At 34.7% G+C, this 57,671-nt stretch carries 59 protein-coding genes; 15 read left to right on the forward strand and 44 right to left on the reverse strand.

Going from position 1 to position 57,671, the window contains the following annotated elements; genetic code table 11:
* Positions 1-166: 166 nt before the first annotated feature.
* Both AMS59_RS02045 and AMS59_RS02050 read right to left on the reverse strand, forming a co-directional pair.
* On the reverse strand, positions 167-961 hold the full coding sequence (locus AMS59_RS02045; protein WP_053482101.1) for a MerR family transcriptional regulator: 795 nt from the start codon (positions 959-961) through the stop codon (positions 167-169).
* A 214-nt stretch (positions 962-1,175) separates the two neighbouring features.
* Positions 1,176-2,051, reverse strand: a complete 876-nt coding sequence (locus AMS59_RS02050) for a helix-turn-helix transcriptional regulator (RefSeq protein WP_053482102.1) — start codon at positions 2,049-2,051, stop codon at positions 1,176-1,178.
* 369 nt (positions 2,052-2,420) lie between these two features.
* Here AMS59_RS02050 and AMS59_RS02055 point away from each other — a divergent pair, with 369 nt between their 5' ends.
* On the forward strand, positions 2,421-3,623 hold the full coding sequence (locus AMS59_RS02055) for a macrolide family glycosyltransferase (RefSeq protein WP_053482103.1): 1,203 nt from the start codon (positions 2,421-2,423) through the stop codon (positions 3,621-3,623).
* An 81-nt stretch (positions 3,624-3,704) separates the two neighbouring features.
* Here AMS59_RS02055 and AMS59_RS02060 read toward each other — a convergent pair whose 3' ends face one another.
* The 4 genes from AMS59_RS02060 to AMS59_RS02075 all read right to left on the reverse strand — a co-directional run bounded on the left by AMS59_RS02060 (position 3,705) and on the right by AMS59_RS02075 (position 6,097).
* Complete coding sequence (locus AMS59_RS02060) at positions 3,705-3,998, reverse strand: hypothetical protein (RefSeq protein WP_053482104.1); 294 nt, start codon at positions 3,996-3,998, stop codon at positions 3,705-3,707.
* A 137-nt stretch (positions 3,999-4,135) separates the two neighbouring features.
* The gene (locus AMS59_RS02065) at positions 4,136-4,858 is read right to left on the reverse strand and encodes an SDR family oxidoreductase (RefSeq protein WP_053482105.1); all 723 of its coding nucleotides are present in this window, start codon (positions 4,856-4,858) and stop codon (positions 4,136-4,138) included.
* Between the two features lie 111 nt (positions 4,859-4,969).
* The gene (locus tag AMS59_RS02070; RefSeq protein WP_053482106.1) at positions 4,970-5,704 is read right to left on the reverse strand and encodes a DUF2087 domain-containing protein; all 735 of its coding nucleotides are present in this window, start codon (positions 5,702-5,704) and stop codon (positions 4,970-4,972) included.
* A gap of 126 nt (positions 5,705-5,830) precedes the next feature.
* Entirely contained in the window at positions 5,831-6,097 is a 267-nt protein-coding gene (locus AMS59_RS02075) for a hypothetical protein (RefSeq protein ID WP_053482107.1), read from the reverse strand.
* A 220-nt stretch (positions 6,098-6,317) separates the two neighbouring features.
* Between AMS59_RS02075 and AMS59_RS02080 the strand changes: the two genes are divergently transcribed.
* Positions 6,318-6,782: a CYTH domain-containing protein gene (locus AMS59_RS02080; protein WP_053482108.1), complete on the forward strand. Its 465-nt coding sequence runs from the start codon at positions 6,318-6,320 to the stop codon at positions 6,780-6,782.
* 217 nt (positions 6,783-6,999) lie between these two features.
* Here the strand turns inward: AMS59_RS02080 and AMS59_RS02085 are convergent, their stop codons facing one another.
* From AMS59_RS02085 to AMS59_RS02140, 12 genes are all read right to left on the reverse strand, one after another.
* Entirely contained in the window at positions 7,000-8,829 is a 1,830-nt protein-coding gene (locus tag AMS59_RS02085; protein ID WP_053482109.1) for an ABC transporter ATP-binding protein, read from the reverse strand.
* Positions 8,822-10,585, reverse strand: coding sequence for an ABC transporter ATP-binding protein (locus tag AMS59_RS02090; RefSeq protein WP_053482110.1), 1,764 nt, complete (start codon positions 10,583-10,585; stop codon positions 8,822-8,824). Before AMS59_RS02090 ends, AMS59_RS02085 begins: the two co-directional genes overlap by 8 nt.
* A 71-nt stretch (positions 10,586-10,656) precedes the next feature.
* Positions 10,657-11,100 carry a MarR family winged helix-turn-helix transcriptional regulator gene (locus AMS59_RS02095; protein ID WP_053482111.1) on the reverse strand — a complete coding sequence of 148 codons (444 nt, stop codon included), beginning with the start codon at positions 11,098-11,100 and terminating at the stop codon, positions 10,657-10,659.
* Positions 11,101-11,468: 368 nt separating this feature from the next.
* Complete coding sequence (locus AMS59_RS02100) at positions 11,469-11,654, reverse strand: hypothetical protein (RefSeq protein WP_369814305.1); 186 nt, start codon at positions 11,652-11,654, stop codon at positions 11,469-11,471.
* Between the two features lie 68 nt (positions 11,655-11,722).
* Positions 11,723-13,891, reverse strand: coding sequence for a type IA DNA topoisomerase (locus AMS59_RS02105; RefSeq protein WP_053482113.1), 2,169 nt, complete (start codon positions 13,889-13,891; stop codon positions 11,723-11,725).
* A 255-nt stretch (positions 13,892-14,146) separates the two neighbouring features.
* Positions 14,147-14,503, reverse strand: coding sequence for a hypothetical protein (locus tag AMS59_RS02110; protein ID WP_053482114.1), 357 nt, complete (start codon positions 14,501-14,503; stop codon positions 14,147-14,149).
* 561 nt (positions 14,504-15,064) lie between these two features.
* Complete coding sequence (locus AMS59_RS02115; protein WP_053482115.1) at positions 15,065-15,451, reverse strand: hypothetical protein; 387 nt, start codon at positions 15,449-15,451, stop codon at positions 15,065-15,067.
* Between the two features lie 978 nt (positions 15,452-16,429).
* A complete protein-coding gene (locus AMS59_RS02120; RefSeq protein WP_053482116.1) occupies positions 16,430-17,548 on the reverse strand; it encodes an endospore germination permease in 1,119 nt (372 codons plus the stop codon).
* A 33-nt stretch (positions 17,549-17,581) separates the two neighbouring features.
* Entirely contained in the window at positions 17,582-17,818 is a 237-nt protein-coding gene (locus AMS59_RS02125; RefSeq protein ID WP_053482117.1) for a hypothetical protein, read from the reverse strand.
* Between the two features lie 2 nt (positions 17,819-17,820).
* The gene (locus AMS59_RS02130; protein WP_053482118.1) at positions 17,821-19,014 is read right to left on the reverse strand and encodes a Ger(x)C family spore germination protein; all 1,194 of its coding nucleotides are present in this window, start codon (positions 19,012-19,014) and stop codon (positions 17,821-17,823) included.
* A 3-nt stretch (positions 19,015-19,017) separates the two neighbouring features.
* Complete coding sequence (locus AMS59_RS02135) at positions 19,018-20,637, reverse strand: spore germination protein (protein WP_053482119.1); 1,620 nt, start codon at positions 20,635-20,637, stop codon at positions 19,018-19,020.
* Positions 20,638-21,295: 658 nt separating this feature from the next.
* Positions 21,296-21,976: a GNAT family N-acetyltransferase gene (locus tag AMS59_RS02140; RefSeq protein WP_053482120.1), complete on the reverse strand. Its 681-nt coding sequence runs from the start codon at positions 21,974-21,976 to the stop codon at positions 21,296-21,298.
* A gap of 131 nt (positions 21,977-22,107) precedes the next feature.
* Here AMS59_RS02140 and AMS59_RS02145 point away from each other — a divergent pair, with 131 nt between their 5' ends.
* Both AMS59_RS02145 and AMS59_RS24740 read left to right on the forward strand, forming a co-directional pair.
* On the forward strand, positions 22,108-22,926 hold the full coding sequence (locus AMS59_RS02145) for a helix-turn-helix domain-containing protein (RefSeq protein ID WP_053482121.1): 819 nt from the start codon (positions 22,108-22,110) through the stop codon (positions 22,924-22,926).
* Between the two features lie 15 nt (positions 22,927-22,941).
* On the forward strand, positions 22,942-23,070 hold the full coding sequence (locus AMS59_RS24740) for a response regulator transcription factor (RefSeq protein ID WP_156304531.1): 129 nt from the start codon (positions 22,942-22,944) through the stop codon (positions 23,068-23,070).
* Between the two features lie 308 nt (positions 23,071-23,378).
* Here AMS59_RS24740 and AMS59_RS02150 read toward each other — a convergent pair whose 3' ends face one another.
* The 6 genes from AMS59_RS02150 to AMS59_RS02180 all read right to left on the reverse strand — a co-directional run bounded on the left by AMS59_RS02150 (position 23,379) and on the right by AMS59_RS02180 (position 29,749).
* Complete coding sequence (locus tag AMS59_RS02150; protein WP_053482122.1) at positions 23,379-24,479, reverse strand: ABC transporter ATP-binding protein; 1,101 nt, start codon at positions 24,477-24,479, stop codon at positions 23,379-23,381.
* Between the two features lie 330 nt (positions 24,480-24,809).
* Positions 24,810-25,772, reverse strand: a complete 963-nt coding sequence (locus tag AMS59_RS02160) for a sugar phosphate isomerase/epimerase (protein ID WP_053482124.1) — start codon at positions 25,770-25,772, stop codon at positions 24,810-24,812.
* Between the two features lie 75 nt (positions 25,773-25,847).
* A complete protein-coding gene (locus AMS59_RS02165) occupies positions 25,848-26,555 on the reverse strand; it encodes an HAD family hydrolase (RefSeq protein ID WP_053482125.1) in 708 nt (235 codons plus the stop codon).
* A 115-nt stretch (positions 26,556-26,670) separates the two neighbouring features.
* Complete coding sequence (locus AMS59_RS02170; RefSeq protein ID WP_053482760.1) at positions 26,671-28,026, reverse strand: extracellular solute-binding protein; 1,356 nt, start codon at positions 28,024-28,026, stop codon at positions 26,671-26,673.
* Positions 28,027-28,051: 25 nt separating this feature from the next.
* Positions 28,052-28,879, reverse strand: coding sequence for a carbohydrate ABC transporter permease (locus AMS59_RS02175; protein WP_053482126.1), 828 nt, complete (start codon positions 28,877-28,879; stop codon positions 28,052-28,054).
* Positions 28,880-28,882: 3 nt separating this feature from the next.
* Positions 28,883-29,749, reverse strand: coding sequence for a carbohydrate ABC transporter permease (locus AMS59_RS02180; protein ID WP_053482127.1), 867 nt, complete (start codon positions 29,747-29,749; stop codon positions 28,883-28,885).
* A gap of 434 nt (positions 29,750-30,183) precedes the next feature.
* Between AMS59_RS02180 and AMS59_RS02185 the strand changes: the two genes are divergently transcribed.
* The gene (locus AMS59_RS02185) at positions 30,184-31,374 is read left to right on the forward strand and encodes an MFS transporter (RefSeq protein ID WP_053482128.1); all 1,191 of its coding nucleotides are present in this window, start codon (positions 30,184-30,186) and stop codon (positions 31,372-31,374) included.
* Between the two features lie 653 nt (positions 31,375-32,027).
* Positions 32,028-32,807, forward strand: coding sequence for a YheC/YheD family protein (locus AMS59_RS02190; RefSeq protein WP_053482129.1), 780 nt, complete (start codon positions 32,028-32,030; stop codon positions 32,805-32,807).
* A 521-nt stretch (positions 32,808-33,328) separates the two neighbouring features.
* Here the strand turns inward: AMS59_RS02190 and AMS59_RS02195 are convergent.
* Together AMS59_RS02195 and AMS59_RS02200 are read right to left on the reverse strand one after the other, a co-directional pair.
* Positions 33,329-34,117, reverse strand: coding sequence for a DeoR/GlpR family DNA-binding transcription regulator (locus AMS59_RS02195; protein ID WP_053482130.1), 789 nt, complete (start codon positions 34,115-34,117; stop codon positions 33,329-33,331).
* 683 nt (positions 34,118-34,800) lie between these two features.
* Complete coding sequence (locus tag AMS59_RS02200) at positions 34,801-35,412, reverse strand: undecaprenyl-diphosphatase (protein ID WP_053482131.1); 612 nt, start codon at positions 35,410-35,412, stop codon at positions 34,801-34,803.
* Positions 35,413-35,958: 546 nt separating this feature from the next.
* On the opposite strand from AMS59_RS02200, the gene AMS59_RS02205 reads away from it, so the two are divergent.
* The gene (locus AMS59_RS02205) at positions 35,959-36,357 is read left to right on the forward strand and encodes a hypothetical protein (RefSeq protein ID WP_053482132.1); all 399 of its coding nucleotides are present in this window, start codon (positions 35,959-35,961) and stop codon (positions 36,355-36,357) included.
* Between the two features lie 109 nt (positions 36,358-36,466).
* Here AMS59_RS02205 and AMS59_RS02210 read toward each other — a convergent pair whose 3' ends face one another.
* Positions 36,467-37,243, reverse strand: a complete 777-nt coding sequence (locus tag AMS59_RS02210; protein ID WP_053482133.1) for a class I SAM-dependent methyltransferase — start codon at positions 37,241-37,243, stop codon at positions 36,467-36,469.
* Positions 37,244-37,444: 201 nt separating this feature from the next.
* Positions 37,445-38,074, reverse strand: coding sequence for a TetR/AcrR family transcriptional regulator (locus AMS59_RS02215; RefSeq protein ID WP_053482134.1), 630 nt, complete (start codon positions 38,072-38,074; stop codon positions 37,445-37,447).
* Between the two features lie 154 nt (positions 38,075-38,228).
* On the opposite strand from AMS59_RS02215, the gene AMS59_RS02220 reads away from it, so the two are divergent.
* The 3 genes from AMS59_RS02220 (at position 38,229) to AMS59_RS02225 (ending at position 40,569) form a co-directional block, all read left to right on the forward strand.
* Positions 38,229-39,173, forward strand: coding sequence for a YhgE/Pip domain-containing protein (locus AMS59_RS02220; protein ID WP_053482135.1), 945 nt, complete (start codon positions 38,229-38,231; stop codon positions 39,171-39,173).
* 36 nt (positions 39,174-39,209) lie between these two features.
* Entirely contained in the window at positions 39,210-39,392 is a 183-nt protein-coding gene (locus AMS59_RS24745) for a hypothetical protein (RefSeq protein ID WP_156304532.1), read from the forward strand.
* A gap of 808 nt (positions 39,393-40,200) precedes the next feature.
* Positions 40,201-40,569 (forward strand): hypothetical protein, encoded by a 369-nt coding sequence (locus tag AMS59_RS02225; protein ID WP_053482136.1) that lies wholly within the window; start codon positions 40,201-40,203, stop codon positions 40,567-40,569.
* A 107-nt stretch (positions 40,570-40,676) separates the two neighbouring features.
* On the opposite strand, the gene AMS59_RS02230 is transcribed toward AMS59_RS02225, so the two are convergent.
* The 6 genes from AMS59_RS02230 to AMS59_RS02255 form a co-directional block, all read right to left on the reverse strand.
* Positions 40,677-40,892: a hypothetical protein gene (locus tag AMS59_RS02230; protein ID WP_053482137.1), complete on the reverse strand. Its 216-nt coding sequence runs from the start codon at positions 40,890-40,892 to the stop codon at positions 40,677-40,679.
* 15 nt (positions 40,893-40,907) lie between these two features.
* Positions 40,908-41,111 carry a helix-turn-helix transcriptional regulator gene (locus tag AMS59_RS02235; RefSeq protein WP_053482138.1) on the reverse strand — a complete coding sequence of 68 codons (204 nt, stop codon included), beginning with the start codon at positions 41,109-41,111 and terminating at the stop codon, positions 40,908-40,910.
* An 18-nt stretch (positions 41,112-41,129) separates the two neighbouring features.
* Complete coding sequence (locus AMS59_RS02240; RefSeq protein ID WP_053482139.1) at positions 41,130-41,516, reverse strand: hypothetical protein; 387 nt, start codon at positions 41,514-41,516, stop codon at positions 41,130-41,132.
* 336 nt (positions 41,517-41,852) lie between these two features.
* Entirely contained in the window at positions 41,853-42,062 is a 210-nt protein-coding gene (locus AMS59_RS02245) for a hypothetical protein (protein ID WP_053482140.1), read from the reverse strand.
* A gap of 194 nt (positions 42,063-42,256) precedes the next feature.
* Positions 42,257-42,784 carry a GNAT family N-acetyltransferase gene (locus AMS59_RS02250; RefSeq protein WP_053482141.1) on the reverse strand — a complete coding sequence of 176 codons (528 nt, stop codon included), beginning with the start codon at positions 42,782-42,784 and terminating at the stop codon, positions 42,257-42,259.
* Between the two features lie 91 nt (positions 42,785-42,875).
* Complete coding sequence (locus AMS59_RS02255; protein WP_053482142.1) at positions 42,876-43,739, reverse strand: GNAT family N-acetyltransferase; 864 nt, start codon at positions 43,737-43,739, stop codon at positions 42,876-42,878.
* Positions 43,740-44,200: 461 nt separating this feature from the next.
* Here AMS59_RS02255 and AMS59_RS02260 point away from each other — a divergent pair, with 461 nt between their 5' ends.
* A complete protein-coding gene (locus AMS59_RS02260; protein ID WP_053482143.1) occupies positions 44,201-45,373 on the forward strand; it encodes a multidrug effflux MFS transporter in 1,173 nt (390 codons plus the stop codon).
* 79 nt (positions 45,374-45,452) lie between these two features.
* On the opposite strand, the gene AMS59_RS02265 is transcribed toward AMS59_RS02260, so the two are convergent.
* From AMS59_RS02265 to AMS59_RS02280, 4 genes are all read right to left on the reverse strand, one after another.
* Entirely contained in the window at positions 45,453-45,959 is a 507-nt protein-coding gene (locus tag AMS59_RS02265; protein ID WP_053482144.1) for a hypothetical protein, read from the reverse strand.
* Positions 45,960-46,229: 270 nt separating this feature from the next.
* Complete coding sequence (locus AMS59_RS02270) at positions 46,230-46,748, reverse strand: hypothetical protein (RefSeq protein ID WP_053482145.1); 519 nt, start codon at positions 46,746-46,748, stop codon at positions 46,230-46,232.
* 895 nt (positions 46,749-47,643) lie between these two features.
* Positions 47,644-48,087, reverse strand: a complete 444-nt coding sequence (locus AMS59_RS02275) for an N-acetyltransferase (RefSeq protein WP_082337354.1) — start codon at positions 48,085-48,087, stop codon at positions 47,644-47,646.
* A 25-nt stretch (positions 48,088-48,112) separates the two neighbouring features.
* Positions 48,113-48,430, reverse strand: a complete 318-nt coding sequence (locus tag AMS59_RS02280; protein ID WP_053482762.1) for a MazG nucleotide pyrophosphohydrolase domain-containing protein — start codon at positions 48,428-48,430, stop codon at positions 48,113-48,115.
* A 141-nt stretch (positions 48,431-48,571) separates the two neighbouring features.
* Between AMS59_RS02280 and AMS59_RS02285 the strand changes: the two genes are divergently transcribed.
* Positions 48,572-49,147 (forward strand): TIGR00730 family Rossman fold protein, encoded by a 576-nt coding sequence (locus AMS59_RS02285; protein ID WP_053482146.1) that lies wholly within the window; start codon positions 48,572-48,574, stop codon positions 49,145-49,147.
* Positions 49,148-49,645: 498 nt separating this feature from the next.
* Here AMS59_RS02285 and AMS59_RS02290 read toward each other — a convergent pair whose 3' ends face one another.
* From AMS59_RS02290 to AMS59_RS02300, 3 genes are all read right to left on the reverse strand, one after another.
* Positions 49,646-50,302, reverse strand: a complete 657-nt coding sequence (locus tag AMS59_RS02290) for a DUF4085 family protein (protein WP_053482147.1) — start codon at positions 50,300-50,302, stop codon at positions 49,646-49,648.
* A 193-nt stretch (positions 50,303-50,495) separates the two neighbouring features.
* Positions 50,496-51,161, reverse strand: coding sequence for an HAD family hydrolase (locus AMS59_RS02295; RefSeq protein WP_053482148.1), 666 nt, complete (start codon positions 51,159-51,161; stop codon positions 50,496-50,498).
* A 16-nt stretch (positions 51,162-51,177) separates the two neighbouring features.
* On the reverse strand, positions 51,178-51,366 hold the full coding sequence (locus tag AMS59_RS02300) for a transmembrane Fragile-X-F protein (protein ID WP_053482149.1): 189 nt from the start codon (positions 51,364-51,366) through the stop codon (positions 51,178-51,180).
* Between the two features lie 214 nt (positions 51,367-51,580).
* On the opposite strand from AMS59_RS02300, the gene AMS59_RS02305 reads away from it, so the two are divergent.
* Positions 51,581-52,735 carry a hypothetical protein gene (locus tag AMS59_RS02305; RefSeq protein WP_053482150.1) on the forward strand — a complete coding sequence of 385 codons (1,155 nt, stop codon included), beginning with the start codon at positions 51,581-51,583 and terminating at the stop codon, positions 52,733-52,735.
* Between the two features lie 721 nt (positions 52,736-53,456).
* Positions 53,457-54,602 carry a hypothetical protein gene (locus tag AMS59_RS02310; protein WP_053482151.1) on the forward strand — a complete coding sequence of 382 codons (1,146 nt, stop codon included), beginning with the start codon at positions 53,457-53,459 and terminating at the stop codon, positions 54,600-54,602.
* Positions 54,603-54,675: 73 nt separating this feature from the next.
* Here the strand turns inward: AMS59_RS02310 and AMS59_RS02315 are convergent, their stop codons facing one another.
* Complete coding sequence (locus tag AMS59_RS02315) at positions 54,676-55,119, reverse strand: hypothetical protein (protein ID WP_053482152.1); 444 nt, start codon at positions 55,117-55,119, stop codon at positions 54,676-54,678.
* Between the two features lie 159 nt (positions 55,120-55,278).
* Between AMS59_RS02315 and AMS59_RS02320 the strand changes: the two genes are divergently transcribed.
* Positions 55,279-55,524: a YkuS family protein gene (locus AMS59_RS02320; protein WP_053482153.1), complete on the forward strand. Its 246-nt coding sequence runs from the start codon at positions 55,279-55,281 to the stop codon at positions 55,522-55,524.
* 292 nt (positions 55,525-55,816) lie between these two features.
* On the opposite strand, the gene AMS59_RS02325 is transcribed toward AMS59_RS02320, so the two are convergent.
* Both AMS59_RS02325 and AMS59_RS02330 read right to left on the reverse strand, forming a co-directional pair.
* On the reverse strand, positions 55,817-56,116 hold the full coding sequence (locus AMS59_RS02325; RefSeq protein ID WP_053482154.1) for a YfzA family protein: 300 nt from the start codon (positions 56,114-56,116) through the stop codon (positions 55,817-55,819).
* Between the two features lie 617 nt (positions 56,117-56,733).
* Positions 56,734-56,961, reverse strand: coding sequence for a hypothetical protein (locus tag AMS59_RS02330; protein WP_053482155.1), 228 nt, complete (start codon positions 56,959-56,961; stop codon positions 56,734-56,736).
* Positions 56,962-57,671 lie beyond the last annotated feature (710 nt).

Raw genomic sequence — 57,671 nt, forward strand, 5'->3', positions numbered from 1 at the left:
ACGGCTGGGGTTTTTTTCTTGTCCATAGCTAGAAGCTCTTTAGAACCCCTCGCATAGCAAGGGGTTTTCAAAAGATACAAAAAAAAGGAAGAACCTCTAAATAACGGGCTCTTCCTTCATGAAATTATGTTGAATAAAGTATGCCTCCTCAGCAAAGCGAGGGGTTTCACTTGATAGGTGCATAAATCTCTAAAAATACACGTTCAAGCCCATCTTCATAAGTGGTCAGTAATAGATTTATATAAACTTGCCCCAAAAGTTCATACCCTTTTTCTAGTGCTTCGTTTCTTAAACTCGCTTCCACGTTATGATCAATACTTTTTCCAGCAGTTGACCATCTGCCATCTTCAATAATTGTATACATACATTTTGGATGGGATAGAATTTCACCTTCTATTTCTTCATCAGGGTCTTCCACTTTTCTGACAATGATAAACTTATCTTCTATAATACCGTCTTCATTGAAATTAATGACTCTTCTTAAAGATGTGAGCGTAACTGCTTTTTTTAAGCTGTCTGTATTCTTTTTTAAAGTGTCATATTCATCATATGCAGTAAAATGTTCTATCTCCCCCTTTATTTCTAGAGGCCTCATTTCCTTGATTATGTATTGTCCTGAAAACTGTTTAATTTTTTCACAATCTTCTTTTACTATTTGAAGCTTTTTTAATAGTAGTTTTTTATATTCTATTTCCAGTAAAACCTCTTGTTCTTTCTCTTCTAATAATGATTGTATTCCATCAATACTTTTACTTTTTCTTAATTCCTGGATTTTTTTTATTTCAATATCAATTTCTCTATAGAAATTTACTGTTGTTATATCATAAATATCCAAATGATTATACTTTCGATAGCCATTCTCCATATTTTGCTTTGGCTTTACTAATTCCTTTTCCTCGTAAAATTTCAAGGTATCTCTAGATACGCCTAAAAAATTTGCTACTTGCCCAATTGTGTACATGTTACTCTCCTTCTCATTGTTGCAAATTCTGCATGTCAATAACCATATAATACCTCCTCCTGGATAAGGAATGCCAGATAATACTATAACAACGAATTTTCAGAGTAAGTCCATCAGCATTCATATTCGTTAGAAGATCTTCCTCTTATATATAAAAAAAGAGCTGCCGATACAGCTCAAAATATATTAGAGTAAAGTAAATATATGTCTAGATTTATTCTTCAAATGATAGATTTGTCGGTTCTTCTAAAAGATGGTTATCAAAACTAATATGGGTTGTAGGAGTATCTTTATCAACTACCTCAAAACTAAGCCCGTCCAGCCAAACTTCCCCTGTTCCTGCTAGTAAAATACCGAACGCTATTATTGCACTGTTTTCTGGTACATCAAGAACTATAGAATATCGATTCCAACTATTTGTACCAATGATTGGTCTATCACTCATATTATCAAATTGCAAGCTGTCCTCCGATGCACTATCTACTCGCATCCATAGTCCCGAGAATTGTTTTACATTTTCAGTTTTTACAAACCCCGAGAGTTTAACTCTTTTATTTCTAAATTCATTTGCCTTAAATTGTTGCATCATTGTAGCAAATTCATCTGGTGCTTGAACCGTTTTTGATTTTAAATATCCCGATGCCTTTCCTTGATGTACATTTTTCTGATCTATTCCTATCTCATAATTATATGGATGACTCCCACTAATGAACCAGCCTTTAATTTTCTCTTCCATTATTGATTCCTCCTTGTTTTTTCTCATAGCTCTCATTACTTTTCTGTATTGCCCTGGTGGCAAACCATATAGTTTTTTGAACGCTCGTGTAAAAGATTCTTGTGACTCAAATTGATAATAGAACGCGATATCAATAATTCTTTCATTCGTATGAAGAAGTATACTTGCAGCATTTGCAAGTCGCCTCATTCGAATATATTCCGTGACAGACATTCCAACAGAGGTTTGAAAAACCCTGTGAAAATGATATCTTGATAATCCACTCACTGCATCAATATCATCTGCGGAAATTTGCTCATGTAAATGTGATTCAACCCAATTTATTGTTTTTTGAATTAGCCAATCATTTTTCAACGGTATTTCACCTCCCCTTCACTTATCATCATAACGAATAAAAATTAATGATTTTTGACTTTTTTTGCGATGTTCTTCCAAACCACAGATACTTTTACAAAACATTTCTAATTAAATTGATTTTCTACACTATTATCCAAGTGCTTTATTATTTTTATTAGTGATAAAAGTCCAATACGGTATCTCTAAGTGGCTATTTTTCCCCTTTTACTATTTCACCTTTCAATATAGCTGTTCACCTAGAAAGGATAAATGCTTAAACTTGCGAAAAGATCTCAAGCTGCTTTAACATAGTTAAGCAATGATATGTGACAGTATCCATTACTCTTACACAATCTTGAAAATATTTTTACTTAAGGAGTGGTAGAATTGGCACGTGTTTTATTTATTAACGGTGGATCAGAAGGACATATCAATCCAACTATCGGTGTTGTGCAGGAGCTAATTGCGCAAGGAGAAGAGGTCGTGTTCTTTACGATAGAAGCTTTTCGAGAACCTATTGAGAAGACTGGAGCAACCGTGCGCACATTTGACGGTCAAAAATTTATCAAAGCCTTTATTTCAGGTGGAAGAAATCATTTACTTGAGAGAGTCAACGGGCTTTTACTTACTGCAGATATCGTCATACCTAGCGTTCTTGAACAGATTAAAGGAGAGCATTTTGATTACATCATCCACGATTCTATGTTCGGTTGTGGCCATTTACTTGCCAAAATCCTTAAGCTTCCGGCAATCAATTCATGTACATCCTTTGCGCAGACTAAAGAATCATTTGATAAAACAATAGAACATCTTTCGCAAAATGTTCCAACTGAAGTTTTAACAAGGATCAATGATGATTTTCAACTCCTAACAACAAAAATTAAAGAAAAATATGATGTTGACATCAATTCACCTTATGAAGTTTTTTGTAATCCCGCACCGCTTACAATCGTTTATACAACTAGGGAATTTCAACCTTTTGGAGAAACATTTGACCAAACCTATAAATTTGTAGGTCCATCCATCTCTTCACGATTAATACAAGAAGACTTTGACCTTACTGCCATCAAAGAAAAAAGTCCCATTTACATTTCACTCGGTACTGTTTTAAATCAAGCCATTGATTTCTATAAGCTTTGTTTTAAGGCATTCGGGAATACGGAGCATACCGTTGTCATGTCTATTGGAGGTCAAACTCAACTTGATGAATTAGGAAAGATTCCTGAAAACTTCATTGTAAAAAATTATGTTCCACAAACCGAATTGCTAAAATACACCAAATTATTTATCACACACGGTGGCATGAACAGTACGAATGAAGCTCTCTATAACGGGGTTCCGCTAATCGTTATCCCACTAAGCGCGGATCAGCCGATAATTGCTCAGCAAGTTACTAACATCGGAGCAGGTATTCAATTACAAATGCAAAGTTTGACAGCAAATCAACTAAATGAAGCGGTCAATCATGTGTTAAACTCCCCTTCATTCCATAAAGCTATTGCAAACATTAGAGAATCCTTCCAAAAATCAGGTGGGTATCGCAAAGCTGTTGATGAGATTTTCAAGTTTAAAAGTCAAAACGGTATTTAAAAGCTGCCATTATTAGTGGCTTAAAAGGAGAAAAGGAGAAAAACGAAGTCGCTTTTCTCCTCTTTTTATATAAAAACTCTACTATGCCTCTCCTTGCACCACTAACCAATTCACAATTGCCGTTATTTGGAATGCAATGATTGCCGTTAAAATGGCAAGTATAGGTGCGATACTAATTGTTTGTGCTACATACATCAGATACATAACTGGTGCCAGCAATAAAATACTCGGGACTTCCCATCCGGCAACCGTTACATAATTATACACACCCTTCGCCCAATTAAATTTTAATATGATTGGTAAAATCAACAGTAAACTAATAATCGCTGGAATCGTAAATGCGTAACTAATACCTTTGAAAGTTAGACTAGTCATTACAGCCAATAAAGTTGGGATTATAAATTATAATGATATGTAAAATTCAAAGGAAATAATTATGAAATAAGCACCATTTTAAACGGCCCACATATTGAACAGAATCGTTCAACATGTGAGCCGTTTTTTATACTGAATTATACATTCATATCTGTAATAGCAGGAATATTTATTTCCTTCACACATGAAACTGGTGATAAATTAATAACACATTGAACAATGGCTACAATATCTTGTACAGGAATACGTGTACCTTTATACAACTTAATTGCTTTTTCAGCCCCTTCTTCAAAAGGTACTTCAGCAGCCAGTTCTCCTGGATTAATACACGTTACAGTGATCTTATCTTTTCTAATATGCTCGCGTAAAGCATTTGTAATGCCTCGTAAGCCGAATTTAGATGTAACAAACGAAACTTGTGCATTATTCGTATGATCTAAACCTGCTGTCGATCCTATTAAAAATATTTTTCCATTTCCCGCCTGTCTTAAATTAGGTAATAGTGCTTGGATATATGTAATTGTGGAAGTTAAATTAACATTAATTATATTTGCAATATCCCCAACTTCATCGTGATCAAACGTATAGTCATCTTCAAAACCACGCTTTTCCCATACTCCAACATTGTAAATTAATACATCAATAGCAACGCCTTGTAAAGCTTCTTTTAAAGCAGGAATATGTTGTTGACTAGATAAATCAATAGTCAACCACTTACGATTTACACCATCATTTATATCTAGGCTACTTGGTCGTGTTCGAGACACCACCCATACTGTATCCCCTTTTGTTGGTAACCCCTTTACAAATGCATCACCTAATCCTTGACTTGCTCCAAATATAATAAAGTTCTTACTCATCCAATCACCCTTTCTATATGACTACAACGTAAGTATAGTTAATATAAAAATTAGTAACAACTAATGTGATTTATAGGAATATTTAGGTTATTAGATTTATCTCTGTTCATTTTAAACCTCTTTCACCCAATACGTCGTACAATCGTCACTTCGATCTAGGAAACCATATTCAATTAAGTATCTTCTTATGGATACATAATCGCTATAAATTGGTTTTAATATCTCATTTACTTCTTTTTCGCTATATTTACGCCCTACCGCAAACTTCGTTACAATGTATTGTAATAAAATTATTTTTCGTTTTTCCTTACTTGGAAAACTTTCAATAGGACCATCTAAACCATTTTTAAAATACGTCGCTAACACTTTTTCTTTCTCGTCTACTGTTATCGCATAACGCTCATCCACCTGTGTTGCCCCCTTATGAATTGGTTCGTATACTTTTGTTGTTTCTAAAGCCTGCATAATTGCCAGAAAAACTTTAGCTTGTTTTTCTTTTTCTTTCAATTTAAATCGATGTTGTCGTATCGTTGAAATGCTATTTGCAGAAGTGCTATTAATAATGTCCTTATCTGGCGCCCCTGTTGCAAATAGCATCAGCAATTCGGTTTGGATATCTGATAGCCCTGTATACTTCTTATCTAATTGCAGTAACGCTTCAAACACTGAGTTATGTTCATTCTCGATATGGAGTTGTATAGCTTTTTTAGCCGTAAAAAAACGATTATCTATTTGGAACACTTCTTCGACATCAAATATTTCTTTACAAAAGATACATTCATAGCCATCACCTGTATTTACATATCCCTTCGATAATTCCTCTATTGTCACATCACTTATATTCATAAACAAAACCTCTCCGCGTTTATTATTTAATAAACAATATACAATAAGTTTATATATTTGTAAACGCTAATGCCATTTGTTTATACGAAAACAAAAAGAAGAATCCATTTTGACCAGGCGTGTTGATTAGGAAAAAATAAGTTTATTATTGAGCGATAAAAGGATTTTTTCGTTACCGCTTTGCCAATATATTTCCATTTTAACTGATTGTAGCGTAGGGCTACTCGACTCCCGCGGGAAAGCGAGACAGACGAGACCCTGCACGGAGCGAAGCGGAGGAAGCGACTCGACGCTCGCCCGCAGGAAAGCGAGTAGCCCGTAGCGGAAATCAGCCTCTTTGGATGTATAAAAATAGTTAATCAACACACCTGCATTTTGACAATAATCAATCAAAATAGATTCCTCTTAGTAGATAAAATATCTATCTAGCTAGAAAACATAGGCATATTCTTTTCAGTTTGTCTACAAAAAAATATATTTAAATTTAACATAGCCTATTAATTAAAAACATCTTTGACTTATAATGGATTACAATACATATATAGAATTTCTCAATTAGAGGTACATAAAGGTTCCGTTGGAGTAACTATATTTATATTGGGAGGTTATCATTTTGCAAGAAATTGAACGCAAGTTTTTAATCGGTGAACTTCCGAAGGGAATGAGTCCGTTTGAAACAAAGACAGTTTATCAAAATTACCTAACAGTGCACGGAATTGAAGAAGTAAGAATTCGAAAACAGGTGGAAGGGGGTATCGAGAAATTTGATATGTCCTACAAAAGCGGAAGTGGTATGATTCGAAATGAAATCAAATTCGATATCAGCAAAGAAGTTTTCGTTGATTTAGATAACCTAGCATTAAAGCCTGGTGTAGAAAAGTACCGAAGATTCTTCGATTACAAAGGATACGATTTAATGATCGATATCTTCGTAAATCCAGAGTTAGTTGTAGCCGAAATAGAATTCGAAAGCGAGCAACAAGCGAAAGAATTCACACCTCCATCATGGTTCGGAGAAGAAGTTACACACTTAAAAGAATATAAAACCAAAAATATCTGGAGAGGCCTTATTCAATAAGGTCTTTTTTCAGTTATATAACTTACTTTTTCATTCGAATTCAGAGCACGAATTATACATTCACTCCGCCTTGGATGATTTGGCTGCGTTATAACCCTATATATTAACCTTTTATCATATAGTCACTATTACTCCTGAAAACCCCATCAAAGTTATATCCCGTCAACAAAAAATCACCTCTAAGAATTACTAAGAGGTGATTTTTTCGTTCTTTATTTTAAGAAGCATCTTCAAACTGACTATTATATAGATCCGCATAGAATCCTTTTTCTGCAATGAGTTCTTCATGATTACCACTTTCAATAATATCTCCGTCTTTCATAACTAAAATCAAATCGGCGTTTTTAATTGTTGAAAGTCTATGTGCAATAACAAATGAGGTTCTGCCCACCATCAATTTATCCATTGCTTTTTGAATAAGCGCTTCAGTACGAGTGTCAACGGAACTAGTAGCTTCATCTAAAATAAGTAATGGTGCTTTTTTAACCATTGCCCTAGCAATCGTAATAAGCTGTTTCTGTCCTACAGATAAACTTGTATTATCATTTAAAACTGTCTCATAACCTTTCGGCAACGTTTTAATAAAGTGGTCCAAACCTACTGCCTTACAAGCAGCAACCACTTCTTCATCGGTTACATGCTCTTTGTTATAAACGATATTTTCCTTAATGGTACCTTCGAAAAGCCAAGTATCTTGCAGCACCATACAAAATAAGTCGTGAACATTCTTACGAGAAATCGACTTTGTCGGTACGTCCTCAATCATGATTTCCCCACTATCTATTTCATAGAAACGCATGAGTAAATTAACAAGTGTTGTTTTCCCAGCCCCAGTAGGTCCGACAATGGCCACTTTTTGACCGGCTTCTATATGAGCAGAAAAATCTTTAATAATAAGTTTCTCTTTCGTATAGCCAAACTTAACGTTTTTAAATTCTACATTTCCTTTGACATCTTTGGCATCTAAAGTGACTTTCTTATCACTTTCGTCTTCAAGTTCCTCTTCTTGTAAGAACTCAAATACACGTTCGCTTGCTGCGGCAGTTGATTGCAAACTTGTAGCTGCTTGTGCTAACTGAGACAATGGCTGCGTAAATAAGCGGATATATACCATAAATGAAACAATAACACCAAATGTAATAGAACCTTTCACTGTTAATGCAGCACCTACTACACACACAACAACATAACCTAAATTTCCAATAAAGATCATGAGCGGCATCATCATCCCTGACATAAACTGTGCTCGCCAAGCGCTATTAAAAAGACTTTCATTGATTTCATTAAATTCTTGCGTGGCCGCTTTTTCACCGTTATAAACCTTCATGACATTATGCCCTGAATAGATTTCTTCAATATGGCCATTTATTCTACCAAGGTCCTGCTGCTGGCGTATGAAGTACTTTCGGGATTTGGATATAATAAATGACATGAATACAAATCCAACGAAAGTTGCAGCAATGGCAGAAAGAGCCATCGTAACATTAATATAGAACATCATAATCAAAGATCCAAAGAACATAACTCCCGCAGTCACTAACGAACCAATACTTTGGTTCAAAGACTGTCCAATCATATCCACATCATTCGTGACACGACTTAACACATCTCCGTAGGTTGTAGAGTCAAAGTATTTCAATGGTAATCTATCGATTTTGTTCGAAATATCTGAACGTAACCTTTTGGAAACTCGCTGCGTAATAGTAGCCATAATAAACGCCTGAATATAATTGAATACAAAGCTCAATCCATACAAAATAGCAAGTAATAGACCAATTTTTCCTATTGCCGTAATATCAATCTCACTAGTCATGCCATTCATTATCAAATCGGTGATCTCACTCAGCTTATTAGGTCCAATGATCGTGAAAATTGTTCCTGCAACTGCCAATACAATGGCAAAGATGATCACTGGTAAATAAGGTTTACAATAAACAATCAACTTTCCCATAGGCTTTTTAAAGTTCTTTGGCTTTTCTCCAGGAGCCATCATATGACCTGGACCACCGGGACCTCTTTGGGGCTTATTTGTTTGTGTATTACTCATTTTCCAACTCCTCCTTCGATAGCTGCGAATAGGCAATTTCCTGATAAGTGTTGCAAGTTTTCAATAATTCACTATGTTTCCCCATACCGACGATTTTACCTTCATCAAGAACAATGATTTTATCAGCATCTTTAATCGTTCCAATTCGCTGTGCCACAATCAAAGAGGTTGCACCTTTCGTCTCTTTTTTCAGGGTAGAACGAAGTTGACGATCTGTTTTGTAATCTAGGGCAGAGAACGAATCGTCAAAAATAAAGATTTCTGGATTTCTATTCACTGCTCTTGCAATAGAAAGACGTTGTTTTTGCCCCCCTGAAAGATTTGTACCACCTTGGGCAATAGTCGCATCATATTCGCCATCCATTTTCTCCACAAACTCTTGCCCTTGGGCAATTTCCACCGCTTTTTTGATGTCCTCATCTGTGGATGAAGCCTGGCCGTTATCACCGTAGGCAACATTAGATTTTACCGTACCTGAAAATAATACGGCTTTTTGAGAGACGTAGCCAAGCTTATTATAAAGAGCTTCTTGTGCATATTCTTTCACATTAATGCCGTCGACTAATACCTCTCCCTCCGTAGCATCGTAAAATCTTGGGATTAAATTAATTAGCGTACTCTTACCACTACCCGTAGAACCGATAAAAGCAACAGTTTCGCCTTTCTGTGCTGTAAAGCTAATATCCTTTAAAACATAGTCTTCTGCATCAGGATATTTAAAACTAACATTACGCAGTTCGATTTCACCTTCATTTCCCTTCGGCGACGATTGTATTTCTCCATCAATAATTGTCTGCGGTGTATTTAGTACTTCATTAATACGTGCTGCAGATACCGCTGCTCTCGGCAGTAAAATGAACGTCATAGATAATAGCATAAATGCCATAACTACCTGCATCGCATAAGATGAAAATACGACCATGTCACTGAACAAACCGATTCGATCCGTACCCCCTGCATTCGAAATCAAATGAGCTCCAATCCAGTAGATAGAAAGCGTTAAACCTGACATAATCAGACTCATCCCCGGCTGCATAATGGCCATAAGGCGGTTCACAAAAAGATTTGTATCCGTTAAATTGTTATTTACTTGTTCAAATTTTTCTTCCTGATACTGTTGTGCGTTATAGGCATGAACAACACGAATACCAGTTAAACTTTCTCTTGTTACTCGGTTAAGATTATCTGTCAGTTTTTGAACAACTTTAAATTTCGGTAGCACAAAGATGATCAGGTTGCCTATCATAATAAGTAAAACAATGACAGCCACACCTGTTGCCACCGACCACTCCCAGCTCTTCCCGGTAATCTTCAAAATCGCCCATGTTGCAAGGATAGGAGCCTTGATCATAACTTGAAGACCCATTGCAACAGTTTGCTGTATTTGCGTTATATCATTAGTAGAACGAGTAATTAGGCTTGCGATTGAAAAACCATTAATTTCCTCCATAGAGAAAGATAGAGTTTTGTTAAATACTCCTTTTCGCAATTCCTTTGAAAGAGACGTTGCTACCCTTGCCGCAAAATAGCCAACAATGACTGCCAATATCATACTGCCAAGGGCACATAAAAGCATCTTCCCTCCAGCTGTCCATATCTCGCTCGTTTCGCTGCCCTCCGTTTGTACAAGGGTCGTAATTTTAGACATATAATCCGGCAACTTCAAATCCAGCCACACTTGCCCTACAATGAACACAATGCTGGCTACAATTAGCGTCCATTCTTTTGGTTTTAAATATTTAAATATTTTCAACATGTTTGCAGTCCTCCTCAATTTAGTTAGCATGCTAACTATATAGTGAAAAATAATTCAAAATAGCATCTTCTTCAAGATTCAATATTCTCTTTCATAGCATCCATTACTTCAAAAAAAACGTCAAGTTTCTCTTCCGGGATACCTGTTAGTAATTTTTGTTCAAGCATTGCTCTACGTGTCATGATACGGTCATGTATTTTCAACGCATCTTCTGTTAAGACAATTTTTTTGAGTCTTGAATCATACGGAACAGTTTGCCTTGTAATCAAACCATTACTTTCCATGGATTTTAATATTCTAGACGCAGTTGATTTGCGAATAGAAAATTCTCGTTCAAAATCTTTTTGAAACACATCTGTATCTCGATTTTTATAAAGATAACTAATCGTCCAACCGTGCATGGCAGTAAGATTATCTCTTTCCGGTAGCATCGTACATGTAGTTTGATCTAATTGCCTTCTCATTAAAAGTGATAATGTGCGCAACTCTAATCCAACTGATCTCCTATTACTCAATTTTTCTTCCTCCAATATGTTAACATCTTAACTATAGTATTTAAAAACTTGTTTAGTATCCCAGGTAGAGCATGGCGTACTTAACTCAATACATAATTTTATTCGTAAGATGCTTATACTCTTAGAAAGATGGATCATGCTCAGATTTATCTTCGTATTCAGTTTGCCATATTGTCTGCAAAAAATTCAACAAAAAAGCAAACCACTTACAAGTTATAAAAAAGTGGTTTTGCTTTCAACTTAAACGCGATTGATTGCTTTGAAATGTCAAAATAACAATGTACATTTTGTTAGTCTAACTAGGTGAAAAAACATGGCAATAAAATTAAATACTTTTAGACCCGCCAACAATCATACTATTAATTAAATTATTTCAATGGCCATTTATTATGACAATCTGGACATTGCCAATACAAAATTCTGTCAGCTTCTAACGTTGTCATCCCAATTTTCCTCGTGAAATGTGTGGTATTATACGATGTTTGTTGTTCTTTTGGTATCTCCTCGCCTTGTAAGCTAACACCACAGTGAGGACAACATTCTACACGATCCACTAACAAATCTTTCACTCCTCGAACTTACTCTAAATTTTTTAAAAAAAGAATCAACAATATACTTAATTTTAAGCCTTTTTTTCCGCAAACTCCATTTTCCAACTAAAATATTCGTTGTCTATATTTTTTTCATATTTTAAGTGAGCATCGAATTTAGACCCTTTTTTACTCGTTAAGCCTTTTACCAATACCGTTCCTTCTGCTAGCAATTTCTTCACCATTGTTTTGGTAGGCTTTTTCTTCATCGTGGCTAAAAATTTATCGTTTTTCCAGATGACAAATTTACAGCCCTTTTTCCAGTTACTGCAGCCGAAGCCTTTTTGCCCTTCGATTACGCTATGACCACATAATGGGCATTTCCCCACTACTTCAAATTTCTTCTTTGCTCGTGTTACTTTGCTGAGTGTCACATCTTCACTATTTTTAATCGTCTGAACGGCATTGACAGTAAAATTAACAATTAAATGGAGGAACTGTTCCTTCGTAAACTTTCTCTTTTCAATTTCCGATAATGTTTTTTCTAATCGACCCGTAAACTCTAAATCAAATAAATCTTTGACAGGGAATGTTTCTACTAAGTTTTTACCAAGCTCCGTACACACTAAATTTTTATTTTCCATAGTAATATAGCCGACTGTAATCAGTTTCTTTATCGTCTCCGCCCGAGTAGCCGGAGTACCAATGCTATAACCGCTTAAAATAGCCGCCATGATTTCATTACTATCTTCATTTTCAATCCCTTTACCACACGTCTCCATTACTCTAAGTAATGTTTTTTCAGTATGTTGTTTAGGTGGCGTTGTTGTATGAGCTGTAATCTTATGCTCTACAATATTTACTAGTTCATTTATATTTATTAAAGGAAGAATGACATCATTCGATTTAATGTCTTCAACCTTTTTCCACCCTTCTACTAATTGAACCTTTCCTTTAGTTGCGAACATCCCTTTTATATCACTACTATTAACCTTCGTCGTAATGCGAGTTTCTTCATATTCTGCAATAGGCATAAACTGCATAATGAAACGATTTTTTATTGCATGATAAACAATGGCTTCATCATTTGATAAAGTTTTAGGTATTACATACGTCGGTATAATCGCACTATGGCTTTCTACTTTAGAGTTGTCGAAAACACGCTTCTTTTTGGAAAACTGGATTTCATGTTCATACGGTAATCCTGTTTTCAATTTATCCAATACTTTTGCAGTCTTCTCTACTAAACTTTCCTCTAAGACGACACTTGCTGTACGAGGATACGTAATATATTTCTTTTCATAAAGGGATTGTGCCACCTTTAACACTTTATCGGAAGTCCAACCTTTAAATTTGCTTGTGATAAACCCTTGTAAATTAGAAAGGTTAAATAAATACGGCGGATATTCTTTTTTCAGTTCCACCTTTTTATCCACGATCACTGCTTTTCTATTGATTAGCGCTTGCTGTACCGCTTCTAAATCTGCCCTATTTTTAAATTTTTCTATTTTATTTTCAATATAAATACCTTCATATACGCGTCCATCATCTGTGCTAAACGTAGCAGCTAGCTTAAAGTAGTCCTCCGGAACAAAATGTTCGATTTCTTTATCCCGATCATAAATTATTTTTAAAGTAGGCAACAATACTCGCCCAATATTCAAAGCTTTTCCCGAGCCTTTTTGGTATTTCAATGTAGCTACAGAGGTTAAATTAATGCCGATCATCCAGTCAGCCCATTGGCGGCTAATACCTGCATCTTGAAGGGGTTTCATCTCACTATTAGGCATAATTTTTTCTAACCCTTTAAGAACCTCCTCAGCCGTCCATTCATTTAAAAGAAGACGGTACACCGGCTTTTGACTATTAAGCTGATAAATGATACTATCTCCAATAATTTGTCCCTCTCTATCAAAGTCACACGCAGAAATGACCATTTGAACATCTTGTCGCTTCATTAAACTATTAATGATTCTCAGCTGTTTTCTCGCTCCAAAATCTTCTTTCCCTCTTTTTTTAGGATCCGTCTTCACCTTGTAACGAAAATTCTCGGGGATAAATGGAAAGTTCTCCATCTGCCACTTTTCCATCTTTTTATCATAATCTTTGGCATCAAAAAGCTGCAAAAGATGGCCGAAAGCCCATGTAATTACATAACCATTTCCTTCAAAGAAACCATCTTTTTTGTTTTTAATTTTTAAAGCATCTGCAATGTTCTTCGCTACGGATGGCTTTTCTGCAATAATTAATCTAAGTCCCATTTATGGCTCAACCTCCCTTGTTTTTTATGTATGTGGTAAAGTCTTGCTCGACTTTTTATTTAAGTTAAACAAGTAAGCGTCAAATAATATCACATCATAAAATGCGAAAATTGTTTGACGCTTTGTCATTTGGTTTGTTTGAATATACCTGGCAGTGTTAAAGTTTAATGTTGATTTTTTGATATAATATCGAGAAGTCATCAGTGAAGGTTTCCCGAACACTAAATACCTATTTTATTTATCTTTTCGGGACTTTTAATGATATAGGAATAACACCAAAATAAGAGTTCCTTTTTCACTTTCCCAAAGTTCAACAAAAAAGCAGTATCCATTAGGGAAATCACCTAAATACACTTCATCATCAAGGCTGATATTATTTTTATACTTTGTATTCCATTCAGACTTAACATCATTTATCGATAATTGCTCTAATTTGCTTAGTTGTTCTGTTTGATAATTACAGATAAATATCTTATCTACTAAGTCATTAAAAATCATTTGTCCCATTTCTTGTAACATAGGAGTATCAGAGTAAATTTCACTTGAAACTAATGCTTCATCGTTATAAATCTGATTTTTGACTTTGTCTATGAAATAGCCTTTTCCTTTCACAATGCTCAACCCTTTTAGCTTATTGTTGTTCTAAATAGATTACACGTACACTATCATAAGTTCTGTCATTTTAAGTAAGATCAAGGTCTTACTACAAATGAAACACTAATTATTTTTCTATGTTTGACAAATTGCCGATATACTTTTATTTAATTACTGAATGTTTTGCACAACCTCACTACACACCAAACATTCGTTCTCTAATTGATTATACTAAGATTTCTGGTAGGTTTCAAATATCAATTTACGTATCAATATTTATATTTACAGAGCCTAATTAAAATCTTCTTTTATCTTAAAGAAGTTTTTCATATAAAATGTAAATTGGTTTATGATTTCCGCCTCCAATAATCATTACTAACAAAAAGCATATAATCAACAAATTGGATAAAAATGGATCAATCTGAACAAACATACCTGAACAGAAGAAGAAAAACCAAAGTTCTTCTTCCACTAAACTTCAGCGTTAGCCTGCAAAAATCAACTCTACACCACAGAAGATCAGAAAATACTCTACCCCTTATTGAAGTAAAGCCTAGTTAGTTCAATTAGTAACATTAATTATTCAAAACTATTTTCATAAATATCCAAGAATTTCGCTATCATTACACCTTGTTGAACAACGGTTTCATCTTTAGTTTCAAGTTGCCAAGCATAGGTCATATAATCTTTATAATTTTTTTGGCTAATAGGCTTTAAATCATATTCTTTGGCAGTGGCAGCAAACCCTTTTTTATAATCAATTTGAGCTTGTTGTAATGCTCTCTTATGATTTTTAAAAACGGGCATTCCATCAGCATTAGCTCCTATTTCATAAGCTTCATCGTCACCAAAATCAGCACTTAATTGGCTTGTATCATAGTCATCAACTACTTTTGAAGAAGAGGAATTACAGGCTGTTAAAATTATAAGTAAAACTATACTAATAATGATCAATGTTTTTTTCATTTTTCTCCTCCTAAGAACATAGATCTTATATTTTATTATTCTTTTTATTGATTGAATGTCCTTCTAAATACAGCTAGGTAAGCCTTTGAAGTTATCGCTGGCTTTTCCCCCTGTTCACACCGTATGTGCGACTTTCATCGCATACGGCGTTCTAACTAATCCACGTTGTTAATAAAGCGATGATGTTCTCTCGAATCAGATTCCTAGTAAAACCTTAAATTCCAGGTCGCCAAACGAAAAATTATCAATGCGATTTTACAGGAACGTTCCTCCCAAATTTGGAGATGAGGAACGAGTTCATGCACTGCGCAATCGGATCGATAGTCTCTCGCACGCTTTAAATTCCTGTCTACCATTAGTTAGACAATGTATACTCGTATACAAATAAATAGTAGACCAAATTTAGATAACTGATTGGAATGGTGATTGGTTAGCGCCATTTTTTTGGTTTTTGAGTTAAAAAAGATCACCCTACAATTGCCAAAACAACGTTGCCCCACGGGATAATAAAACATATGCATTGCAGATGTGTTTGAGATAGTGGATAGGCTATACTTACTCGGACAAATTTGATAAGGGGTTAAGGGGCGATTACCAATCATTGCAACGAAGAAGAACTTGATATGGAGAGATGGGCATGATAGCCTCGTTTGGCGAAGCAAGCCCTATTTAGCTGGCTTTTTGGCGTAAAGAATTATGCTCATAGAGGCTCCTTGTCAAGCTACTTATACGCCCCTTATACTGGCCGAGTATAAGGGGCGAAATAAAAAACACAAGTAAAACAGGAAATAAATTCCTAATTTAAATTGTGCTTTGAAGAACCTGGAATTCGTCCTTTCAGAGTTTTCATTCCAAGTGAATACTGCATATTTTTCAAATCTATATTCTCTATGTATGATAGAGTTTCTATCTATATTTTTATGCACATTAAAGGTTTATCTATTAGAGGTTTATCTATAGATTTTTCAAAATAATTATCTATTCGTTTATTTCTTTTTCTTTCTTTTTCAATCCTTTTCGTATTGCATATACGACTATCAACAAAAGAGGTAAAAACAGTCCGATTGATAATGTTAAAGAATTACCCGTTGTATCGTCAAAATGTTTTTGATAAATAATATTCGGATAAATCACGAGAGAAAGGATAACGGCAATCATGCCTAACGGCAATGTTAAAGGGCGGTAATCTTTCATATTCAGGATTTGTGCCATCCCTAAAACGGAACTGTAAAAATAAAGGGTCGTCTTAAAATAGAGAGTGATAATCCAAAGTGATGCCATTAATCCCTCAATACGCTGTATAAAATTCCCGATATTTATCTTTTTGGTCAATTCATAGCTTGGATAAATCTCTCCTGCAGTTTTCTCAACACCTAATACTGTAACACATAAAAATGTAATAACGATGATGACGATGCCGCCTATTAAGTTTCCAATTAAAAAAGATTTTTTACCTTGTTTCATTTTGTTAATAAAGGAAGGGAAAATCATTAAGAGAACAACGGCATCAACTGAAGAAACTATAACATAAAACATGGATGATTGAACGATCTTTTTTGTCCCCATCTCATATACAGGCTGTATGTTTTCAAACTTTATTTCAGGTGAAATACACACTACTAAAATGAAAAAAAAGACGAAGAACACGACAATTAGGATTTCTGCAGTACGAGCGAAGGTTTCCAATCCAAGACGGACGCCCATCACCACAATCCCTGCCATAAGAATATTAAGGACTACCATTGGAGTATTCGGCAGCATATGGATGTTTAGAAATATCCCAAAATAATACAAAAGCTCTGAAGCAAAAAGAAGAGAAATAAATACAAAAAAAGCAGCAAAGGCTTTACCTATCCATTTTCCAAATAACTTTTCAATGATTTGGACATAGGTGAGGTGAGGGAACCAATTTGCTATAGTGATGAATAGCCATATGACTAATAAACCGATTCCCGTACCAATAATAGTGGAAATCCAGGCGTCTTGCTTTGCGTCGGTTGCTAATGCTGATGGTACAGTTAAGATGCTCGTACCAATCGTAAATAAAATAACTAAAACTAGAAATTGGTACGAATTTATTTTAACGTCTTGCTTCATCTCATATCATGCCTTCCCCTCTACACTGTGCTTTTATTTCAACAAAAGAGAAATTAAGTCATTAAGTGGTTTAAAAATAAAAGTGAGTAAATCAAATGGATTTGGAATAGATTTTTCAAATCCAAAAAGTGTAATACTTAGACCTACCCCAATTGCAAGAAGAATTAAAAATACAAGTAACTCTTTTTTATATTTTTTTTCTAAGAGAGGTGGAACTTCAATCCACAGAATAACTGCTGCAATCAGAAATATTCCCATAGTTTTTATCATGATTATTTAACCTCTATCTTTTTTAAGAAGGAATTACCTTCTGTACCCGTGTGCACAAGTTTTACGTCTACTTTAACATTCGCTGTCATCTCAGAGAATTCCTCATCCCACTGCTTTTTGATCTTTTTCCATTCTTTCGGATTAGATCGATGAATGGCTTCACCAAATCCAAATATGTCTGACTTATATTGTTTTTGTGCCGTTTCAATGGTCAGGTTAATGGTCTTTTCTAACTGTTTTTCAGTATTCTTCTCTAGCTCAGCAATTGTTTCTTGGTCATTTAGATTAATTTGACACTCTACTTCCTCAACATTTCCTTTTACTTTAATATCGATATCCACTTCAGGCTTACCTTTGTTTATTTTGCCTTTTATTTTAGCATCCGATTGAATAATCTCTAAAGTGGCTTTTCCCCCTTTAGGACAAGATATAGCAGATACAGAATTATGCACTTTGTTGAGGATGGCATTATACCCTCTGCTTTCGCGTTCAGTTAACCAGCCCACCAGTTTATCTTTTTTAAACACTGCTAAATCATCATATTTAATTTGCACAGAAGGAGTAATCGATTCCACATTCTGTTTATTTGATCCCTTTTCTAGTTCTCCTTTTACTAGAACCCCTGTTAATACAGATTCCTTTCCAGCACTTGTAAGACTAGCTATCAACTCATCTAATGTGAAGCCGTTTGTTGAAGTCGAGGTAGCTTCTGGCGTTTTAAGCGTGTTAAACATTTCATTGGCGGGTATATTTTCAATCGTTGTTCTGACATTCAGCAATTCCTCTGCGGTCTTATCCTTAGCAATAGCAACATAGAAATCAGATCGAAGTTCCCAATATCTTGACAATAACTCTATGGATTTGGCGATGCCTTCTTCAGCTAAATCCTCACCAAGCACAAGCATTCGAAGATGTCCAGTATACATTTCCCGGGGCGATTCCTTTGTAATTTTTTGTAAGGCTTCATATACCGTTTCTCCGTTCTCCTGATACAGGATGACTGGTGTACGCCCAGTACTTGTTTTCATGGATACTTCCGAAGGTACAACCACTTGAGCAGTTACTCTGTATTCATCTTCTACTTTATCGATTCCCATTGCCAACATAATGCCAAGCTCATTTAATTCCCTCTTGTCCCAACACCCCGTAAGAATGGGGCTAAGAATTATCAGGAAAATAAACATGCACTTTTTCATCGTTTAACCCCCTTCAGACTCCTTATTTTTTGGTGGTTCTGGTTTTGCAGAGGCTAAATCTTGTTGCCTATCGATATTTTGTTGATTGATTAGAAGAGGTCGAGTAAACATTTTCCATATAGGCAAGCGAATAAACGTATCCTTTTGATCGGAAAGATTAAATGGACCTAGTGAAGACATATAAGGCACACCAAAAGAACGCAAACTACATAAATGCAGAAGTAGTGCGATTAAACCAATCGTTATTCCTAATAAACCAAAAGAAGCAGCTATTGCCATAAACCCAAAGCGTAGTATCCTGCCAGAGATAGCTATGTTGTAAGCTGGCGAAACGAAACTAGAAATGGCGGTTATTGAAACCACGATTACCATCGCAGCAGAGATTATGCCTGCTTCAACCGCTGCTGTTCCAATTACAAATGCCCCTACAATAGAAATGGCTGAACCGATGCTTCGTGGCATTCTTAAACCTGCTTCACGCAAGATTTCAAAGGTGACTTCCATTATGATTGCTTCCACAAATGCCGGAAATGGAGCACCTTCTCGTTGGGCTGCCAGACTTATAAGGAATCCAGTAGGTAGCATTACATGATTAAAAGTTGTGACCGCAATAAATAATGCAGGTGCAAGCATTGATATCCCAAATGCAAAAAAACGAAGGATTCGAATAAGACTTGAAATACCCGCACTTTGATAGTAGTCTTCTGAAGATTGAAAAAATTGTATGAATAATGCTGGAACAATAAGGACAAATGGTGTTCCATCTACCAAAATGGCTATGCGTCCTTCCAATAATGCTGCAGCTACTGTATCCGGACGTTCTGTATTGTATATGGTTGGAAAAGGTGAATAAGGTGTATCCTGAATCAATTCCTCGATATTTCCACTTTCAAGAATTCCATCAATATCTATTTTATCCAAACGTAAACGGACTTCTTTCACTATTTTGTCATTCGCAATTCCTTTAATATACATCATGGCAACATTCGTTTTCGTGCGTTTTCCAATAACTTTTGATTCCATCCAGAGATTTGGGTCTTTCAGTCTTCTACGGACTAAGGCGGTATTGACACGCAAATTTTCGGAGAATCCTTCGCGGGGTCCTCTTACTACCACCTGGGCTGTTGCTTCCGTTACTCCCCGTTCAACCCAATGCTTATTGGAAATGATTAAACCTTGGGCATATCCATCGATTAAAATAATCGTATCCCCCGATAAGAGTCCAGTAAAAAGTGCTTCAAAATTTGTTAGTTCTTTAATTTCTCCTACTGTCATAGCAGAATCTTTTAATACGCTAATCAAATTTTCATCAGGAGACAGCTTTTTCTGTAATTCGGTCCCTTCGATATCTAGCATGAGCGTTTCTAAAATAAAATTTTGTAATGAGGTAGTATCGGTTAATCCATCTGTATAGATAATACCGGCTTTAATAGTTTCTTCTTTTCCAAATCGAATTTCTCGAATGATAATATCCGAGCTTTTCCCAAGGGAATCTTTTATTCTTTGTATATTTTCTTGAAGATTTGTTTTTAATACATTTGTTGAACCTGTCTTCAGCATTTGGCTAGTTGAAATAGAATTGGAATGTAATTTAGAATTACTTTTCTTTTTGAAAAAGCCCATAGACTACCTCACTTACTGTTTATTTTTTTTACGCACTTTCAGATAATTTTGTTTATTACTTTGCCAATTAGGAAAATATCGCTTGATCCGTTAACTTTTCTATTAAATCCTTTTTTTGCTCAATATAAACCTATTTTTCCCCAATCAACACGCCTACTATTTTTATGAATTATACTACTTTTAATGAATAGCAAAATGATTTCGACAAAACTTCTAATTAAGGGACAAAAAAAGTAAATGGGAAGATGCACTTCCCAAATCTAACTATTAATAAAAATGGATTAATATAGCTTTGGTCGACACTTGTACACCCAAGTGCAACACTTTGGTCTCAATGATTAGTGACAATAGTTTTCAATAATCATTCCCGGTCATTACAACAATTGAAAGAGTCGTATGGGAGCGTTCAACCTTGCACAAGAACGGATCTATCTACAATTTAATTCTTCTCTTACTACAAAAAAACAGAAACTAGACAAACTAATCGAACATGTAACTAATAACAGATTATATGGGCTCTTCACTAAAAGTTGTGGATGACATTTGTTAAGACGTGTGTCTATTCCCCAAGTAGTTAAAACAACCCCAAACAAGCGCACACCTGTCATACGGTGTACGCTTGTTTTATGCTTAATGTAGTTTCTATGGTACATGACAACTATTTAGCATTGGTCCCAAGCACATTGTCCAGCTCCTTATCGCTATTAGTTAAAAATCTGTAACCATATAAAAATACGTTAAGTTTTTCTCCCGTTGAATCAAATTGAATTTCTCTTTCATCTATACGATCGAAGTTTTGACTATCATAATATCCATAGTTACATCTAGTATCTGTATATAAATATAAAGATTTCACATCCATACTTTCCATATAATTAAACAAATGATTCATTAGAGCCTTTCCAACCCCAAGACCTCTAGATTCCCCCGAAACAATAAATAATTCTATACAACCTTGAAAATCATTTTCTATTCCGTTTATAAGTTCTTTATATGCCTCTTGAACCTTTCCAAACTCTTTCATGAATTTTTTATTTTCCTTATTAGCCATGAGTGCTTTAAGCATGGAAGAGGCAAGACTGAAAATATTATGAGCTTTCTTTAAACGGTTTTTGTCTTTTTTTGAATCACCCAAAATAATACCAATCACCTTATTGTCTTTTTCTGCTACTTTGCTAAATGAGCTTTCTAAAATACAACCTTGTAGATAGATGGTTAATACAGTATCTAAAAATTTCTTATCCTTAATTAATTCATTGAAACCAAATGCTTCACCAATCAAATCTTTAACGGATTCATAATCTTCTTTAACTAGACTTCTGTATATTACTTTTTCCATGTTTAAAAACTCCCTGTTTTATAAGTAAATTTATTTAGTATTTCTTGTGAATACCTTATTATGATCATAAGGTCTCCCCTAAGAGGAGAGTCAACAATTCTGTAAGGAAATATATAAAGGAAGTGATTTCGGTGCAACATTTATTTTCTATTGGTGAAGTTTCGAAAATGAAAGATATTACAATAAAAGCATTAAGATATTATCACAAAATGGGGATTCTCATTCCAAAAAATATTGATGAAACAACCGGTTATAGATATTATTCTATAGATCAATTTATTCATATAGATATTATTAAAAGCTGCAGAGAGTTGAACACAAGTATCGTCGAACTTCAAGATATTTTTAAGAACTGTGATACTAATGAATTACTAGCATTTTTACAATTAAAAAAATATGAAGCAGAAGAAAAAATAAAGAAAATGCAGGAAGTCATCAAAACCATTGATAACTTAAATATGAAGGTAGAGACTTCTAAGGAAATATTAATTAATGACGAGATCTCTATTCAGTTCTTTGAACAACGTTCTGTAGTTGTAGCACCTTGTAATGAAGTAGGAAGTTTACAGGAATTACTATACTATTCAGACTTAGAGAAAAGCATTCAAGATAAAGGCGGAAAAATGTCACTTGAAAGAGGGATCCTCTACAACGTTAATGCAGAGTCTTATGTAGTACCAATGTATGTTTTTAGTAAACTTCAAGGAAATGCCACTTTAAAAGCTGCACATAATACGAAAATATTACCAAAAGGAAAGTATTTAACGATAGCTTATAGTAAAGAAAACGAAGAGGAGCGTAGAAATAAAATAATTAAATATGTAAAAGACAATAATTTAAAGGTAAAAAGCTTCATTGAAGTGGAGTTATATAACGATTTCTTTAATACAGAATCTTATAGTTGTCAAATTCAAATATGTATAGAAAAAAATGAAACATTTGATTGTTAGGATAATTTACTGGAGATGGCAGCATCTATTGGTATTAGTGAGTTTACTGTCCAAGATTATGTTCGTTCTGCCATTCGCAAACTTGATGCATTCAATCGTGTCCAAGGAGTTGCCGAAGCATTACGTAGAGGCCTCATTCAATAACATCATTTTGCACAAAAGTTATGATGTACTGAGAACTTTCTCTTTTTATGTTGTTGAAAACTATTATGCCAATAAAATTATTAAATAAAGTATGGCTCTTCGGCAAAACGAGGGGTTGATTTCCGTTCCGACTGAGCGCTTTCTTGGGGGCGTCCAATGAGCCGCTCAGTCTCCACTCCAATCAACTTACTTCACAAAGATTTCCTTGACCATTTTATTTTTCAACATAACAAAAAGAGATTTAGAAATAAGCCTAAATCTCTTTTTTTATATCCTTCTATAGAAATCTATCTTCAATATTGGAGGCTCTATAAAATTATTCTTTTTTCAGTTTGTGCATCAAAATAATGAGCTTTCTCCATATTCACCATAAGGTCTATCTTTGATTGGCTATGCACATCTGTTGAGGAGTCAACACGTGCAACGAAGGATTGACCATCATTTTTCGAATAGAGATAAGTTTCTGATCCCATTAATTCTGATACTTCAATATTGACCGTTACTTTCGTTTGATAGGATACGTCTAAAGGGGTTTGACCATTATAGAAGTTTTCTGGTCGTATACCTAAGATGATTTCTTTATTCATATAGCCGTTATTTCTAAAGTACTCTAGCTTCTCTTCTGGTACCTGAAGCTGCCAATCGCCAACTATAAATGCACTTTCTGTTAATGTTCCTTTAAAGAAATTCATTCCCGGAGAGCCAATAAAACCTCCTACAAATACGTTTGCAGGCCTATCATAAACTTCTTTAGGTGTACCCACTTGTTGGATGATGCCGTCCTTTAACACAACAATACGTGAAGCCATCGTCATCGCTTCGATTTGGTCATGGGTAACATATATAGTTGTTGTTTGCAACTGATGGTGCAATTTCGAAATTTCGGCACGCATTTGAACACGGAGCTTGGCATCTAAGTTTGACAACGGTTCATCCATTAAAAAAACTTTTGCATTCCGAACAATCGCACGTCCTAATGCCACACGCTGACGTTGTCCACCGGAAAGTGCTTTAGGTTTTCGCTCTAAATATTGCTCAAGCCCAAGGATTTCCGCTGCATGTTTTACACGTTCCTCAATCTCCTTTTTGCTATACTTTCTAAGTTTTAAACCGAATGCCATATTATCGAATACCGTCATATGTGGATAAAGAGCGTAATTTTGGAAGACCATTGCGATATCTCGATCTTTAGGTGCAACATCATTCATCCGCTTTCCATCGATATAAAAGTCTCCATCTGTAATCTCTTCAAGCCCTGCAATCATACGTAATGTCGTCGATTTTCCACACCCTGAAGGCCCTACAAAAACGATAAATTCTCCATCATTCACTTCTAAGTTAAAATCTTTTACGATTGTTGTATCATTATCATATTTTTTATAAATATGCTCGAATAATAGTTGAGCCATCATTGCCTCCTAATATTGTAATTTTCAAGTTAAAATTAGCTCATTACCATAATGTTGGGTTGATTTCCGTTCCAGCTGGGCGCTTTGTTGTTGCTGTCGCTACGCTTTCGCACAGTGCAAAGCTTCCTGGGGGCGTCCGATGAGCCGCTTGGGCCTACACGATGTGGGTCACGAAGGCGTTATCACAGGAAGTGATGGTTTTAGCCTTCGTTCCTTTATTACTTATCCCAAAGGAGTCGCCCAGCCGTAACGAAGATCTACTTATAGACATTGCATTTGTTTTAACAAATATGATTCCAAATTTTTTGGTGATGTGCCTAAAAATTAACGTTATCTACAATACTTATCTCTAAACTCTAATGCATGTTTAATCGATTGTTCAGCACCTTGAATTTGTTTTTCAATCAGCTCTTCTAAATGTTCTTCAGGAGGGTAGTAATAATTTTCTGGCTCGATCACATTTCGATCAAATGGAGGATTCTCCACTTTAAACGCACCTTCTCCTACTTCAAAAACACCTCCTGTACCTTTTTCCCTTTTAAATCGAGCTACATACGGATAGCACATTTCGATATTAATTCTTGTTAATGGAGAATGCTCCACCATAATTTTAAAGATTTCGTCTAAATCGATATTTCCTTGTCCTGCCGGAACGCCGCACACTTTATAACCATCTTTTGCTTCGATGATAATATGATCTTTAAAGTGAGTTGTATACGTATACGGAGCAAGCTTTCTTGCTGCTTCCACTGGGTCTTCCCATGCCATCATTGAATTTCCAAAATCACAATGAGCTCCTACCCAATAGCTGTTTACTTCATTTACAATCTGTATAATTTCGTCAGCTATTTCTTCCTCATGGTTTTCAACAGCTAATTTAATGCGATATTTTTTTAAAAGTGGCACAACCTTTTTTATATTGCTTGGGGCTTGATCTAGTAATTCTTTCTCATATATCCCTGGACAGCAATACGTCCGAATCACATCCGCTCCAATTTTATGTGCTACTTCAATAACCTTTGATAAATGCTCTGGTTCTGTTCCTCTTGCGTCCATCTCTGCGTACAATCCATATTTTTCAATTTCCTTACGCACCTTCTCTAAATGATCAGGTTCAGCGCCGCCAAGAGCACCCCACTTAGGATGTAAATATTTATCGCCGGGATAAGCAATGACATTAATCATTACCCCATCCAAACCGTGTTCCGCTGTTGTTCTAATAAAATCAAAAATATCCATTCGACCATTTTGAAAAAGTAAATGATAGGTTTCCGTTTCTAATCCTAATTTCATCCGTTTCACCTTCTGCGTAATCAATTTAATCATTGCTTGTAGCTAGCTAGCTCTCTCTCAATAAATAACAATGTATTATAAAATTTTCTGAATGTCTTTAACACTATCGATAATATAGTCTGCTTTTCCTTCTAGATCTTCCTTACTGCATGCACCAGAAAGAACCCCCGCTACTTCAATATGGCTGTTTCGTGCAAATCGAATATCAGTTAACGTGTCACCTACCATTAAAACTTCTTCATCATTCAGTAGGAATTTATCTTTGAAAATATGATAACAATCACTATTAGGTTTAGGTTTATTGATTCCATCCTCTGCACTTAAAAAATCTATATACTCATATAGATTAGTCATTTTAAGCGAATGAACAGCTGCATCAACATCGTCTGCAGTCACAATACCGATAATATAATCATGATCTTTTAAATACTTTAATGTTTCTTGTGCACCTTCTACTTCTGTGAATACGAGGTCATCTGATGTAGAATGCTTTTTGAATGATGCACAAACATCGTGTATAAATTCCCCTTTTTTAATATTTTTTTCTCTCAATATTGAAAACCATGCAGCAGCAATAAAAGAATTTGTTTGACTAGCTAGTAAACTCGTACTCTCAAAATTATTATTGTCCATTCCAATAATCTGCATATATTCATCTCGTCTATTCTTTTCATTCGGAAACTTTTGAAATATATCATTAAGTACACAATCAACGATTTTGTACCAAACAGTATCGAGCTGTATTAATGTTCCATCCTTATCGAAAATGATTCCTTTCTTCATCTTCTTCGCCTCCTAAAAGCCTATTATTCTCTTTCTATTAGACCATTTCACGAAATAAAGAAGGTACTTCTTTTATTCAAAAGAGAAGTACCTCCATTTCTCTTCGAATAGTTTATTATTTCTTTTTAACTTTATCTAATTCTTCCTGAGCAATTTTCGCTGCTTCATCTAATGCTTCCTTTGCAGAGATTCCTTCGATTTCTACTTTATCTTTCGCTATATCTAATGCATCATAGATTTTTCCACCAGTTGGATCGATAAATGGCGAAACACCATATTTATTCGCTTGCTCTAACGGAACTAACGCCTGCGGTTGTTTTTTCACGAAATCAGCATAAGGCTTATAATCAGTAACATTGTTTTGAACAGGGATATAACCTGTTTCCATTGACCATTCAGCTGTTTTCTCAGTACTTGTCGCAAATTTCATAAACTCATATGCACCTTGTGCTACTTCTGGATCGGTATTTCTAGTTACTGTTAAAAAATAAGCTTCTAATTTAGGTGCTGGCTTATGGTCACCCCAGCCTGGTTGTGGAACTGCTCCAAATGTAGCTAGTCTTTCGGCTTCATTCATTCCCTCACCTAGCGATTTATAGACAAATCCTTGGTCACCAGATGAACCTGTATATCCTAACGTTCTACCTTCAACAAAATCAATAATTGTGTTATCCCAATATTCCCATCCAGTACCACCTGTATGAATGTTCATGATTTTATCTTCATGAAGCCACTTACGGTATTGATCCCATACTTTTACCCATGTTTCATCATTAATTAAAACTTTTGTTCCGTCTTCACTTAATACGTTTCCTCCTGCACTTCGAACCGAATCAATTAAGTTTGTCGTACCCCAAATTGGCATCCACCCTGCGTATTTAACGTTTCCATTTTCATCACGTTTTGATACTTTTTTGGCTACCTTTTCTACTCCTTCCCATGTCTTTAAGTCATCTGTAGTAAAACCATTTTCCTCTAATCCTTTTTTATTATAATAAAGAATCTGTGTTGTACCATATAGAGGAATTCCATATAATTTCCCACCAACTGTTGCTTGACTAACAAACCCATTACCATAATCGTCTATTTTTAATTCTTTATCATTGTTTATAAATGTATCGATTGGTACAACTAGCTCTTTGTTAATATAGTTTTGAATAACGTCTGAACCTAGTAAAGCAATAGCTTCTTGATTGTTTGCCGCAAATCCACTTTGAAGCTTTTGATAAGACTCATCGTAGCTACCTGCTTTTGTCGTTTTTACAACGTACTTGTCCTGACTTTGATTGAAATCCATCACAATTTTATCTAAACGATCAGCAAGTGATCCCCCAACTCCGTTAATGAATGGGACAACGATTTTATCCCCTTCTTTAGTTACCTTAACTGTATTTCCTTCTCCTCCAGAACAACCTGCAAGTACACCAACAAATAATGCTACAACCATAAAGAGCGCTATTAATTTCTTCATCATGAACTGCCTCCTTTAAAATTAGTTAACCCTTTATTCCAGAATCAGAAACACCTGAGAGGAACCATTTTTGTAATACTAAAAATACAAGTAAGAGTGGGACTGTTGCGATTGTACTTGCAACCATAATGTGTGACCAATCCCTGCCTAATGAGCTATTGATGAAGAAATCAGCAATCCCGTTAGTGATCAATTTTTTATCGTTATCTTTTAATACTAGCGCTGGCCAAATATAATTATTATAGTTTTCAATAAATGTCACTAAACCTAGTGTCACAAATGAAGATCGTGTCATCGGGAAGACAATCTTCCAAAGAATCTTCCAATCACTTGCTCCATCAATCTTGGCTGCTTCTACGATTTCATGACCCACTTTAAGGAACGCTTGTCTTAAATAAAAAATCCCAAATACACTAACCGATAAAGAAATAATGTATCCAAAATGAGTATTTAACATTCCCATTTTTGCTAACATCACATACACAGGAACATACGATACAGCGCCTGGAATCATATATGTTGCCATGACTACGCCAAACGTTAATTCTTTCCCTTTAAATTTATAAAATGCCGACATATAGGCAAAGAGCGCTGACGAAATAAGAACATAGATTGTAATAATCAACGAAGTATAGAAACTGTTAAATATATACGTGTGAAAAGGAATGACTCCTAATACTTCTTGATAATTTTCCCAATGAAATTCTTTTGGCCAAAAACCACCTTGTAGTACTTCACTGGATGTTTTAAACGAACTAAGGATCATCCAAATAAAAGGAAAGACAAACAACATGCTCGATAAAGCTAAAAAGAGATGCTTTAAAATAATCGGTGTCTTTTTATGATTACTCATGTCTTAATAATTCACCCACTTGTCACCTATTATCTTGTTTATAAACGATAGTAGGATTGTAATAATTAATATGATAAATGCGATGGCTGTCGCGTATCCCATATCAAATTGTTCAAACGCTTGTTGGAAGAATAAATAGAGTAATGTTCTTGTCGAACCACTCGGTCCACCTTGTGTTAAGATTTTAATTTGATCATATGCTTGCAGCGATACAATCGTATTCACAACAATTAAGAAAAAAGTTGTTGGTGAAACCATCGGAAGTGTTACATGTCGAAACTTCTGCCATGCATTAGCTCCATCAATACTTGCCGCTTCATATAAGCTATCAGGTACCTTCTCGAGCGCTCCAATATAGAAAATCATTGTCCATCCAACTAGTTTCCAAACCGTTACAATAATGACTGCTAGCATTGCGGTTTCACTACTCTTAAGCCAATCCAATCCAGGTATCCCTACCAAGCCTAGCACCGTATTGATAACACCTAATTTCGGTTCATAAAGAAGTGACCATACAATCGATACAGCTACTGTTGGTGTTACCCATGGCGAAAAAATCATCAATTTGTAAATGGCAGAGCCTCTGAAATTTTTTCTAAAGAACAAAGCAAAACCTAATCCTAATACAATCGTTGGAATAACTGTCCCAATTCCAAAATATAGAGTGTTCAGCAATGCCTGCTTAAACGATGACTGGGTAAACAAATTGAAATAGTTATCTAAACCAACAAAATGAAAATCGTTTGTCATGAAATCCCAGTCTGTAAAACTAATACCTAAACTAAACAAATTCGGAATAATCCAAAAGAGTGTAAGAGGTATTCCAACCGGTAATAAAAAGAACACAGCCTTTGAAAATTTTATTTGCATTCATGTCACCTCCTGATACACATTGTAATGCCCAATTATTAATTAGATGTTGTATTTTCATTAATAAGTTGTAAAAATAAACATATAAACAAAACAAAACAACATATAAACCAAAATATTATCATAAAAAAACTATTTCTCGTTGTCATTGAGAAATAGTTTGATTAAAGTTTGACAAATGTGTTGATTAATCATTTTTATACATTCGAAGAGGCTGTTTTCCGTTACGGGCTACTCGCTTTCCCGCGGGCGAGCGTCGAGTCACTTCCTCGGCTGCGATCCGTGCAAACTCTGCAGCCTTGTCGATTCTGGTAATCCATTAACCTCTATTTGATGAAGAAAGGTTTTTTCTCACAAAAAAATTTATGGTATGATGTTCAGGTTGTGTATCTACTATGTGACACATTTACATTCATCTAAGAAAAGAGGTATTTATGCACCCCACAAAATTATCCAAGCGACATTGGTTGCTTATCTTAACACTTTCTTTATTAACATTTGTTCTTGGGACAAGCGAATTTGTTATTGTCGGAATTTTAACAGATATTTCTTCAAGCCTACATATGACAAATGCAAAAGCAGGCACACTCGTTTCTGCGTTTGCCATTACGTTTGCCATCGCCACACCACTAGTGATGTCAGCAACAAGTCATTTTCCAAAGCGTCAATGGATGTTGTTTTTGATAGGAGCTTTCATCATCCTGAATGCTTTGTGCGTCATTTCGACGAGCTACATCATGCTCCTTGCCCTTCGAATTATGACAGCGATTGTAACAGGGGTATTAATCTCCTTAGCTATGATTGTTGCAAGTGAAACCATGCCGATTAATAAACGCGGACTTGCTATTTCATTCGTTTTTGGTGGTTTCACACTTGCAAATGTCATTGGAGTGCCAATTGGTATTGTAATCGCCGAATGGTATGGCTGGAATGCCACTTTCATGTTAACCACTTTCCTTGGAGTATTGTCGTTTTTGGCCTCCTTTTTTGTCTTACCAAATAATCTCAGCCAAGTACGCAGTTCGATACGGGATCAGTTTTCTTTAATGACCAAGCCACGAATTTTGATGGCTTTTTTCATTCCTGCTCTCGGATTTGGCGCAACTTATGCCGTCTTTACTTACCTTGTTCCTATTTTAAAGGGAATGGGAGCACCAAATAATTCAATTAGTTTCATCTTATTTGGTTACGGATTTATCTCGATTTTCAGCAACATCCTTGCAGGTAAAATTGCCAACCACAATGCAATCGGTCGCCTTCGGATTGTTTTTCTCGTGCAAGCAGTTGTTCTGACAAGTTTATTTTGGACTACAAATCATTTTATTTTAGGACTGATAAACATTGGCCTAATGTCGTTAATGGCCATCCTCTTAACTACATCTACTCAGCTATATTTAATAGACCTCGCCGGAATTTATCAGCCAAATGCTACAGGACTCGCTGCTTCACTTATGCCAGTGGCAAGCAACGTAGGCATCGCTTTTGGTTCTGCATTAGGAGGAATTGTATACCATCAAGGGAATTTATTGAATGTAACATGGGTCGGTGGAATAGTTGCAGTCTGTGCAAGTCTATTAACTTTCTTTTGTCATCTTTTAGACCAAAAACAAAAGAAATCAGCATAAAAATATAATGAGCAATTATTTATTCATGAGTGAACTTTATGCTACAACGATTATCGCAGGGCTGGATCTACTTATTTTACTCAGTATACTTACACACTTCCTTATGAAAAAACGAGCACATAAACCAAGAGAATTATCAAACTGCTGAGGGTATTGTGAAATTGCATTTTTTGAGGAAAGTGTTAGTCGTTTTGGTTTACATTCAAGCTACTATAATATTTACATTGACGGTAGCAATATTTCGGCAGTTGGCGATGAATTTTCTTACTTAAAACAGTGGCCTGTAAAGATACTACTTAAATGCAACAAATACTTTAGTAAAAATACAAATCAGACAGGCACATTCGCATGAAGAGAATGTGCCTGTTTTAAAAAACCGCGCTTATTTGTGATAAGGTTCATTCCCCCCCCAAAGATGAATGTTGCTATAACAACTTTTTAATAGTTCTTGAACTAACCTCATTTACTTATGATACGGTTCTCCGCAACGCATCCATATGAGGTTTTACACAAAATATTGCCAGGAAGTACTGATATAATTATCTTTGTGCATACACGTCGCTTACACCATTTTTACAATTCATTATACATGCCGTCACAATACATGTCTCTTCCCCGTATAATGTTACTAAATGAAAAATGAGGTGATTTTGTTGTTTATCGGAATGGGAAAATTGTACCAATTCAATTTATTTTCCAATAATTCGCTAACCTCCGGTGTTATTCCTAATACAAAAGTTTACAATGCTGAAAACCTTTTGGAGTTTTTAAACCTATATGAATCTGTATTTTTAAAACATGACAGAGGCGGACGAGGAAAGGGAATTTACAAAGTTTATAAGGACGAAGATGGGAAGTATTGTTTTAACGGTTTTACACCAAAAGGCGAGGAATTAAAAATTTCTGTTGCTGCAATTGAAGATTTTAAGCCTGAAAGTTATCCATATATGGGGTTTGGCGGACGTCTAGATTACTCCTATGTTGTTCAGGAGGGAATTGACAGCATTACCTTACATGGGAATCCACTTGCAATTCGTGTCCATATTCAAAAATTAAAAGGAGAATGGTTAGTTAGCGGAATGTACGGGACAATTGCCACAGCGGAAACATATGAAAATGGTATTATCAATGCACATCGAGGATCCAAGGTGATGACCGTTTCCGAGTTATTATCAGAACATCTTGGAATGGGCAAACAAGACAAGAGTAGAATGATTCAATCCATCGAAGAAATCTCCATCACTGCGGCAAAATTAGTTTCCCGCGAATTTCCCCATTTAGAATATGGTATTGATTTTGGGATTAATGCGGATGCAAAGCCCATTTTATTTGAAGTAAACACCTATCCTGGTACAGGGAGTTTCGCGAAAATTGAGAATGGGAGGATCCTAAAAAAAATACGGGCTATAAGGGAAATGCAAAAAGAAGAGTAAGTTTGAATGTAATAAGCCCCAATTTATGTCTCCACTATTAATACTGAGAAATTAGGATTTTTAATGCTTCCAACCACTCCCGATGGCTATCCCGATTGATCACTCATGGAGAATTAAATGAAAACACTCCTATATAGTAATACAATTTAAAAAGTGGCAAAGCCACTTTTTTATTAAAACCTCATTTACTTATAGTACGGTTCATCGAAACTAATGTTAAATTATATTACTTGTTTCCCCTCGTACGTATCTCTATTGGTAAAGAATAAAACAAACATCTTCTTCACAATTTCCAAAACGGTTTTAACTTAAATGTCTAATAAAAAAAAGTTTGATCAATTAGGTGAGCCTTATTGAAAACTAACCTGCTCGGAATTTTAATAGATGAACGATTCCACTTTGTCAACCTTGTTCCCTTCTAATTGGTATGTGACACCGAATATTTCGCCCTTCCGTTGTAATTTATTACAATATCGATATCGTGATGTAATTTCGGTTCTTGGGAATTGGATTTTTTTCTTCTATACGGTTATTATTTCTACACCTTTTGCTGCTAAAGCACTTTGCCATTCTGTTTCGAGTTTAGCATTCGTAAATAATAGATCGATATCATCAAAACTCCCACTTTTATAAAACTTCATTAAGTTGAATTTAGATTCATCTGCCATCATGACAACTTGTCTTGCATTTTTCTTTAAACGGTTAAATATTTGAGCGTCTTCAATATACGTACATGTTAATTCCTTTTCTAATGAGATTCCATCACAAGAAGCAAACAATTTATTAACCGTAAAATGATCCAGGAAGTTTAACGTCATATCACCAGACAATGCTAATGAATTTGTATTTAACATTCCACCAGCTACTATAAGTTTGCAATCAAATGACTCATACTGTTCCTTTAGCTCAATAATTTTATTAGCTGCAGGTATAGAGTTTGTTAAAATGGTTATGTTTCTTTTGTCATATATATAGTCCAATATTTGCAGCGTAGTTGTGCCAACTTCAATGGCAATAATATCATTATCCTCTACCAATTTACTTGCTGCCATTGCTATTCTTCGTTTTTCATCAATGTTTTCATTGCGACGTTTATTAAAAAATAATTCCACGGTATGATCGTTTTTCTTTAAAGCCCCACCATGTATTTTCGTTAACTTGCCTTCTTTATGCAACAAGTCTAAATCTCTTCGGATGGTTTCTGTCGTTACATTTAACACTTTTGCTAAATCATTGACCATCACACGATTGTATTGATCTAACTCATCTAATATGTATTTTCTTCGTTCAAATTGTGTATAAGATTTCATATTAAACACCTCTTTGTATTCCACAAATATACTTTAACCTTAAGATTCTTTACCGAAATATGTACTGTTATACCAACCTACTTTTTCAATCAAGAACAGACTTCAGTATTGATCCTTAGTCATATTGTAATTAAGTTACCAAGCAAATGGAAGTTTTCCTATTAACACTTAACCTTTTAAACATTCCATTTACATTTCAAATACTATTTATTCTTTAAGTGAAGTCTGAGAAAAGTTGACACCGTTTTTTCGAACTAAATTAAACTGAATCTTGATAACTCTACATCAAAATAGTTAGCATTTTGTAATGAAGGTCGCTTTTGTTACCTCATTAGCTTGCTCCCCTACTCTAATTATAATAATCATATCAACTCCACCTTTTCAAATGTAAAGCTGACTAAATAAAAGAGCCGCATAAAAATACAACTCTCTCAATCTCTGCCCGTTTCACTTTCGTTACATAAAACATTTGTAACTGCCGTTTCACTTTCGTTACATAAAACATTTGCTGAAAGAAGTAAAAAAGCACATTGTGAAGAGTCGCACTTAAAGTAACGGGGCATAAGTAAAGAAGAAATATTTAATTATAAAATCAATTTTAGTTATTCCATTAGGGCGCTATTTCATAATAAAGAGTAAACAAAATAAAGAGCCGCATGTAAAATGCGACTCATCTTAGTTTTTTATTTTCCCTGACTTAGATTTTCATGGCCGAATTTCGCTAAAAAAGGGATATGTTTCGTTAGTTTGTTATAAATAGTGAATAGGACTTGTACGACCGGATCCAATTTCTTGGAGAACTTAATAATGACAAAGCTTACCCCTAATGACAGAAGGGCTCCGCCAATTATGTCCGCTGGATAATGAACGCCGACGAAGATTCGTGAAATCCCTACTAGGATGGCCCATACTAATACAGGATACTTCCACGAATCTTTTCGTAAAAGCAATGTACATGCTACAGAGAATACTAATACGGCATGATCACTTACAAACGAAGAGTCATTAGCATGCGGTACTAACTGATGAACATTATACGTTATGAATGGTCGTGGATGATTGTAGACAAAGTGGATGAGTGCGTTTAGACCCAATCCAAGTAAACATGTAAAGACAATGTATATTGCAGTATATTGTTTTTCTGCCCTTTTTTCCTTGTTTGCAGTAAACCATAAAAATAACATAAATACGATTACGACATAAGGAACGCTATCAGTGATGAAAATCATCGCTTTATCAAGAAAAGGATAGCGACCAGCTATATCATTAATCCAGTGAAAAATTTCATAATTCATTTCGTGAATCTCCTTGATTGTAATTTTGATTTCTCTGTAAAAAAGTAAAGTGCCTCCAATTCATTTATCAATTATGCCTCGACATAATTGCGTCCGGAATCGGCTTTGTGCTTAGGCCTGCGTGAGGGCCAACACGATGTTGGTCACTCAGGCGTTTTCACAGGATGTGAAGGTTTTAGCCTGAGTTCCTCTCTTTCAGCGGATGTATGGACACCCGTTGAAAGAAGTTAAAAATGTAGCAAGTAATGTCCTCTATTAAAAAGTAGGTAAACGTGAGCTTAGTGTTATAGTAGTCCAAAAGTAAAGACTTAATTCAAATAATTCCAGTTTAATTACCTGCTTACTTTCATAAATGACGTCATTATAAGCCTCATAGTTTCTTTTATTTACAAAATTCATCAACAAACTTCACACGAGCTGAGGAAATCCAATCTCTCCCTAAAACATTTTCTATAAGATTAAATCATAAACTAGAAAATATTATTGTAAGCTAGCAAAAATCAGTATAAAGATGATAAAATGTTTTTATAAAGGGGGGCTTCAAATATGGGGAAATTAAGCAAAAGGAACATACTGTGGATCGTGCCAATCGGGATTTTAGGGGTGTTCTGGTATTTTTACGGTCCACAAAAGGACATTACAGATAATGAATATATTACATATGTTAAAAACTATTCATTCGAAAATAGTAATAAAACTTTAGAATCCAGCTTTGCCAACGCCTGTGAAAATCCATATTGGGTGTATTTTGAAACCCAAAAAGGACAGGACGTTGTAGAATTTAAAGGAGACTGCCCTGTCAATAATAAAACCGCAAAAGTGAATGTTCAATTTTTAGTTGATCGTGATAGGACAAATGTGAGAAACGGTGCGATGCTTGTCGATAATAAAATGCAGGAGGAAGCAGATCGAGACAAATACCTTCTTGCTTTAGTAGGCGAATAAATAGAAAAAAGCTCTCGTTTGAAAAAGAACGAGAGCTAGACTTTAATGAATCAACGGATAGAAACGCCGAACTTATGGATAGCTCCTCTCTACATTTCATAAAGAATTATCATTTCACAGCTTTCCAAATAGTCCATCTGTCCTTTTCAACTATAGAGCCCTCAGTTGAAATCGACTTGTCAATATAATTCACTAATTCATTTAATTCTTCATCGTCTAACTCGTGCAAAATACTTCTACCTGTTCTTTCCCGTAAATCTTTTAACAATTGCTCTTTCTGTTCATACACACTTCTTGTTTCCCATAGCTTTACTTCTTTAATCTCGCTAAATCCGATTCCCTTTAGTATCTCAAACACTAACTCACTACTATGTCTGCGTTTAATTTCTTGTTCCTTTAATTTTGGAAAACGCTCAAAGAAATAGCCTCTAATATGGTAGTCATCACCTTTTAATAAACAATCTTCAGGTGTACGGTCTTGGATAATGTAAACCCCTTTATCCTCCAAAATTCTATATGCCTCTTGAAAACAAGCCTTTAAGTCCTGGATATGATGAATTAAAGCTCGTTCCAGTACTAACTGGAAGCTGTCATTGTCTAAGCCTGTAGCCAATGCATTTCCTTGCTTGAAAGTAATATTATGATAGTCTTTACAATTTTCTTTTGCCCCAACGAGCATAGCTTGTGAAAAATCCACACCTATTACAGAAGCTACGCCCATATCTGCTAATGCTTTTGAGTAAATTCCTCCGCCACAGCCAATATCTGCAGCCTTCGAAGTATTCTTGATAGGGACAAGTTCTTTCATTGCTTCCATCCACGAGTGGTCAGCCTGTCGAGTTGTATAAGTAGTTTGATTGTCCTTATTGTGAAAATCAATGCCCATCTTCATCACTCTCTTTTCTGTTTTTTATACCAATCTTTATGGAGATTCTCGTTAACATTATTTTACAACCATTCAATACATAAGTAAAATCAATGTTAATTATTAATTTCCATAAGTTTCTCTTATGCCAATTGGCAGTGATACTGAAAATAGCGTTGAGTTTTCAATGATTTAAATCTTAGCAAAATTCAAGGGACTTCTTTATCTCCCCAACTCACTTTCTTTTTCAATAATTGAACGCATTCCACTAGCTTCAAGAGTTCCTTTTAATATTGTTTCTATCAACATCGTAGCTACTTCCTCTGGTGATTGTTGTATATCGTGTTGTAGCCAGTACGTAATTACTCCCAAAATTGCATTTGAGTTATACGCTAATGTTAATTCAATTGGGAACTTCCATTTGCTTTTATCAGTAAGATTACCAAGATAAGCATTGAAATATCTCACAAAAAACTGTCTCATTTTTTCATAGTAAAATGGATCACCATTTGGACCTAATATTAATTTTAAGGAATCAGCTTCTTCATAAAACACATGTAAAATTTGGGTCATTACAGGCAATCGCTCTTGTTTAAACTGGTTGATATCTATAACTAAAATTGTAGTTTCATCTAAAATTGCGTTGAATTTTTCGAAAATTTCGTTTTCGTACTGTTCTAATAAATTGTATTTATCTACGTAATGTAGATAAAAAGTTCCGCGATTAATATTGGCACGCTCTGTAATATTTCGAACTGTGATAGCTTCAAAGTTCTTTTCAGAAAGTAAAGAGAAAAATGCTTGTTTAATTTCATTTTTCGTGCGAATAATTCGTCGATCCGTTTTTGTCACGGAATCATTCCTCCCTTTTAATGAACACATTTTTTTATATGTTTAGTATTGAACACTTTGGCTGCTTTTGATTATAGGAAGTGATTTTTTTAGAGTATATAATCAAACTAAGAAATAATCAACACGATGTACATTATCTGAAAGGAGAATACCTATGAAAGAAAATAAGTTTTTCGGTATAGCGTTTATTGCTGTACTCTTATTATCCTTCATTTTTGTAGCAACACAAATTCCTGGAGCCCATTCATCACCTAAAGATCTTCCAATCGGTCTTGTTCTTGAGGATGAGGGCAACATGGGGCAAACTTTTGTCGAGATGATTCAGAAAAATTCACAAGCAACAAAGGAATCACCCTTTAAATGGGTTGTATTAAAAAATGAACAAGAAATGCAAGAAAAATTAGCGAATCAAGAATTGTATGGTGCTATTTATATCCCTAAAGACTTTTCAGAAAAGTATGCTTCATTCCAAACACCAACACCTACATCTGCATTGCTAAAAATTTATATAAACCAAGGAAAAAATGCCAACGTTGCAAATATAGTTACACAGGCTTTATCTACAATGGTTGGAAAAATGAATGACAATGTTAGTGCCCAATTATTAGCGGTTACTGATAAAAATAATATTCCGTTAAATGCTAATCAAGCACGCACTTATTCAACGCCTATCCAAGGTGAAATAGTCAATGTGCATGAAACCGGTAAATTAAGCAATGCTCCACTTTCATTCTTTCAACCTATTTGGATTAGTAGTTTATTCAGTGCTATTCTTTTATGGTTTACTGGAAGAAATCGCAAGTTTAATTCTGTATTGGAGCAACTTAAATTCCGAGGATTCCAGGCTTTGATTGCCATAATCATTGGTTTATTTGGCGGTTATTTATTAACTTGGTACTCCACTTGGATGCTGGATTATAAGTTTGCAGATTTTAACCATGTTGCTCTATTTTTATCACTGACTTGCGCCACATTTATATTATTAATACTAGCTATCACTACATGGATTCAATTTGCGAGTTTACCAATTTTCGTTCTTTTAATGTTCTTTGGTTTACCGCTTCTACAAATCGCCCCAGAAATGTTGCCTAGTTTTTAGGCTGATTGGATCTATCCATGGTTACCGTTCCGCTTTATGTTTGAAGGATTAAAGGAGATTCTTTTCTTCAGTGGAGAACTTTGGAGCACTCCAGCAGTTACTTTATGCTGGATGGCTGTTGTAAGTATTTTAGTATTACTTCTATCTGTAGTAAAACGTAGTTCCTATAAAGAGGATAATTCAGCTGAAGATATGGAAGCTGATGGAGTAGAAGTTTAAGGTCTATCTTATTTCAGAAAGAAGAAGTTTAAGTACCCATTATACAAAAGGGTATACGTGTGCCACAAAAAATAATTATAGCTCTCGTTTGATAAAGTAAACGAGAGCTATTATTATCGAATCCACGTATAGAATGGCTGAGCTGACAGACAGAATCACTCAATCAATCATCGTCTAACTCGTGGAAAATATTCTCCTGTTCATTCCCGTAAATCTTTTAATAATTGTTCTTTCTGTTCATACATATCTTGGTTCCCATAGCTTTACTTCTTTAATCTCGCTAAATCCAATCTCCTTTAGTGTTTCATCCACTAATTCACTACTATGTCTGCGTTTAATTACTTGTTCCTTTACTTTTGGAAAATACTCAACCCTTTTATATTTCCCTTTTAGCTAATGTTTTAAATTTTCGTATACATAAAGCTGCAAAGATGTTTTCTTACAGTCTCAAAATGAAGAACCCTAGTGCTAACACCTCCTTCTAACATAAACAATCATTATTAAATTTGATTATTTACCGATATAATCCTATTTACAAAATAGTTACTTATGGTGTAAAATTACACTATAAGTGACCTGTGATCTTAAGGATGGTTATTTAATTAAGAACTTGTAATTGATTTCTATCTTTGATTGGACGAATGTAATACTAGCTCACGAAAGTAGGAATATCCAAAAGAACAAACATTAGGAGAAAAAATAGTTTGGTAATACGAACCATTATCGTTGGAAATAACGTTTAAGAGGACGAATTCATGAATCATTTTCACGAATTAACAAATAAATAAACAATTTAGGAGTAATTAAAATGGAGAATAACAAGAAAATCATTGTAATAAACAGCCTATTAGTAGGATCTATCTTTTTAAACCTTTTTATATTCACTTCACGAATGAGCTTTTTCCCTTGGTTTATTGAAGATGCAATAGGCTATTTAGGCGTATTCCTTACAGCACCAATGTTAATAGGTATTTATTTCATCCTAAGACATTATCATAAGCTACAATTAATCACAAATATCAATATGGTAATTCCATTATTTGTCGCAGTAACATCATTGATTATTGTATTTATGCCGACAATTGACCTTTTAAATATTGTAGCTCTTGTCATTAACGTAGCAATGGTATGTTTAACAGCAATTTTCCTATTCAATCAAAAAGAAAAGGCGCTTTAAACAAAATTTAGACCTTAATAAGCACAAAAAACAGGTACTCATTAATAAAATGAGTCCTGTTTTTTTGCTTACATGTAATAAATTGAACGGTTGGTAGTCTTTTTGGATTACCCGAGCACTAAAGCCGCAATGCCAATTATTATACAAACAATTCCACCTAAAAATTGACCGATTCCAGAAGCTTCCCCCATTAATAACAGATTAAAAATATTTTTGCTTTTTTGGCTCTTCCCAAAGAGACCATCATCTGTTTTCATTCGATAAATTCCCCAAGCAGTTAAAGCAATCCCAAAAATAATAAAAATACTTACTAAACCTAACATATTTAAATAATCTCCTTATTTGTCATTTTCATCAAAAATAAAAACTTCCTCAATCGTTTTATTAAAAATCGATGCAATTTTATAAGCAAGTAGTACAGAAGGATTATACTTCTGATTCTCAAGTGAAATAATCGTTCTCGACGATACACTTACTCGATCAGCCAATTCTTGTTGAGTTAAATTATGCTGTTTTCTTAAATCTCGTACTATATTTTCCATTTCCGTCCTCCTTTAAAATTAAAGGACTCGTTCATAGAAAAACTTAGTTACAGTATTTAAAATGAAAAGAGCGAGTATTAATAGTAAAAGAACCGCTTTTACAGATAATACAATAAAATTACTCAAAAACAGCAAAAGTATTATTAATGAACTTATACATTGCATAGTTATATTGGAAGCTTGTCCTTCAATAAGAGCATCTCTTTCATCATACTCTTTCGATAAATCATCCTCTTTTTCCGATTTTCTAAAATAGATTGTAATCGATACAATCAAAATAATAATACCAACAACGAAAAGATAGATTGCCGACATTTTTTCTGTTGGATTCATCAAAAGACTAATAACACCTAATATTATTGCAAGGAATGATGTTAATAATCTTTGAAATAACTTTCGTTTCAATACAATACTCCCCTCTTGAATATGAAGTTTACTTCATGTGAAGTTAACTTCATATTAACCTCTTCTTAAAATAAATTCAAGTTAAATATTTGCTAAATGATAAATATTTTATTAAAAACCCTAAAAAGATTACTAAATCGACAATGCATCGTGTTTAACAATAAACGTCAAAAGGAGAAAACAACGTTTAGTTTTCAACGTTTTTGAATATATATTAGAGCGCGTTCATAAACAAAAAAATACCAATCACTTCAAAAATCTTCTATCTTTGCGACTTGAAGCCCAACGAAAAAACTCATGCAATTATTTTTGCATGAGTTAATTTATTTAATCTTTTTAATCTACGGACTGGATAATATTTAGCTCAAGGATTCGAATTTCCTTGTTTAGCTTAGCGATTGCTGCTTCTATTTGTTCAAAGCGTTCTAAATGACTTTTACTGACATTGTGCGTGGGTAGCGTTTCTTTTAACGCTGCCTGCCCCGCATATAGAATTTCAAGTAAATCTAACTTTTCAAAATAAGTTGTGCTATATTGTATTCCCATTTCACAAAGCCCCTTACTGTTACTTTTTCACCACTAATAAAAATACTAGCCTTTACTAGCACTATAACCGAAAAAAGCAAGTGCAAAACCATATCTCAGTTACCATTTATTCACCAATAAAAGGTATGTAAAGATGCCGTAAATATATTTTCGTAGGTTAATAAAATTTATTCTAGAGAAAAAGCATTACTTATCTATTTTTTTAATATGGAATAGACAAATGTATCATGTGCCTGACCATTTTGATACATATAATCTCTAAGAATTCCTTCCTTTTGAAAGCCCACTTTGGTTAGTAGCTTATTCGAGGCATCATTTTCTAAAAATACAACAGCACCAATACGAGTCAGCCCCATATGCTCAAAGCCATACGACACAATTTCGGTAACCGCTTCTTGGGTATATCCTTTTCTCCAATAATCAGGATGAATTTCATAACCGATTTCTGCTCGTCTATGGATAGGCGACCAAGCGTGAAAACCAATTGTCCCGATTATACCCTTTATCCCCTTCCTTTCAATTCCCCATCTTATTCCTTTTTTCTCTGCAAAGCTCTTTGAAAATAATTCTACTAAATTTTCAGCTTGTTGTTTCTCTTTAAATGGCTCTTGTCCATAATAGCGAGTGACTTCTTCATTTGAAAAACAATTAAAAACACTTTCAGAATCGTCCAGTGTCAACTCTCTTAAAATAAGTCTTTCTGTCTCTAAATTAGGAAACATTGATTCTCCCCCTTTGATATCTTGTATTCTCCATATTTCCATTAAAATCCTTTAAAAACATAAAAAGTGTGCTCACTTTGTTCAAGCGATTTTATCCAAAAATTTGCGCTGCTATGGCAAATAACGTATTATTTCTTATCGGCATTTTCTTGGCATGAAGAATCATAACTGGAGGTCTATTTGCCTCTATAAAGCCACTTTGCTCTAACCATTGTATAAATTCAGTATGACCAGATGGTACATCAATTCTTACTTTCCCATTATGGTCTTTCGCTAAAACATTAATTATAAGTCTAGCAGTTTTAGAATCAGGTGCTATAATCGGACCTAATAGTAGATTGATTGGCCCTAAAATAGACAATCCAAAACCTATAATATTTGCATGACGATCTTTCACAACAATACAATGCTTAGATTGCTTTATCCTAGTCCGAAGAAAATTACTTCTTTTATCTCCAAAAGCAGCTGCATCTAGGCTGACAATTTTAGCAAAATCACTCTCAGTAAAATCTTCAATCGTATACTCATTAGAAGCTAAGTTATGGGCACCAACATAATTGTCAGTCAAATATTTATGTACATAATCTACTGTGGTAAAGCCCATTTTCTTATACAACGGTTCACCGTCTTTCGTTGCGACGAGCAGTATTGCTGTATGTTCTGAAACACTTTCAATACATTTTTGAGTAGCTAATTTCCCTAAACCGAGCCCTCTGTAATTTTCATGCACAATGACCATACCTATTGACGCTAAATTTGTATCATATGTAATTATGGCAGCACTTGAAACAATTTTTCCCTCAGCATTTTTGTGCCCAAATATTTTACCTGACATCATCACCGTTCTAATTTCGAACTCATCGTAATCCCACCCGACAGAGTTAGAAAGTGCAATTAATCCTGGAATATCATTTGCATCGAACAATACTAACTGTAATTGATTAAATGAAGTCATTCTTTCCCTCCTCATATAAGAACATTTGTTTTTATTTTATATGCATTCTCTATTGTCTACAAGTGGAATTTTTTAAAAATTTAGATTTATCATCATAAAGTGAGGTTGATTTCCGTTCCGACTGAGCGCTTTGTTGCTGACGCTGATCCCCAAGGAGTCGCTCAGTCTTCACTCCAATCAACTTTTACACATATCAACGGTTTTAAACACATAGCACTCAAACCTTATACCATAATCACCCACCTAAATTTCGATAAATGTTGAAATAATTTCTATTTAAGTCTATTAAAAATAGCAAATATCTTTATAATAGAAGCTAGACTATGCACTCCTACTTTAAGCATATTTAGGTGATTGAAAATGACATCTTATGAACGAATACTTATAATGGTCCCGCCGTTTCCCTAGCTACGTCTACTCTTTTCTAAAGAAGTAGATTTTGCTTGTAGGAGGGCAATAAGTTGAAAAAACATGTAGCACCATCTTTATTATTAATGATTGTTCTTGTAGCTTTTCCACAGATTAGCGAGACAATCTATACACCATCTCTACCTGATATTTCAGACGCATTCAATGCTTCCAATAGCTCTGTTCAGTTAACCTTAAGTATTTATTTTATAGGGTTTGCTATTGGTGTCTTTTGTTGGGGATGGATTTCTGATTTTATTGGACGAAGACCGGCCATGCTTGGTGGTTTAATTTTTTATGGTATTGGAAGTTTCATGTGTTTTTACGCAGAAACTATCACTTTTCTATTAGTTAGTAGATTTATACAAGCTTTTGGGGCAGCGACAGGCTCCATTATTACGCAAACCATTTTGCGAGAAAGCGTATCTGGCAGTAAAAGACATGCGATGTTTGCGCAAATTTCTGCAGTGATTGCGTTTACTCCTGCAGTAGGGCCACTGATTGGTGGCTGGGTCGATCAAGCACTTGGTTTTAGAGCTGTTTTCTTTGTGCTCGTTGCTATGAGTATTTTGTTGTTTATCTACGCTTATTTCAGACTTCCTGAAACAACAGATAAATCAGCGAGAAAAAGAATTGCTATTTTCCCAGTTGTAAAACGTATTATTTCATCACCAAGGGTTCTTGTATTTGGATTGCTGATTGGTGGGATAAATGGCGTGTTATTCAGTTATTATGCTGAAGCTCCCTTTATCTTTATTGACCATTTCAATTTATCACCAGGACTTTATGGTTTTCTTGGCATAATTGTGGCTCTTGCCTCTATTATTGGTGCCATGATTTCCAAAAAACTCGTCAACAAATATCAGCCAGAAAAAGTAATTCATCTCGGTTGTTTTGTGATGACTGTCGGTGCTTTATTTCTACTAATCGTTAGTACATTACCATTGCCGAATATCGTCTTACTTATAGGCATTTTAGTAACCATTTTTATTACGTTATTAGGATCAGGGATTGCTCTACCTAATTGCTTAAGTCTCGCGCTTGTTAACTTTCAGGACGTTATCGGGACAGCTGGCGCGATTTTCAGCTTAGGCTATTACTTACTCGTAAGCTTCATAACGTCAGGTATGAGTTTCCTCCACAATGGTTCATTGATCATTATGCCACTATATTTCTTCATCCTATCGATGATACTGTTCATATTCGGAAGAAAATTTATTGATTAAATTATTGTAGCGGGAATATCGAAATCAATAGTGCTTCCTTTACTGGCCACCCTATATATCTATTAGGGTGGCTTCTTATTTACTGAAAATAATAATTGACTACTTCTTCAGCCGAATGAAAAATGATATTGCTTTGCGTTTTGTAAATAAACTTAGGTGAAGTACAAGCTTTTTCGAGACTTTTTGCGTACTTTAATGTATCGGTCATTTGCTCGATAATCTCAGCGTAGCCATCGAGATTATTGGAGATTTTCGGCATCATTGTATCAGAAACGTCTAAAACAATGGCAACTTGATCCTCCGCAAAATTATTTAAATTTATGAAAAAGCACTCCTCCAAATCTTTCGAATGCTTGTCAACATTAATAACTGCCTCACTATATTTTGCGATGAGTCCAGTAGATGTCACTGTAATCGTAAAGCCTTGCTCGGTTAGTTTTTTATTAATGGCATCTAACAATTTATTGACTTCCGTATCCATTAAAGGCGTTACAGTTGTCTGTAATAATTGATCACAATTTTGATGAATGGTATCAATTTCTGTTTGCTTATCAACAAGTAATTTAAAATTTGATATCGAGTACACACTAATCTCCCCTTTATTATAAGTTTGACATTAGGGCGTTTTTTTAGTCATCTTTCAGCCATATATTTTTAGAACCATTATCCGAAAGTAGAGATTACGAATGCTCTTAAAGTCTTTAATAATGGCTATTTTCTCAAATAATTGCTTCTGGTTTGTTTATCTTATTCAAATAATGCTCCCCGTTAGCCATCCATGTAGCGCAAAAACCAGCACTACACCATAGAAATTGAAAGATGATTAAGTTCTTTCATGGGAGTTGAAAAACACTTCTCAATATTGAGACCTTTCATAAAAGGTAACAAATAAATCAAAGTTATGTTTAAATTCTTCGCATAGATTATGAAATTGAATTTTCAGTTCCCGTCTGGACAAGTAATTTTCATTTTTTAATTGAGTAATACTATCTTCTAATGATAATAGAGTTTCTATATTATTAACTAAATATCCTCTTTCTTCACTTGTATAATCCGCTTGAACAACAAGTTCTAGCAAAACCTCTCTAACTTGTTTTACATCTAGAAGCATCCTGTCTAATTTCATTACATCAAATGGGATAGAATCTTTACTAATTAACCAATCTTGTTCAAAAATAGGCAGGACATATTGTGTTCGATTTATCGTAAGATTTGGATATTTGTTATCTAAATCTGCCTTTAAATCTTTGTTATAAGATTCTTTAAACTCATTCAGGATTGCTTCATAGCTTTTACCGCCATATAAAACCTTACCTGGATGGTACTCATAACTTTTTTTAACACTGAAAGGGGAGTATGGATAAAACCAAGTCATTATAGCAATAAAACCAATAGTTAATACAACGAATCCTCCTAATACCCAACTGATTCTTTTACCTTTTATACTAATATAAACCCACTCCTATTTTCTATAATTTTCATGTTTCATTAGCTTATAACAAAACTTGCAATCTCTATGTATTCAAGAGGCTCTTTTTTACTTGACACCCCCATATTTTCCCTCAATTCCTATACACAATGAACAATAATAAATCCTTCTTTTATTAACCTGCACCATTAGTTGAATAATAACAATCTTTTCAAAAACAGCCTTAATAATTGAGAATGGCAAGCCTGAAGTAGTTGCAATAACTCGAAGAAAGTTATTGAATTGATTAGTTGTCCAGTTCATATTGGGGGTTCGTGGATACCAAGGATATAACAAAAGGGCGTCGCAAAGAGCTAATCAGAGAGCCTTTCTAAACTTCAAGCAATTATGCCTCTGCATAATTGCGTCTGTATTCGGCTTTGTGCTTAGGCCGGCAAATGTTTTTTGTGCGAAAGCGTAGCGGCAGCAACAGATGTTTTTTGCGCGAAAGCGTAGCGGCAGCAAAAGGTTTTCATCTGTGCGAAAGCAAAGCGACAGCAACAGCACCGATGCAGGTCAGTTAGCCGTTATCGCATGGATGCGATGGTTTTAGGCTAACATCCCCTAAGCACTCCTTTCCAATTCCGTGACATTCGCCGGAGGCTTTGGGCCAACGTGATGTTGGTCACTCAGTCGTTGCCACAGGACGTGGCGTTCTTAGAATGAGTTCCTCTATTTCAGCGGCTGTTTGGACACCCTCTGAAAAGTAGCTTAAATCCGGATTCTCTCACCGTCTATAGAGGAGGGAGACTTTTGTACCTGTCGCTGTGCTATCGGTACATAAAACATTTGCTGAAAGAAGTTAAACCAGGTTTTTTACCATTGTAAAATAGCTACTGCCAGGAGGATAATCTTTTATTTCACCTACAACCTGATAACCCCTCGCTTCATAAAACGTACGCGCTTGAAAGTCATATGTAGTTAATAATGCTTTGGTAGCACCCATTTGCTTGGCTGTTTCTTCAGCTTTCGACAGTAGCTGTCCCCCATTACCTTTACCACGGTATTCTTGACTAAACCAAAACTTATTGATTTCTACCCAACCCCAATATACCGCAGCAGTGATGCCGCCAATCCATTGCTGTTGATGATCCGTAACGATTAAATTTAACGGACGAACAGAACCCTTTTGTCTACTTTCTTTATGGTAGGGTGAATGTTCATCGTTGTACTCTCTAATCTTTGTATTTAAAAACGTAGTAAAATCATCGTGATTTTCTAATAAAATCTCAACTTGATAATCCATATGAATCCCCTTTCCATATGTATTTCTATGCTTTATAACGCTCCATCAGCTTTTCCTGATGAGCTGAAAAAATTTCTTCCAGTGAAATATCATATTTATTAGCGATAACAATAATATTCCCTAAAACGTCTCCAAGCTCCTCTACTAATTCTTGCTTATTTTCTTCATATGATTGAATCTTTTCATCTGGTCTATCTCTACCAATCTCTAACGCTCGTATAGCTCTCGCTACTTCCCCAGTTTCTTCAGCTAGGAAGCCTATGCGCGTAAAAATACTTAAATCAGACCAACCACGTGTATCATAGTAATCCTTCAACCATTTTTGAAATTCATTTAATTCCATTTCTATTTCCTCCATTTCTTTCCTCTCAAAATTAAATTATACTATAAAAGTGAAACGTGAATCAGTGGGGTTTTTTCATCCCCCTTACAGTTCACTGCCCGTTAATGCGGAAAGAAACTTATCAGATATGGAGGAACAATGATGGATAGTATTGCAGTATTTTGCGGATCGAGCATCGGTGCTTCTGAGGCATATAAAGAAGGAGCTATTCTTCTAGGAAAAGAATTAGCAAAACGTAATATTACCTTAATTTACGGTGGAGCGAGTGTAGGTGTAATGGGAACAGTTGCAGACACTGTACTTCGTGAAGGTGGCAAGGTCATTGGAGTTATTCCGACGTTGTTAGAGGAACGTGAAATTTCTCATAAGCATTTAACAGAGCTTATTGTCGTCAATTCTATGCATGAACGCAAAAGTAAAATGATGGAACTAGCTGACGGCTTTATCGCTTTACCTGGAGGACCTGGCACGTTAGAAGAATTTTTTGAAGTATTCACTTGGAATCAAATCGGCCTTCTTCAAAAGCCTTGTGGACTTTTAAATATCAATCATTATTACGATTTACTCATAGGGTTATTTGACCATATGCAAAACGAACAATTTTTACAAGCTCAATATCGAAATGCCCTACTTGTAGATGAAGACGTTGCGGGACTATTAGATAAATGTGCAGCCTATGTTCCACCTGCAGTTAAAACATATCAAGCTAATAAATGAATGCAGACTTCTTTAACCATGGACCTATAGGATATTGTACTGAAATTGTTAAAAATTCTTTACTATCTTACATACTTATAAAACAGCTGAAATATATGATTTCAGCTGTTTTTCATTTATCTATGAGATTTAAATAAAATATGACTTTTCTGCACAACGAGTGGTTGATTTCCGTTCCGACTGAGTGCTTTGTTGCTGACGCTTCGCTTTCGCACAGTTAAAACATTTGTTGCTGACGCTTCGCTTTCGCACAGTTAAAACATTTGTTGCTGACGCTTCGCTTTCGCACAGAAAACATCCGCTTGCGCTCCAGGGTCTCGGGCTAACAGGATGTTAGTCACGAAGGCGTTATCACAGGACGTGATGCTTTTAGCCTTCGTTCCTCTATATCGCTAATCCCCAAGGAGTCACTCAGTCCCCACTCCAATCAACCAATTCACATAACGTATTTCAATTTGTAACAGATGCTTCCGTTACTTATGTATATTACTTCACAGTCTATTTTTCTAGTGTCTCAATCTTTAACTCCCTAGCCTGTATCATTAATTCTGAAAGTGGACAGTCAAATAATACGTGTAATTCAAACCCTGTATCAGTTTTATAGATTTCATCATATAGCCACCAAGAACCTTCTAGTTGTTCTGGAATCAAACATTTCTCGACATCACTAAAAGTTAGTTTTACATTTGTGCCATACCAACCTACTCCTGTTCCAGCTATAATAAGCGTAAATGTAGATTCAGTTAATGAGAAAGATAATACTTCTCCATCGTGTAATGACTTTGTATGTATTTCAAGAACTTGAGATGGTAGCTTCTCTTTTATTTCCTCAAATTGTTCCATATACTTTTTACTTAAATCGTGACTACGACTTTGATAATTTTCATTCCACTCTTCAGCCATTTTTCGCAATTCTTTAGATGGATATTCAGTTTTTAGAGAGCCATCTAAAATATATGGATGAAATGACGCCGGAAGAAATGTTAATAAATCATCTTTTCGCCATTCCAACTCTGCTTGTAAAATTTCAATATAGCTTGTCCCATCTTCGTATTTCCAATTTAAACTTTCATCCCAATCTTCTTTAGAGTCAGGAAAAGTTAAAAAACCATAGACTTGCATTTCTCGATACCAATTTTGAGTGAAATATTTCAATTAAATATCCCCCGTTCGTTTAAGTACATTTCTTACTAATTTCTATCTTGATTTTTTGCTTCCACATGATTGATTTGAAAACATAGCAGCAGTAAAAGACATACACTCATTTTCCTCAATTATTTTTTAACCTCCTGATTTCATTTCCCTTTACTTTCTCCTAAATCAGAAGGTATATGAATTTAAGTTTTTTTCATGTCTTTTGCAAAACCTTTAAGATATTTTGAATTTCTATTAAATGATCAATGATGTAATCCGCTTCAACGCTTTGCCATGCATCATTTCGTTTCCAAATAGCCATCATTCCTACTTTTTTAGCAGCTTCCACATCATTAAAAAGATGATCCCCAACGTAAATACTTTCATTAGCTGACACTTTTAGCTTAGATAACGCCCGATCAAATATTTCTGCATCCGGCTTTTTAATGCCCTCCCATTCAGAGATAAGAATCACGTCAAAAACATCTTCAATACCTAACGCTCGTATATTATCTAATTGAAATTGCCCATAACCATTTGTGATCATACCAAGTTTTAAGCCTTGTTTCTTCAAATTGTGCAACATCCATTGCAAGTTTATAAATGGAACACAAGAATGCTTAAATTCCTGTAGATAATCCTCTAACATTGCTTTTGGAGATAACTCAATAGAAAATTCTTCGATTAATTGCTGATAGACTTTATCTTTCCATTCATAGCCATGATTATCTAGCTCAATAAAGCGTTTAACATAGTTTTCTTTTAAAATATGTGATAGATTTGGCTTTAATCGTTCGTATTGCTGTTCTACAAATGTACGAACAGAACTATTACGATCTAACAATGTTCCATCTAAATCAAAAATCACCGCTTGAATCATATCACTGCATCCCCCTCTACAACTCTTTACGTTTTTTCACTGTCACTACCGCTATCATCACCATTACTAACTTCATCACCAAAATTAATGCGTAAACGCTAAAGGATATGATGGCTGGCAAAAGCACTAACCACCAAGACCATGCGATGACATTCGTGAGCTTTAATACTATAAAGACAACTGTTAATACTTCAGCGATTCCCATATTCACACCACCAGATATCTGATTTTCGTCATTCCGAATTTAGTTTCTTGTCGTTAACTCTTCTGAAGTCTTTACCTAAATTTGCCCCTACAACTATTTAATCACTTTACATGAAATGTTTAAAACTTTTTTTAAAATGACGAACCTTTCCATTTGGTAATTCGTCTAAATATTGGAAACTTTGAGTTCCAGAGAAAAAAAGGGAGAAATGATCATGAAAAAACCGATTAAAAAAACTTGGATGATTGCATCAGCGCTAACAATAGGAATGGCTGTTCTGACACCACTTCAAGCAGGAGCTACTGCAGTAGAACCAGCAAATGGTGTTACTATTCAAATCGAACAACAAATTACAGGAGCGATTAAAGGAATCAATGATGACGGGATTTATCTAAAAGGTAGAGATGGTAAAAATTACCATATCAATTTCTTTAAATTTTCTGATGAACAAATAGCAAAAATGAACCTAGTAGAAGGACAGGAAATCACAGTTGAAGGCAGCGCAGTAGAGGATTATTCAGACTTCTATACATTCGAAGTTTATAAAAAAGAATTGCCTAAAGAGGTAACAAATGAAGATTTAACAAAATTAGAAAAAATGTTTAACGAAGCGAAGAAGCTGCAAAAAGAAGCTGCAAAAGCGGATGAAAATAAAGCGATTGAAGAGGCAGAAAAGAAATATGAAGAAATGCATAAAATTTATGTAGACATGGGTAAAATTATTAAGCCATATTATTTAGCTACTTGGCAACCTGAACCATTTGAAGAGTATATAGAAAATTTCGGCTTTAGTGAAAAAAATATAGTTTTAGAAGAAAATGATAAAAAACAGCTTAAAGATATTTATGAAGAATGGATAAAGCTTGAAAAAGATAGTCAAGAGGAAAAGGCAAACGAAAAAATGAATGAGTTTCACAAAATCCTTCAACCGTATTTTGATAAACTTTATCCAACTCCAACATTTGAAGCGTTTATCGAAAGATTTGAGTTAGATATCCCTGCTGAAGATTTTGCAAAACTAAAAAATGTTTATGATAATGCTCAAAAAGCAGAAAAAGATAAAAACGCTGATGAGTCTGTAAAATTGTGGGAAGAATTCTATTACATCATTGATCAATTCATAAAGCCTCAAACATTTGAAGAATACATGGCTGACTATGAATTCAAAGTTAGCGAAGCGGATAGTAAGCAATTAAAACAGCTTTATGAAGAAATCTTAAAGCTAGATATAAAAGAAGACAAAGCAAAAATTGAAGAGAAATGGGAAGCATTTCACAATATTTTAGAACCATATTTCAAAGCAAATAAAGATATTCTAATTTCACCTTCTAAACTAACAGTTAACGGTCAATACTATCTTCCACAATAAGTAAAAGAATCGAGGTGTCTCAACAATCATTTAAGATGATTGTTGGGATTCCTCTTTTTAATTCGACAATAATATTTAGGGATTTTTTCCAAAGTTCAAACCATAGTGCAATCAGTTTACTTCTATAGAAAAAATATAAGAAGATTTTCCTTTTACCCATCTTCCGATATAAGTCCCCTTCTCTTTTGAAACAGAGAAAACATTACCTTGTACTTTTACATCCCCTCAATAGGTTGTTTTTTTAATCTAATTTTCAGGTGTGTTGATTAACCATTTTTATACATCCAAAGAGGCTGATTTCCGCTACGGGCTACTCGCTTTCCTGCGGGCGAGCGTCGAGCCGCTTCCTCCGCTTCGCTCCGTGCAGGGTCTCGTCTGTCTCGCTTTCCCGCGGGAGTCGAGTAGCCCTACGCTACAATCAGTTAAAATGGAAATATATTGGCAAAGTGGTAACGAAAAAATCCTTTTATCGCTCAATAATAAACTTATTTTTTCCTAATCAACACGCCTGATTCTTTATAAGACTTTTCCAGCAATATGTACCTTGTACTGTTGATGCTTTATATAATCTGACTGCTCAAACTTTGGAGTTATATAACTATTTATGTACTTAACATGGAAATTTTTAAAATTTTTTTTAAAATAATGAACTTTTTCAACTGGAAATACGTCTATATATTGGAAACGTTAAGTTCCAGAGTAAATAAAAGGGGAAATGATCATGAAAAAACCGATTAAAAAAACTTGGATGATTGCTTCAGCACTAACAATAGGAATGGCTGTTCTGACGCCACTTCAAGCAGGTGCTACTTCAGTAGAACCAACAAATGGTGTTACTGTTCAAATCGAACAACAAATTACAGGAACGATTAAAGGCATCTACGGAGATGGGATTGATCTAAAAGGTAGAGACGGTAAAAACTACTATATCGGCTTCTATAAATTTTCTGATGAACAACTAGAAAAAATGAACTTAGTAGAAGGACAGGAAATCACAGTTGAAGGTAGCGTAGCAGAGGATTATTTAGACTTCTATACATTTGAAGCTTATAAAAAAGAATTGCCTAAAGAGGTAACGAAAGAAGAGCTAACAAAATTAGAAAAATTGTTTAATGAAAAGAAAAAGCTGCAAAAAGAATTGTCAAATGAAATGAAAGAAGAAGAAGTCGAAAAGAAATTTGAAGAAATCGATAAAATTTACAAAGAAATGGATAAAATTACAAAACCATATATATTAGCTAAGTGGCAACCTCAAACATTCGAAGAGTATATAGCAGATTTCGGATTTAGTGAAAAAAATATAGTTATTGAAGAAAATGATAATAAACAGCTTAAAGTTATTTATGAAGAATGGGTAAAACTTGAAAAAGATGGTCAAGAGGAAAAGGCTAACGAAAAAATGAATGAATTTTACAAAACCCTTCAACCATATTTAGATAAACTTTATCCAACTCCGACATTTGAAGAATACATGGAAAGATTTAAGTTAGATATCCCAGCTGAAACTTTAGCGAAACTAAAAAATATTTATGATAATGCTCAAAAAGCAGGAAAAGATGACAATGCTGATTTGTCTGAAAAACTATGGGAGGATTTCTATGACATCATTGATCCATTCATAAAGCCTCAAACATTTGAAGAATATATGGCTGACTATGAATTCAAAGTTAGCGAAGCGGATAGCAAGCAATTAAAACAGATTTATGAAGAAATCTTAAAGCTAGATAAAAAAGAAGACAAAGCAAAAATTGAAGAGAAATGGGAAGCATTTAATAATATTTTAGAACCATATTTCAAAGCAAATAAAGAAATTCTAATCACTGCTTCTAAAATAATAATTAACGGCCAAGAATATCTTCCTCAATAAGGAGAAGAATTGAAGTGTCCCACTAATCATTGGAAATGATTGGTGGGATTCCTCTTTTTTAGACTTAATTTAATCATTTTACTTCTATAGCAAAAATATAAGAAGAATTTCCTTTGTCCCATCTTCCTGAAATACTATATATATAAGTCCCCTTCTCTTTCGGTACAGAGAAAACATTATCATTTACCTTTACTAGCTCAATCTCATCGCTGCTATACCATTTGTCTACTTCTATCCCATCAATTGGTGGTTTCTTAAAACTAATTTTGATCTCACTTCGTGGTGGAACAGAAAACGGAACAATTTTTTTATTAGCAATAATTTCAGGTGGTGGAACTTTATCAACACATTCATTATTTATAATATTTTGCCAACAATACGTACCTTGTACAATTGGTACTTCTTTACCTTCCGACAATACAGTAGGCTTCGGTGGTCCAGCATTAAGTAGCATAATCATCCATACAAATACGATAATAAATATTATACTTATTATTTTTATCTTTAGATTTCCCATTTAAAATCCTCCTATTCAGCTTAACCAATATCACTTCGCTCTAATAGAAAATGAATTTCACTATTTTCCCGCCATTTAAATTATGTATAACAAAAAAATGAATTAAGTGAATAATTAGCAAGCCTATATGACACATTACATATAGGAGGTGGAAGAGTAATGTCTAAAATAATTGGTGTGGAACAAACATTAACAAACGTTGAAGACGCTTTAAAGGCAAAAGGTTATGAAGTTATTCAGCTTCGTACGGAAGAAGATGCAAAAAAATGTGATGCCTGTGTAATCACTGGGCAAGACAGAGATATTATGGGAATTAGCGATCCTATCATGGCAGGACCTATTATAGACGCTGATGGTCTTTCTGCTGACGAAGTACTTCAACGTGTCGACAAATATTTCCACTAATAAATGACTTGGTGCTGTCGCTGTAGTTTTTTGACTATGGAGCAGCACCTTTTAATATTATGGCGATCATAGAATGGTCAATTATATAAGTGACCCATTTTCACACGGAGTGATCATTTAGTTAAACTTTATTGGCAAACACCTAAAGGATTATCGTCTGGATCATAGGGAGGGGTAATGGGATACCCCAATCTTGAGAGCTGTTCAAAACAGAAATGGACTGCGAACGCTTAGTTACTCAGGAATCCCACTGACATTAGTCAGCTTGTCCCTTTAGGGGTGGGAATCTCAATTATGTAGACCTTGGTGAAAAAACGTTTTTTATCGCACCTATTATTCCAGGCACGAGAAATACGATGCCAAAAAAGATAGTAAGTAAATTGAAATGTTGTGTTTCATAAAAAGTAAACCACTCTCTGAAAATTGAAGCTTCAGTAATTCTGCCAAATAACGTTCCACTCAAATCTCGATAATTAGGTATCCACCCTGTTACTTCAAATGTAATAAAGATGATCTGTGACAATACGAATACCCCAATAGAAGATACCCAAGGTCTTTTCAAAAATGGAATATGATTTTGTTTTTTAGCCATGTAATCCCCCTTCCTCCTTTAAATACTATTTATAAATTAACGTTAAATCAAGGATTTAATTCCAAAATTAAACATAATCCTAAACCCACTTTGTGCTTGAATAATAACAGTTCTTTAAATATATCTAGTATTTCTCTGAAAACCCATCTTTAAGGATTTCCATTATCTCTTGACCAAAAAACGAAACTGTCAATAGAATTAATACAAGGAAAATAGCTAAACAACCGAAAATTAACGAGAACACTATCCCCATTTTTTTATCATTCAATAAAACCCCTCCTATTTCAGCTTTGTTCCTCGATAAAAAAGACATCTTTTATTTAATAATACCTCAAATCAGATGTATTTGGATAAATATTTCCATTTACTTTAAATTAGTTATCAAGGCTGGTTCATATCGAACTATTGCTTACAGAGTGGTCTTTTATGTTTTTTAACTTAAGCACTACGAGCTACTGTTAATCGTTGAATTTTTGTTCCATTTGATTAAACGTTCTTCATCCTTCCACAAATGTTAAAAGCATCCATCTTCAAAAAGACATAACATAGCTTTTTCATCCTTTCAAAGCAAAATAAAAAGCCACACCTTGTTAGAAGATGTGACTTCATATATTTGATTAATCAAATTCTAAAATATTTTTTTCTACTACTACTTGATAAACTTCTTTAGTACTAATTAAAATCGTTTTATAATGTTCTGTTTCAGTAAATGAATACCAAGACTTCTCATTGAAACCATTAGAAAGTTCTTCTGTAAATGTTTCTTGTTCAATATTATTCTTGATTTTATATTCTTCTTCACGGCCTTCGTCAAAGTAAAACTTTACTTTATATTCATACTCCATAAATCAACACCTCCCATCTACTTATATAATGGGTTGAAAATACAAAAAATATGAAACATAATAAAATGCCACACCTCGTTAGGTATGACATTCTATCTGCTTTATTTTCTGCTCAGCTCAAAGTCCACGGGTTCATTGGAGAAAATATCCGTTACATTGAACTTTCACTATGTTTCAAGTTAAATCAAAATCTTGATATACCTGTGTTTTTTTACCATTACATTATTCTCGCTGAATATACCATTTAGTTAATGATTGGTCATTTTTGAGTCACTGCCCCAGGTGTGTTGATTAACCATTACATCCAAAGAGGCTGATTTCCGCTACGGGCTACTCGCTTTCCTGCGGGCGAGCGTCGAGCCGCTTCCTCCGCTTCGCTCCGTGCAGGGTCTCGGGCCAACACGATGTTGGTCACGAAGGCGTTATCACAGGATGTGATGGTTTTAGCCTTCGTTCCTCTATCGCTTTCCCGCGGGAGTCGAGTAGCCCTACGCTACTATCAGTTAAAAGGAAATATATTAGCAAAGTGGTAACGAAAAAATCCTTTTATCGCTCAATAATAAACTTATTTTTTCCTAATCAACACNATATTAGCAAAGTGGTAACGAAAAAATCCTTTTATCGCTCAATAATAAACTTATTTTTTCCTAATCAACACGCCTGTCACTGCCCCTTTTTATAGTTTATACAGCTAAGCCCAAGACATCGAT

Origin of the sequence: Lysinibacillus sp. FJAT-14745, from assembly GCF_001275675.1 — a bacterium.
Classification (GTDB): Bacteria; Bacillota; Bacilli; order Bacillales_A; family Planococcaceae; genus Lysinibacillus.

What these genes read in the sequence shown, in the direction of transcription:
- AMS59_RS02045 (WP_053482101.1), bottom strand. Translation starts at nt 961, where the DNA reads ATGTACACAATTGGGCAAGTAGCAAATTTTTTAGGCGTATCTAGAGAT.
- AMS59_RS02060 (WP_053482104.1), bottom strand. Translation starts at nt 3,998, where the DNA reads ATGACTAGTCTAACTTTCAAAGGTATTAGTTACGCATTTACGATTCCA.
- AMS59_RS02065 (WP_053482105.1), bottom strand. Translation starts at nt 4,858, where the DNA reads ATGAGTAAGAACTTTATTATATTTGGAGCAAGTCAAGGATTAGGTGAT.
- AMS59_RS02070 (WP_053482106.1), bottom strand. Translation starts at nt 5,704, where the DNA reads ATGAATATAAGTGATGTGACAATAGAGGAATTATCGAAGGGATATGTA.
- AMS59_RS02085 (WP_053482109.1), bottom strand. Translation starts at nt 8,829, where the DNA reads ATGAGTAATACACAAACAAATAAGCCCCAAAGAGGTCCCGGTGGTCCA.
- AMS59_RS02090 (WP_053482110.1), bottom strand. Translation starts at nt 10,585, where the DNA reads ATGTTGAAAATATTTAAATATTTAAAACCAAAAGAATGGACGCTAATT.
- AMS59_RS02105 (WP_053482113.1), bottom strand. Translation starts at nt 13,891, where the DNA reads ATGGGACTTAGATTAATTATTGCAGAAAAGCCATCCGTAGCGAAGAAC.
- AMS59_RS02115 (WP_053482115.1), bottom strand. Translation starts at nt 15,451, where the DNA reads ATGAAAAAAACATTGATCATTATTAGTATAGTTTTACTTATAATTTTA.
- AMS59_RS02120 (WP_053482116.1), bottom strand. Translation starts at nt 17,548, where the DNA reads ATGAAGCAAGACGTTAAAATAAATTCGTACCAATTTCTAGTTTTAGTT.
- AMS59_RS02125 (WP_053482117.1), bottom strand. Translation starts at nt 17,818, where the DNA reads ATGATAAAAACTATGGGAATATTTCTGATTGCAGCAGTTATTCTGTGG.
- AMS59_RS02130 (WP_053482118.1), bottom strand. Translation starts at nt 19,014, where the DNA reads ATGAAAAAGTGCATGTTTATTTTCCTGATAATTCTTAGCCCCATTCTT.
- AMS59_RS02135 (WP_053482119.1), bottom strand. Translation starts at nt 20,637, where the DNA reads ATGGGCTTTTTCAAAAAGAAAAGTAATTCTAAATTACATTCCAATTCT.
- AMS59_RS02140 (WP_053482120.1), bottom strand. Translation starts at nt 21,976, where the DNA reads ATGGAAAAAGTAATATACAGAAGTCTAGTTAAAGAAGATTATGAATCC.
- AMS59_RS24740 (WP_156304531.1), top strand. Translation starts at nt 22,942, where the DNA reads ATGGCAGCATCTATTGGTATTAGTGAGTTTACTGTCCAAGATTATGTT.
- AMS59_RS02150 (WP_053482122.1), bottom strand. Translation starts at nt 24,479, where the DNA reads ATGGCTCAACTATTATTCGAGCATATTTATAAAAAATATGATAATGAT.
- AMS59_RS02160 (WP_053482124.1), bottom strand. Translation starts at nt 25,772, where the DNA reads ATGAAATTAGGATTAGAAACGGAAACCTATCATTTACTTTTTCAAAAT.
- AMS59_RS02165 (WP_053482125.1), bottom strand. Translation starts at nt 26,555, where the DNA reads ATGAAGAAAGGAATCATTTTCGATAAGGATGGAACATTAATACAGCTC.
- AMS59_RS02170 (WP_053482760.1), bottom strand. Translation starts at nt 28,026, where the DNA reads ATGAAGAAATTAATAGCGCTCTTTATGGTTGTAGCATTATTTGTTGGT.
- AMS59_RS02175 (WP_053482126.1), bottom strand. Translation starts at nt 28,879, where the DNA reads ATGAGTAATCATAAAAAGACACCGATTATTTTAAAGCATCTCTTTTTA.
- AMS59_RS02180 (WP_053482127.1), bottom strand. Translation starts at nt 29,749, where the DNA reads ATGCAAATAAAATTTTCAAAGGCTGTGTTCTTTTTATTACCGGTTGGA.
- AMS59_RS02185 (WP_053482128.1), top strand. Translation starts at nt 30,184, where the DNA reads ATGCACCCCACAAAATTATCCAAGCGACATTGGTTGCTTATCTTAACA.
- AMS59_RS02195 (WP_053482130.1), bottom strand. Translation starts at nt 34,117, where the DNA reads ATGAAATCTTATACACAATTTGAACGAAGAAAATACATATTAGATGAG.
- AMS59_RS02200 (WP_053482131.1), bottom strand. Translation starts at nt 35,412, where the DNA reads ATGAATTATGAAATTTTTCACTGGATTAATGATATAGCTGGTCGCTAT.
- AMS59_RS02205 (WP_053482132.1), top strand. Translation starts at nt 35,959, where the DNA reads ATGGGGAAATTAAGCAAAAGGAACATACTGTGGATCGTGCCAATCGGG.
- AMS59_RS02210 (WP_053482133.1), bottom strand. Translation starts at nt 37,243, where the DNA reads ATGGGCATTGATTTTCACAATAAGGACAATCAAACTACTTATACAACT.
- AMS59_RS02220 (WP_053482135.1), top strand. Translation starts at nt 38,229, where the DNA reads ATGAAAGAAAATAAGTTTTTCGGTATAGCGTTTATTGCTGTACTCTTA.
- AMS59_RS24745 (WP_156304532.1), top strand. Translation starts at nt 39,210, where the DNA reads ATGTTTGAAGGATTAAAGGAGATTCTTTTCTTCAGTGGAGAACTTTGG.
- AMS59_RS02225 (WP_053482136.1), top strand. Translation starts at nt 40,201, where the DNA reads ATGGAGAATAACAAGAAAATCATTGTAATAAACAGCCTATTAGTAGGA.
- AMS59_RS02230 (WP_053482137.1), bottom strand. Translation starts at nt 40,892, where the DNA reads ATGTTAGGTTTAGTAAGTATTTTTATTATTTTTGGGATTGCTTTAACT.
- AMS59_RS02235 (WP_053482138.1), bottom strand. Translation starts at nt 41,111, where the DNA reads ATGGAAAATATAGTACGAGATTTAAGAAAACAGCATAATTTAACTCAA.
- AMS59_RS02245 (WP_053482140.1), bottom strand. Translation starts at nt 42,062, where the DNA reads ATGGGAATACAATATAGCACAACTTATTTTGAAAAGTTAGATTTACTT.
- AMS59_RS02250 (WP_053482141.1), bottom strand. Translation starts at nt 42,784, where the DNA reads ATGTTTCCTAATTTAGAGACAGAAAGACTTATTTTAAGAGAGTTGACA.
- AMS59_RS02255 (WP_053482142.1), bottom strand. Translation starts at nt 43,739, where the DNA reads ATGACTTCATTTAATCAATTACAGTTAGTATTGTTCGATGCAAATGAT.
- AMS59_RS02270 (WP_053482145.1), bottom strand. Translation starts at nt 46,748, where the DNA reads ATGACTTGGTTTTATCCATACTCCCCTTTCAGTGTTAAAAAAAGTTAT.
- AMS59_RS02275 (WP_082337354.1), bottom strand. Translation starts at nt 48,087, where the DNA reads ATGGATTATCAAGTTGAGATTTTATTAGAAAATCACGATGATTTTACT.
- AMS59_RS02280 (WP_053482762.1), bottom strand. Translation starts at nt 48,430, where the DNA reads ATGGAATTAAATGAATTTCAAAAATGGTTGAAGGATTACTATGATACA.
- AMS59_RS02285 (WP_053482146.1), top strand. Translation starts at nt 48,572, where the DNA reads ATGGATAGTATTGCAGTATTTTGCGGATCGAGCATCGGTGCTTCTGAG.
- AMS59_RS02295 (WP_053482148.1), bottom strand. Translation starts at nt 51,161, where the DNA reads ATGATTCAAGCGGTGATTTTTGATTTAGATGGAACATTGTTAGATCGT.
- AMS59_RS02300 (WP_053482149.1), bottom strand. Translation starts at nt 51,366, where the DNA reads ATGGGAATCGCTGAAGTATTAACAGTTGTCTTTATAGTATTAAAGCTC.
- AMS59_RS02305 (WP_053482150.1), top strand. Translation starts at nt 51,581, where the DNA reads ATGAAAAAACCGATTAAAAAAACTTGGATGATTGCATCAGCGCTAACA.
- AMS59_RS02310 (WP_053482151.1), top strand. Translation starts at nt 53,457, where the DNA reads ATGAAAAAACCGATTAAAAAAACTTGGATGATTGCTTCAGCACTAACA.
- AMS59_RS02315 (WP_053482152.1), bottom strand. Translation starts at nt 55,119, where the DNA reads ATGGGAAATCTAAAGATAAAAATAATAAGTATAATATTTATTATCGTA.
- AMS59_RS02320 (WP_053482153.1), top strand. Translation starts at nt 55,279, where the DNA reads ATGTCTAAAATAATTGGTGTGGAACAAACATTAACAAACGTTGAAGAC.
- AMS59_RS02325 (WP_053482154.1), bottom strand. Translation starts at nt 56,116, where the DNA reads ATGGCTAAAAAACAAAATCATATTCCATTTTTGAAAAGACCTTGGGTA.
- AMS59_RS02330 (WP_053482155.1), bottom strand. Translation starts at nt 56,961, where the DNA reads ATGGAGTATGAATATAAAGTAAAGTTTTACTTTGACGAAGGCCGTGAA.